The 43796-nt window shown below is 45.5% G+C and carries 43 protein-coding genes, 3 tRNA genes and 4 rRNA genes (1 of these 50 only partly in view); 31 read left to right on the top strand and 19 right to left on the bottom strand.

The window, feature by feature from the left end:
* Positions 1 to 10 precede the first annotated feature (10 nt).
* From L1D31_RS14845 to L1D31_RS14820, 6 genes are all read left to right on the top strand, one after another.
* Positions 11 to 1563: ribosomal RNA gene (locus L1D31_RS14845) — 16S ribosomal RNA — on the top strand.
* Between the two features lie 379 nt (positions 1564 to 1942).
* Positions 1943 to 4804: ribosomal RNA gene (locus tag L1D31_RS14840) — 23S ribosomal RNA — on the top strand.
* 83 nt (positions 4805 to 4887) lie between these two features.
* Positions 4888 to 5003 (top strand): 5S ribosomal RNA (gene rrf, locus L1D31_RS14835).
* 42 nt (positions 5004 to 5045) lie between these two features.
* Positions 5046 to 5121, top strand: a tRNA-Thr gene (locus L1D31_RS14830).
* A gap of 13 nt (positions 5122 to 5134) precedes the next feature.
* Positions 5135 to 5250, top strand: a 5S ribosomal RNA gene (gene rrf, locus L1D31_RS14825).
* Together the 16S, 23S and 5S rRNA genes with 2 tRNA genes alongside form the textbook arrangement of a ribosomal RNA operon.
* Positions 5251 to 5281: 31 nt before the next feature.
* Positions 5282 to 5358 (top strand) — tRNA-Asp (locus L1D31_RS14820).
* A 167-nt stretch (positions 5359 to 5525) separates the two neighbouring features.
* Here the strand turns inward: L1D31_RS14820 and L1D31_RS14815 are convergent.
* From L1D31_RS14815 to ispB, 3 genes are all read right to left on the bottom strand, one after another.
* Entirely contained in the window at positions 5526 to 6308 is a 783-nt protein-coding gene (locus L1D31_RS14815) for a DUF547 domain-containing protein (protein ID WP_239837854.1), read from the bottom strand.
* A gap of 186 nt (positions 6309 to 6494) precedes the next feature.
* Complete coding sequence (locus L1D31_RS14810) at positions 6495 to 8258, bottom strand: GNAT family N-acyltransferase (protein WP_239837853.1); 1764 nt, start codon at positions 8256 to 8258, stop codon at positions 6495 to 6497.
* 371 nt (positions 8259 to 8629) lie between these two features.
* Positions 8630 to 9601, bottom strand: coding sequence for an octaprenyl diphosphate synthase (gene ispB / locus L1D31_RS14805; RefSeq protein WP_239837852.1), 972 nt, complete (start codon positions 9599 to 9601; stop codon positions 8630 to 8632).
* 272 nt (positions 9602 to 9873) lie between these two features.
* Here ispB and rplU point away from each other — a divergent pair, with 272 nt between their 5' ends.
* From rplU to folA, 6 genes are all read left to right on the top strand, one after another.
* Positions 9874 to 10185 carry a 50S ribosomal protein L21 gene (rplU, locus tag L1D31_RS14800; protein WP_008072988.1) on the top strand — a complete coding sequence of 104 codons (312 nt, stop codon included), beginning with the start codon at positions 9874 to 9876 and terminating at the stop codon, positions 10183 to 10185.
* A 19-nt stretch (positions 10186 to 10204) separates the two neighbouring features.
* Complete coding sequence (rpmA, locus tag L1D31_RS14795) at positions 10205 to 10462, top strand: 50S ribosomal protein L27 (RefSeq protein WP_004409945.1); 258 nt, start codon at positions 10205 to 10207, stop codon at positions 10460 to 10462.
* 274 nt (positions 10463 to 10736) lie between these two features.
* A complete protein-coding gene (gene cgtA, locus L1D31_RS14790) occupies positions 10737 to 11909 on the top strand; it encodes an Obg family GTPase CgtA (protein ID WP_239837851.1) in 1173 nt (390 codons plus the stop codon).
* Positions 11910 to 12029: 120 nt separating this feature from the next.
* A complete protein-coding gene (locus L1D31_RS14785; protein WP_239837850.1) occupies positions 12030 to 12797 on the top strand; it encodes a threonine/serine exporter ThrE family protein in 768 nt (255 codons plus the stop codon).
* Positions 12794 to 13267 carry a threonine/serine exporter family protein gene (locus L1D31_RS14780; protein WP_239837849.1) on the top strand — a complete coding sequence of 158 codons (474 nt, stop codon included), beginning with the start codon at positions 12794 to 12796 and terminating at the stop codon, positions 13265 to 13267. Before L1D31_RS14785 ends, L1D31_RS14780 begins: the two co-directional genes overlap by 4 nt.
* Positions 13268 to 13289: 22 nt before the next feature.
* On the top strand, positions 13290 to 13775 hold the full coding sequence (gene folA / locus L1D31_RS14775; protein WP_239837848.1) for a type 3 dihydrofolate reductase: 486 nt from the start codon (positions 13290 to 13292) through the stop codon (positions 13773 to 13775).
* A 68-nt stretch (positions 13776 to 13843) separates the two neighbouring features.
* Here the strand turns inward: folA and apaH are convergent, their stop codons facing one another.
* From apaH to lptD, 6 genes are all read right to left on the bottom strand, one after another.
* Positions 13844 to 14653: a bis(5'-nucleosyl)-tetraphosphatase (symmetrical) ApaH gene (apaH, locus tag L1D31_RS14770; protein WP_239837847.1), complete on the bottom strand. Its 810-nt coding sequence runs from the start codon at positions 14651 to 14653 to the stop codon at positions 13844 to 13846.
* 19 nt (positions 14654 to 14672) lie between these two features.
* Entirely contained in the window at positions 14673 to 15050 is a 378-nt protein-coding gene (apaG, locus tag L1D31_RS14765; RefSeq protein ID WP_239837846.1) for a Co2+/Mg2+ efflux protein ApaG, read from the bottom strand.
* A gap of 71 nt (positions 15051 to 15121) precedes the next feature.
* Positions 15122 to 15928 (bottom strand): 16S rRNA (adenine(1518)-N(6)/adenine(1519)-N(6))-dimethyltransferase RsmA, encoded by an 807-nt coding sequence (gene rsmA, locus L1D31_RS14760; protein ID WP_239837845.1) that lies wholly within the window; start codon positions 15926 to 15928, stop codon positions 15122 to 15124.
* A 12-nt stretch (positions 15929 to 15940) separates the two neighbouring features.
* Positions 15941 to 16933: a 4-hydroxythreonine-4-phosphate dehydrogenase PdxA gene (gene pdxA / locus L1D31_RS14755; protein WP_239837844.1), complete on the bottom strand. Its 993-nt coding sequence runs from the start codon at positions 16931 to 16933 to the stop codon at positions 15941 to 15943.
* Entirely contained in the window at positions 16923 to 18218 is a 1296-nt protein-coding gene (surA, locus tag L1D31_RS14750; RefSeq protein WP_239837843.1) for a peptidylprolyl isomerase SurA, read from the bottom strand. Before surA ends, pdxA begins: the two co-directional genes overlap by 11 nt.
* Positions 18219 to 18270: 52 nt before the next feature.
* On the bottom strand, positions 18271 to 20655 hold the full coding sequence (lptD, locus tag L1D31_RS14745; RefSeq protein WP_239837841.1) for an LPS assembly protein LptD: 2385 nt from the start codon (positions 20653 to 20655) through the stop codon (positions 18271 to 18273).
* A 148-nt stretch (positions 20656 to 20803) separates the two neighbouring features.
* On the opposite strand from lptD, the gene djlA reads away from it, so the two are divergent.
* A complete protein-coding gene (gene djlA / locus L1D31_RS14740; RefSeq protein WP_239837840.1) occupies positions 20804 to 21655 on the top strand; it encodes a co-chaperone DjlA in 852 nt (283 codons plus the stop codon).
* Positions 21656 to 21715: 60 nt separating this feature from the next.
* On the opposite strand, the gene L1D31_RS14735 is transcribed toward djlA, so the two are convergent.
* The 5 genes from L1D31_RS14735 to rpsU all read right to left on the bottom strand — a co-directional run bounded on the left by L1D31_RS14735 (position 21716) and on the right by rpsU (position 26418).
* Positions 21716 to 21791, bottom strand: a tRNA-Ile gene (locus tag L1D31_RS14735).
* Positions 21792 to 21930: 139 nt separating this feature from the next.
* Complete coding sequence (rpoD, locus tag L1D31_RS14730; protein ID WP_006958179.1) at positions 21931 to 23784, bottom strand: RNA polymerase sigma factor RpoD; 1854 nt, start codon at positions 23782 to 23784, stop codon at positions 21931 to 21933.
* 97 nt (positions 23785 to 23881) lie between these two features.
* The gene (gene dnaG / locus L1D31_RS14725) at positions 23882 to 25639 is read right to left on the bottom strand and encodes a DNA primase (protein WP_239837839.1); all 1758 of its coding nucleotides are present in this window, start codon (positions 25637 to 25639) and stop codon (positions 23882 to 23884) included.
* A gap of 93 nt (positions 25640 to 25732) precedes the next feature.
* Complete coding sequence (locus L1D31_RS14720) at positions 25733 to 26176, bottom strand: GatB/YqeY domain-containing protein (RefSeq protein WP_019277505.1); 444 nt, start codon at positions 26174 to 26176, stop codon at positions 25733 to 25735.
* A gap of 26 nt (positions 26177 to 26202) precedes the next feature.
* Positions 26203 to 26418: a 30S ribosomal protein S21 gene (rpsU, locus tag L1D31_RS14715; protein WP_001145625.1), complete on the bottom strand. Its 216-nt coding sequence runs from the start codon at positions 26416 to 26418 to the stop codon at positions 26203 to 26205.
* A gap of 227 nt (positions 26419 to 26645) precedes the next feature.
* On the opposite strand from rpsU, the gene tsaD reads away from it, so the two are divergent.
* Together tsaD and L1D31_RS14705 are read left to right on the top strand one after the other, a co-directional pair.
* On the top strand, positions 26646 to 27662 hold the full coding sequence (tsaD, locus tag L1D31_RS14710; protein ID WP_239837838.1) for a tRNA (adenosine(37)-N6)-threonylcarbamoyltransferase complex transferase subunit TsaD: 1017 nt from the start codon (positions 26646 to 26648) through the stop codon (positions 27660 to 27662).
* Between the two features lie 139 nt (positions 27663 to 27801).
* Positions 27802 to 28617 carry an alpha/beta fold hydrolase gene (locus tag L1D31_RS14705; RefSeq protein ID WP_239837837.1) on the top strand — a complete coding sequence of 272 codons (816 nt, stop codon included), beginning with the start codon at positions 27802 to 27804 and terminating at the stop codon, positions 28615 to 28617.
* 11 nt (positions 28618 to 28628) lie between these two features.
* On the opposite strand, the gene plsY is transcribed toward L1D31_RS14705, so the two are convergent.
* Positions 28629 to 29243 carry a glycerol-3-phosphate 1-O-acyltransferase PlsY gene (gene plsY / locus L1D31_RS14700; RefSeq protein ID WP_239837836.1) on the bottom strand — a complete coding sequence of 205 codons (615 nt, stop codon included), beginning with the start codon at positions 29241 to 29243 and terminating at the stop codon, positions 28629 to 28631.
* A gap of 158 nt (positions 29244 to 29401) precedes the next feature.
* Here plsY and folB point away from each other — a divergent pair, with 158 nt between their 5' ends.
* From folB to rpoS, 11 genes are all read left to right on the top strand, one after another.
* The gene (folB, locus tag L1D31_RS14695; protein ID WP_239837835.1) at positions 29402 to 29755 is read left to right on the top strand and encodes a bifunctional dihydroneopterin aldolase/7,8-dihydroneopterin epimerase; all 354 of its coding nucleotides are present in this window, start codon (positions 29402 to 29404) and stop codon (positions 29753 to 29755) included.
* Positions 29752 to 30240, top strand: a complete 489-nt coding sequence (gene folK / locus L1D31_RS14690) for a 2-amino-4-hydroxy-6-hydroxymethyldihydropteridine diphosphokinase (protein ID WP_239837834.1) — start codon at positions 29752 to 29754, stop codon at positions 30238 to 30240. The genes folB and folK overlap by 4 nt, the downstream gene beginning before the upstream one ends.
* Before the next feature lie 17 nt (positions 30241 to 30257).
* Positions 30258 to 31061, top strand: a complete 804-nt coding sequence (locus tag L1D31_RS14685; RefSeq protein WP_239837833.1) for an undecaprenyl-diphosphate phosphatase — start codon at positions 30258 to 30260, stop codon at positions 31059 to 31061.
* Positions 31062 to 31173: 112 nt separating this feature from the next.
* The gene (ftsB, locus tag L1D31_RS14680; protein WP_239837832.1) at positions 31174 to 31452 is read left to right on the top strand and encodes a cell division protein FtsB; all 279 of its coding nucleotides are present in this window, start codon (positions 31174 to 31176) and stop codon (positions 31450 to 31452) included.
* 2 nt (positions 31453 to 31454) lie between these two features.
* On the top strand, positions 31455 to 32159 hold the full coding sequence (gene ispD, locus L1D31_RS14675; RefSeq protein ID WP_239837831.1) for a 2-C-methyl-D-erythritol 4-phosphate cytidylyltransferase: 705 nt from the start codon (positions 31455 to 31457) through the stop codon (positions 32157 to 32159).
* Between the two features lie 3 nt (positions 32160 to 32162).
* Entirely contained in the window at positions 32163 to 32642 is a 480-nt protein-coding gene (gene ispF / locus L1D31_RS14670) for a 2-C-methyl-D-erythritol 2,4-cyclodiphosphate synthase (RefSeq protein ID WP_239837862.1), read from the top strand.
* A 46-nt stretch (positions 32643 to 32688) separates the two neighbouring features.
* Positions 32689 to 33735, top strand: coding sequence for a tRNA pseudouridine(13) synthase TruD (truD, locus tag L1D31_RS14665; protein WP_239837830.1), 1047 nt, complete (start codon positions 32689 to 32691; stop codon positions 33733 to 33735).
* On the top strand, positions 33732 to 34490 hold the full coding sequence (surE, locus tag L1D31_RS14660) for a 5'/3'-nucleotidase SurE (RefSeq protein WP_239837829.1): 759 nt from the start codon (positions 33732 to 33734) through the stop codon (positions 34488 to 34490). The genes truD and surE overlap by 4 nt, the downstream gene beginning before the upstream one ends.
* Positions 34491 to 34492: 2 nt before the next feature.
* The gene (locus tag L1D31_RS14655; RefSeq protein ID WP_239837828.1) at positions 34493 to 35119 is read left to right on the top strand and encodes a protein-L-isoaspartate(D-aspartate) O-methyltransferase; all 627 of its coding nucleotides are present in this window, start codon (positions 34493 to 34495) and stop codon (positions 35117 to 35119) included.
* A 2-nt stretch (positions 35120 to 35121) separates the two neighbouring features.
* The gene (nlpD, locus tag L1D31_RS14650; RefSeq protein ID WP_239837827.1) at positions 35122 to 36033 is read left to right on the top strand and encodes a murein hydrolase activator NlpD; all 912 of its coding nucleotides are present in this window, start codon (positions 35122 to 35124) and stop codon (positions 36031 to 36033) included.
* A 66-nt stretch (positions 36034 to 36099) separates the two neighbouring features.
* Positions 36100 to 37083 carry an RNA polymerase sigma factor RpoS gene (rpoS, locus tag L1D31_RS14645; protein WP_239837826.1) on the top strand — a complete coding sequence of 328 codons (984 nt, stop codon included), beginning with the start codon at positions 36100 to 36102 and terminating at the stop codon, positions 37081 to 37083.
* Positions 37084 to 37154: 71 nt separating this feature from the next.
* Here the strand turns inward: rpoS and L1D31_RS14640 are convergent, their stop codons facing one another.
* Both L1D31_RS14640 and L1D31_RS14635 read right to left on the bottom strand, forming a co-directional pair.
* On the bottom strand, positions 37155 to 38429 hold the full coding sequence (locus L1D31_RS14640) for a CNNM domain-containing protein (RefSeq protein ID WP_239837825.1): 1275 nt from the start codon (positions 38427 to 38429) through the stop codon (positions 37155 to 37157).
* 122 nt (positions 38430 to 38551) lie between these two features.
* The gene (locus L1D31_RS14635) at positions 38552 to 39346 is read right to left on the bottom strand and encodes an inner membrane protein YpjD (RefSeq protein WP_239837824.1); all 795 of its coding nucleotides are present in this window, start codon (positions 39344 to 39346) and stop codon (positions 38552 to 38554) included.
* Between the two features lie 207 nt (positions 39347 to 39553).
* Here L1D31_RS14635 and ffh point away from each other — a divergent pair, with 207 nt between their 5' ends.
* The 5 genes from ffh to rplS all read left to right on the top strand — a co-directional run bounded on the left by ffh (position 39554) and on the right by rplS (position 43152).
* Positions 39554 to 40933, top strand: a complete 1380-nt coding sequence (ffh, locus tag L1D31_RS14630) for a signal recognition particle protein (protein ID WP_239837823.1) — start codon at positions 39554 to 39556, stop codon at positions 40931 to 40933.
* 207 nt (positions 40934 to 41140) lie between these two features.
* A complete protein-coding gene (rpsP, locus tag L1D31_RS14625; RefSeq protein WP_005438039.1) occupies positions 41141 to 41389 on the top strand; it encodes a 30S ribosomal protein S16 in 249 nt (82 codons plus the stop codon).
* 29 nt (positions 41390 to 41418) lie between these two features.
* On the top strand, positions 41419 to 41967 hold the full coding sequence (gene rimM / locus L1D31_RS14620; protein ID WP_239837822.1) for a ribosome maturation factor RimM: 549 nt from the start codon (positions 41419 to 41421) through the stop codon (positions 41965 to 41967).
* A 46-nt stretch (positions 41968 to 42013) separates the two neighbouring features.
* Positions 42014 to 42757: a tRNA (guanosine(37)-N1)-methyltransferase TrmD gene (gene trmD / locus L1D31_RS14615; protein ID WP_239837821.1), complete on the top strand. Its 744-nt coding sequence runs from the start codon at positions 42014 to 42016 to the stop codon at positions 42755 to 42757.
* A 41-nt stretch (positions 42758 to 42798) separates the two neighbouring features.
* Positions 42799 to 43152, top strand: a complete 354-nt coding sequence (rplS, locus tag L1D31_RS14610; RefSeq protein ID WP_045977783.1) for a 50S ribosomal protein L19 — start codon at positions 42799 to 42801, stop codon at positions 43150 to 43152.
* A gap of 129 nt (positions 43153 to 43281) precedes the next feature.
* Here rplS and yacG read toward each other — a convergent pair whose 3' ends face one another.
* Both yacG and zapD read right to left on the bottom strand, forming a co-directional pair.
* Positions 43282 to 43476, bottom strand: coding sequence for a DNA gyrase inhibitor YacG (gene yacG / locus L1D31_RS14605; RefSeq protein ID WP_239837820.1), 195 nt, complete (start codon positions 43474 to 43476; stop codon positions 43282 to 43284).
* A gap of 52 nt (positions 43477 to 43528) precedes the next feature.
* On the bottom strand, positions 43529 to 43796 hold the 3' end of the coding sequence (gene zapD / locus L1D31_RS14600) for a cell division protein ZapD (RefSeq protein WP_239837819.1). 473 nt of this gene lie beyond the right edge of the window; 268 of the gene's 741 nt are visible here — the last part of the coding sequence; the start codon falls outside the window, past its right edge; its stop codon occupies positions 43529 to 43531.

Here is a 43796-nt window from a genome sequence, read left to right as displayed (position 1 = left end):
ACAAAATCTTAAATTGAAGAGTTTGATCATGGCTCAGATTGAACGCTGGCGGCAGGCCTAACACATGCAAGTCGAGCGGAAACGAGTTATCTGAACCTTCGGGGAACGATAACGGCGTCGAGCGGCGGACGGGTGAGTAATGCCTGGGAAATTGCCCTGATGTGGGGGATAACCATTGGAAACGATGGCTAATACCGCATAATAGCTTCGGCTCAAAGAGGGGGACCTTCGGGCCTCTCGCGTCAGGATATGCCCAGGTGGGATTAGCTAGTTGGTGAGGTAATGGCTCACCAAGGCGACGATCCCTAGCTGGTCTGAGAGGATGATCAGCCACACTGGAACTGAGACACGGTCCAGACTCCTACGGGAGGCAGCAGTGGGGAATATTGCACAATGGGCGCAAGCCTGATGCAGCCATGCCGCGTGTATGAAGAAGGCCTTCGGGTTGTAAAGTACTTTCAGCAGTGAGGAAGGTGGATGTGTTAATAGCGCATTCATTTGACGTTAGCTGCAGAAGAAGCACCGGCTAACTCCGTGCCAGCAGCCGCGGTAATACGGAGGGTGCGAGCGTTAATCGGAATTACTGGGCGTAAAGCGCATGCAGGTGGTTTGTTAAGTCAGATGTGAAAGCCCGGGGCTCAACCTCGGAATAGCATTTGAAACTGGCAGACTAGAGTACTGTAGAGGGGGGTAGAATTTCAGGTGTAGCGGTGAAATGCGTAGAGATCTGAAGGAATACCGGTGGCGAAGGCGGCCCCCTGGACAGATACTGACACTCAGATGCGAAAGCGTGGGGAGCAAACAGGATTAGATACCCTGGTAGTCCACGCCGTAAACGATGTCTACTTGGAGGTTGTGGCCTTGAGCCGTGGCTTTCGGAGCTAACGCGTTAAGTAGACCGCCTGGGGAGTACGGTCGCAAGATTAAAACTCAAATGAATTGACGGGGGCCCGCACAAGCGGTGGAGCATGTGGTTTAATTCGATGCAACGCGAAGAACCTTACCTACTCTTGACATCCAGAGAAYTTTCCAGAGATGGATTRGTGCCTTCGGGAACTCTGAGACAGGTGCTGCATGGCTGTCGTCAGCTCGTGTTGTGAAATGTTGGGTTAAGTCCCGCAACGAGCGCAACCCTTATCCTTGTTTGCCAGCGAGTCATGTCGGGAACTCCAGGGAGACTGCCGGTGATAAACCGGAGGAAGGTGGGGACGACGTCAAGTCATCATGGCCCTTACGAGTAGGGCTACACACGTGCTACAATGGCGCATACAGAGGGCGGCCAACTTGCGAAAGTGAGCGAATCCCAAAAAGTGCGTCGTAGTCCGGATTGGAGTCTGCAACTCGACTCCATGAAGTCGGAATCGCTAGTAATCGTAGATCAGAATGCTACGGTGAATACGTTCCCGGGCCTTGTACACACCGCCCGTCACACCATGGGAGTGGGCTGCAAAAGAAGTGGGTAGTTTAACCTTCGGGGGGACGCTCACCACTTTGTGGTTCATGACTGGGGTGAAGTCGTAACAAGGTAGCGCTAGGGGAACCTGGCGCTGGATCACCTCCTTATACGATGATTACTCTCACGGCGGTAACAGGGGTTCGACTCCCCTACGGGATACCATCTTTAAGTGCATTTCTTTAAATAGAAAGTTTTAAGTGCTCTTAAAAATGATTTCTTTCTTTAAATAGAAAGCGAATCTAGCTCTTTAACAATTTGGAAAGCTGACGAATAACAACAATCCCCATCTCTATGAGATGCGTTGTTATTCATTTAAAAGTTCTCAAATCCTAAGTCTTTATGACTTAGGTACCAACACACATTCAAGTGTTCTTGGAAACATCCTTGTGATGTTTATATTTGAGTCCGGCAAAATCGAGTCTGCACATGTTTAAATAATTGCAGACAACTTTGGTTGTTTGACGTAAAGACCCTTTGGGGTTGTATGGTTAAGTGACTAAGCGTACACGGTGGATGCCTTGGCAGTCAGAGGCGATGAAGGACGTATTAACTTGCGATAAGCCCAGATTAGACAGAATGGGGAAACCCACCTGCATAAGCAGGTATCATTATCTGAATACATAGGGTAATGAGGCGAACCGGGGGAACTGAAACATCTAAGTACCCCGAGGAAAAGAAATCAACCGAGATTCCGAAAGTAGCGGCGAGCGAAATTGGACTAGCCCTTAAGCCTATAATGCGTCAGGTGAAAGTTCTGGAAAGGTCTGCGATACAGGGTGATAGCCCCGTAACCGACAGCGCATTTTGGGTGAAATCGAGTAGGGCGGGACACGTGATATCCTGTCTGAATATGGGGGGACCATCCTCCAAGGCTAAATACTACTGACTGACCGATAGTGAACCAGTACCGTGAGGGAAAGGCGAAAAGAACCCCTGTGAGGGGAGTGAAATAGAACCTGAAACCGTGTACGTACAAGCAGTAGGAGCACCTTCGTGGTGTGACTGCGTACCTTTTGTATAATGGGTCAGCGACTTATATTCAGTAGCAAGGTTAACCATCTAGGGGAGCCGTAGAGAAATCGAGTCTTAACTGGGCGTCGAGTTGCTGGATATAGACCCGAAACCAGGTGATCTAGCCATGGGCAGGTTGAAGGTTGAGTAACATCAACTGGAGGACCGAACCGACTAATGTTGAAAAATTAGCGGATGACTTGTGGCTAGGGGTGAAAGGCCAATCAAACCTGGAGATAGCTGGTTCTCCCCGAAATCTATTTAGGTAGAGCCTCGGACGAATACTACTGGGGGTAGAGCACTGTTAAGGCTAGGGGGTCATCCCGACTTACCAACCCTTTGCAAACTCCGAATACCAGTAAGTACTATCCGGGAGACACACGGCGGGTGCTAACGTCCGTCGTGGAGAGGGAAACAACCCAGACCGCCAGCTAAGGTCCCAAATTACAGCTAAGTGGGAAACGATGTGGGAAGGCTTAGACAGCTAGGATGTTGGCTTAGAAGCAGCCATCATTTAAAGAAAGCGTAATAGCTCACTAGTCGAGTCGGCCTGCGCGGAAGATGTAACGGGGCTAAGCTGTAAACCGAAGCTGCGGCAATGCAATTTATTGTATTGGGTAGGGGAGCGTTCTGTAAGCCGTTGAAGGTGAGTTGTAAAGCTTGCTGGAGGTATCAGAAGTGCGAATGCTGACATGAGTAACGATAATGGGGGTGAAAAACCTCCACGCCGGAAGACCAAGGGTTCCTGTCCAACGTTAATCGGGGCAGGGTAAGTCGACCCCTAAGGCGAGGCCGAAAGGCGTAGTCGATGGGAAACGGGTTAATATTCCCGTACTTCTTACAATTGCGATGGGGGGACGGAGAAGGCTAGGTGGGCCTGGCGACGGTTGTCCAGGTTCAAGTGCGTAGGCTTGAGAGTTAGGTAAATCCGGCTCTCTCTAAGGCTGAGACACGATGTCGAGCTGCTACGGCAGTGAAGTCATTGATGCCATGCTTCCAGGAAAAGCCTCTAAGCTTCAGATTGTAAGGAATCGTACCCCAAACCGACACAGGTGGTCGGGTAGAGAATACCAAGGCGCTTGAGAGAACTCGGGTGAAGGAACTAGGCAAAATGGTACCGTAACTTCGGGAGAAGGTACGCTCYTGWCGGTGAAGTCCCTTGCGGATGGAGCTAWYGRGAGTCGCAGATACCAGGTGGCTGCAACTGTTTATTAAAAACACAGCACTGTGCAAAATCGTAAGATGACGTATACGGTGTGACGCCTGCCCGGTGCCGGAAGGTTAATTGATGGGGTTAGACGTAAGTCGAAGCTCTTGATCGAAGCCCCGGTAAACGGCGGCCGTAACTATAACGGTCCTAAGGTAGCGAAATTCCTTGTCGGGTAAGTTCCGACCTGCACGAATGGCGTAATGATGGCCACGCTGTCTCCACCCGAGACTCAGTGAAATTGAAATCGCTGTGAAGATGCAGTGTACCCGCGGCTAGACGGAAAGACCCCGTGAACCTTTACTACAGCTTGGCACTGAACATTGACCCTACATGTGTAGGATAGGTGGGAGGCTTTGAAACCGGTACGCCAGTATCGGTGGAGCCGTCCTTGAAATACCACCCTTGTAGTGTTGATGTTCTAACTTAGACCCGTTATCCGGGTTGAGGACAGTGCCTGGTGGGTAGTTTGACTGGGGCGGTCTCCTCCCAAAGAGTAACGGAGGAGCACGAAGGTGGGCTAATCACGGTTGGACATCGTGAGGTTAGTGCAATGGCATAAGCCCGCTTGACTGCGAGAATGACAATTCGAGCAGGTGCGAAAGCAGGTCATAGTGATCCGGTGGTTCTGWATGGAAGGGCCATCGCTCAACGGATAAAAGGTACTCCGGGGATAACAGGCTGATACCGCCCAAGAGTTCATATCGACGGCGGTGTTTGGCACCTCGATGTCGGCTCATCACATCCTGGGGCTGAAGTCGGTCCCAAGGGTATGGCTGTTCGCCATTTAAAGTGGTACGCGAGCTGGGTTTAGAACGTCGTGAGACAGTTCGGTCCCTATCTGCCGTGGGCGTTGGAAGATTGAAGGGGGCTGCTCCTAGTACGAGAGGACCGGAGTGGACGAACCTCTGGTGTTCGGGTTGTCATGCCAATGGCATTGCCCGGTAGCTAAGTTCGGAATCGATAACCGCTGAAAGCATCTAAGCGGGAAGCGAGCCCTGAGATGAGTCTTCCCTGACCCCTTGAGGGTCCTAAAGGGTTGTTCGAGACTAGAACGTTGATAGGCAGGGTGTGTAAGCGTTGTGAGGCGTTGAGCTAACCTGTACTAATTGCCCGTGAGGCTTAACCATACAACACCCAAAGGGTTTTGAWGGACTCAAAGCAAGAACGAATTGAATGTGTAAACAGACAGCTTTCCGAATTAAAGAATTTGCTTGGCGACCATAGCGTTGTGGACCCACCTGACTCCATGCCGAACTCAGAAGTGAAACGCAATAGCGCCGATGGTAGTGTGGGGCTTCCCCATGTGAGAGTAGGACATCGCCAGGCTTTAAATACCTTGTTTGAGATAATAATCTTGAGCAAAATTATGCTGATATAGCTCAGGTGGTAGAGCGCATCCTTGGTAAGGATGAGGTCCCCAGTTCGAGTCTGGGTATCAGCACCAGTAAAGAATTTTACTTGGCAACCATAGCACTTCGGACCCACCTGATTCCATGCCGAACTCAGAAGTGAAACGAAGTAGCGCCGATGGTAGTGTGGGGCCTCCCCATGTGAGAGTAGGACATTGCCAGGTTCTTATTTAGACTCAAGAGTCTGACCAATGCGGAGCGGTAGTTCAGTTGGTTAGAATACCGGCCTGTCACGCCGGGGGTCGCGGGTTCGAGTCCCGTCCGCTCCGCCACTTACTCTAGGCCTCAGCATAAATGCTGGGGTCTTCTTGTATGTACGATATTATTTTTGGTCTATGACTGCCCTATCCCAGACCTCAGAGCAATGCTGAGGTCTTTTCATATGTATCGGTATTTATCCGAAACTTCCCATTGAAACGTTACAAAAATGCCCTCAGGGCTATTTTTTCTCGTTTAAGCTCCAATCGTACGCATAACTGAATTTGCTGTTTAAGTCTGATAGTTCTGGACGATACTTGGCTAGGTGTTGAACTAGTTGTTGCTTATTACCAAAGTCATCAGCAAACCAATCATAGATGGATGACAGCTGTATTTTGCCGTTCTCAATGAGAACGCCTTTATTACTGTTGATGAAGGTCTCTGCAGCGCGCTCAAGCAGCATTTCCGTGTTTTCTGCTGTGAAAGCTTGAGATTGTAAATTGGGGCAACCTAAACTAGCACAGTTAACTGCATAGTGAGTTCTGGGGTCGTTCCAAATAGGCCGTAAGATACGGTGCTCAATGTCGTTGAGCGTTAGTGCTTTACCATTAATCGTAACGACTTCGTCATCCCAAGGCCCAAAACTGAAAAATCCACCCAATTTGGTGATGGATGTGATTGGATAAGCCTCTAAAACCAATTGGATTGTCAGCGCATTATATAAGTTCACCCAGTAGGCGTATTGCTCTGCCTTGTTTAGCTGGAGTGGATTGATACGACTCAGTTGTGTTAGGTATCGATTGAGCTGTTGTTTTCCTTGGGGGTTAACAGAGGAATATCTAAAAAGAGTGTATTCACCTTCGGTGGTGAGGTAGCTATCAAGCAACTGCTGCCAAGGTTGATGATTAACCTTTGTTACACTGGAATCGTTATGACTATTCCAATAAGGCCAAAGTTCTGATTTAGGTGCTGAGAAGGCTTGAAAAGATAATAATGTGAGGAAAAAAGTAAAGAGTAAGCGCATGGTAAGCCCTGTGATAATAGTATTATAGTTTTAGACCGAGCTTACTAAGAATATCTTTCAAAGCTAGATAAATGGCTTTTCTCTGAGCAAAGCCTTCTCCTCATTCAAGCTTTTTCACTTGCCATATCGCAGCTATACAAGCCAAGATAGTCCCTTGATAAGTCTTTTTGGCAGTGAGCTAATAACTTAGTTTGGTAGTGAATTGTGGTGTTGTAGATACTGCTGAGCTTGTGTTGCCCCCATATAACGAGCCAGTGTTTTGAGCGGCACTTGCTTAAGGTCTACTACGATTAATCCATCCAAGGCGTTGTTGAATGAGGGATCAACGTTAAATGAGATTAGCTTGCCGTTTAGGCCGAGATATTGGCGTAATAGAACGGGGACCCCCTTCCCATCATCGATCCTTGCAATGACTCTGGATAAAAGCTGAAGATCCGCAAGAGCGGTCAGCATGCTCGTGTTCCAGCTCGTATGCTGAGTGGGAAGCGGATTGGATGGGGTCACATATTCCGCTTTCTCAGAGTCGTAGTGATGTAAGGTCATGGTTTGCGCAAGTAATTGTCTGGCCTGTTCGCTATAGTCATTACTGATACTCACGGGACCAAATAAGTGTGTATAGCTTGGATTGCGGTGGACAAAAGTTGCAATCCCTTTCCAAAGCAGTAGCAGGGCACCCATGCTTTTTTGGTAGTGTTCATCAATCACAGAGCGGCCCATTTCAATTGAGCTTCCCATAGTATTAAGAAAGTCTTTACCGTAATTAAAGAGAGTCCGAGAGTATAACCCCTCTAAACCTTCATGCTGCATCAGCTCATCAACTAAACCGAGACGATATGCCCCAACTAGCCTTTCGTTGTCCTTATCCCAGATGAAAAGATGTTTGTAGTGTCGATCAAACTCATCAATATCCAGTGCTAGGCCGGTTCCTTCGCCCACTTTGCGAAAATTGATTTCTCTTAGCCGACCGATCTCATGCAGTATTGAGGGGATATAATCGGCATCGGTGCAGTAGACTTCAAACTCACCACTGGTCAGTAGATGATGCTCACGTGGTAGCGCGTTGAGGTCGATTTTTAACTCTCTAACCGGAAGAGCGTCAGATATGGGCAAGGGTTGTGACTCAAGTGCTTTTGCGTCAGTTTTGGTTAGGGTTTTGTTTTGCAGCAAATAAGTATTAAGTCGTAGATAGTTAACGATTTGTTCATCCGTCAGCCCATTAACTTCTTTATATCGAATCGCTGAACCGATTGAAATATTGATGGGCTGCTGAGACTTGTTGAGCAGTTCTCTTCCTAACATTAAGGTTCTCAATAGAGGATGAACTTTACCTGCCATGTAAAATCGTTTCGAATTCTGGCCATCTATAAACACAGGAATGGTATTGGCTTTAGCTTTACGTACTAGGCTACTGACGGAGCGGCTCCATTCCTTATCTTCAATTCGCTGGCTTTTGGGATCGACCAGTTGGGAAACTTCTCCTGCTGGGAAGAGTAACAATAAACCTCCTTTATCTAGGTGGCTGTGTGCTTGACGGAGGGCTTTTAAGTTAGCTTTATGGGCGTTTTGTCCCTCAAAGACATCAACACCAATGAATAGCTGGTCAAGCTCTGGAACAGTTTTTAAATATTGGTTGGCCAGAATCTGAACATCGGATCTCACATGTAGCAGTAATTCTGCCAATATAACACCTTCTACGCAGCCGAGAGGGTGATTGGCGACAACGACAGTGGCGCCACTCTCAGGGATATGAGTCAAGGAGCCTTTAATCACACGATAATCAATGCCGAGGATGTCGAGCGTGAAACGAAGAAATTCTCTGCAGTCACATTTAGCTGGCTTCTGAGAGTAGTATTGATCAAGCTTGCTCAATCCGGTAACCCATTCAGCAAGATTTTCTCCTAAGCCAAAAGGTGTTTTCCGCGGGAGACGAAAAGGGCTCAAAACTTCCATACAATCCTCGGTGCTACGATGTTCAAATCAAGGCTAGGTTAATTTGATTGCAGTTTGAGGTCACTGTGATGAGAGATTTATGACCAAGCGGTGTCAGTTTGGTGACTGACAGGTAAATGGCAGTAGCCTTGGGTTTAGAGATGAAACTGTAAAGTCTTGCGGCAAACAAAGGGATAACTGATCGCAATTTATAAGGAGCAGGTATCTGAACTGGGAATTTACTGCTAGATTAAAAGGGTAGGGGAAGACTTATTACTAACAAAGCAATAGCATAGACTTGTCGCTAGGTGGTAATAGCAGAGTCAATAGACCTTCGATTTGCTGAACTGGAATCAACGGGAACCAAAGGTTCCCGTTGCTATATGTAAAGATTATTTGGATCGATGTACTGACATATGTGCCAATGTGACCAATGCCTCTTTATATTGGGACTCTGGCAGCACTCTCAATTCTGCAATAGCCTTGTCCGCTTCTTGATAGGCTTTCTGTCGGGTATATTCCAATGAACCAGTGTGCTCCATGGCTTCCATAATCGCTTCAAGCTTCTCCATACCATTAGATTTTTCTATTGCTTCGCGAATCATGCTTGCTTGTTCTGGTGAACCGTGTTTCATCGCATAAAGGAGTGGTAGGGTAGGTTTTCCTTCAGCTAAGTCATCACCAACATTCTTGCCCATTTCATCACCATCAGATGTGTAGTCCATTACATCGTCGATGAGTTGGAAAGCTGTGCCTAGATATTTGCCGTAATTCTGTAAAGCCAGCTCGACCTCTGCTGAGGAGTTGGTGAGGATTGCACCGATTTGTGTGGCGGCCTCAAACAGTCGAGCTGTTTTTGAATAGATGACCTGCATATAGCTTTCTTCGGTCGTTTCAGGATCGTTGCAATTCATGAGTTGCTGCACTTCACCTTCAGCAATTACGTTCACCGCATCGCTCATTAGCTTGAGGATCTTCATTGATCCTAGCTCAGTCATCATCTGAAAAGATCGTGTGTAAATAAAATCACCGACCAAAACGCTGGCGGCATTGCCGAAAGCGGCATTGGCAGTTGCCTTCCCACGACGCATATCTGACTCATCAACCACATCATCATGCAGCAAAGTGGCGGTATGAATAAACTCAATAAACGCAGCGGCTGTAGTATGAGCTTGCCCTTGATAACCAAGAGCACGAGCTGATAATACAGCAAGCAGAGGACGTATACGTTTACCACCACCACTAATGATGTAAAAACCTAATTGGTTGATCAAAGATACGTCAGAGTTGAGTTGAGCGTGAATCGTTTCATTCACTTTTGCCATGTCATCGGCAGTTAGCGCTTGGATAGCTTTAAAATCCATTGTAAATCCGGCTGAAGTTAGAACTTGTAAGGTCTTCTTATCTGACTTAATTACTGAATAATACACTAAAAAACGTTGATAAATACATGGCTAAAGGGCATGATTGCGGCACTTTTATCTGGCGATTAGCTTTTCGCCAATTTTTTCAAAATATGGCTTGTCATAGGGACATCTCTTCTGTAGAATCTGCGCCCTATTGATGATTAGTTTAGCGCACACCCACAATGCTCAATAAACAAGCATAAGGCTGTGCGGAAAAAGCGGAGTAAGATATGTACGCTGTTTTCCAATCTGGTGGTAAACAACACCGTGTAAGCGAAGGTCAAACTCTTCGTTTAGAGAAATTAGACGTAGAAACTGGTGCAACGGTTGAATTTGATAAAGTTCTTCTTGTTGCTAACGGCGAAGACGTTAAAGTTGGCGCTCCTCTTGTTGAGGGCGGCAAAGTAGTTGCTGAAGTTGTACAACACGGCCGTGGCGATAAAGTTAAAATCGTTAAGTTCCGTCGTCGTAAGCACTCTCGTAAGCAACAGGGTCACCGTCAGTGGTTCACTGAAGTGAAGATCACTGGTATCAACGCTTAATTATTAGGAGAGTTTAACAATGGCACACAAAAAAGCTGGTGGTTCTACTCGTAACGGCCGCGATTCAGAAAGCAAACGTCTTGGTGTTAAGCGTTTCGGCGGTGAATCTGTTCTTGCAGGTAACATCATCGTTCGTCAACGTGGCACTAAGTTCCACGCTGGTACTAACGTAGGTATCGGTAAAGACCACACTCTATTCGCTCTTACTGAAGGTAAAGTGAAATTTGAAGTGAAAGGTCCTAAGAATCGTAAATTCGTAAGCATCGAAGCTGAGTAATTCTCACTGAGATCTAGAATTTAGGCTTCTAGCTGAATTCAAAAGCCCTGCCGATTCGGCGGGGTTTTTTATTTGTAGTATGTTGGAATAGATACTAAGGCACTTTGTAAAAAGTCCCTCATTATATGTTCCTAAGTGGCAGAACGATCTGAGATTGTTGGGTGATCGATCTGATATTGGGATCTGCTAGAATTTATATCATTCACTGTCATTTGGGCTGTGAGATGATATTTGCAACGCAGCTACGTGATGTAGTAATTGGGCGGAGTAAGAGATGAAATTCGTTGATGAAGCGGTAGTTAAAGTTCAAGCCGGCGATGGCGGTAACGGTGTAGTGAGTTTCTGGCGTGAGAAATTCGTTGCGAAAGGTGGCCCGGATGGTGGTGACGGTGGCGATGGTGGTGACGTCTATATCCAAGCCGATGAAAACCTTAATACTTTGATCGACTACCGTTTTCAGCGCTTCTATGAAGCAGAGCGCGGTGAAAATGGCCGTGGTGGTAACTGTACGGGGAAGCGAGGAAAAGATAAGGTGTTGCGCGTACCTGTCGGTACTCGTGCAGTTGATATCCACACAAATGAAATTGTTGCTGAAGTTGCTGAGCATGGCAAAAAAGTCATGGTAGCGAAAGGTGGGTGGCACGGTTTAGGTAACACTCGCTTTAAATCTTCAGTAAACCGAGCACCACGTCAAAAGACGTTAGGTACTAAAGGTGAAATCCGAGAAATCCGTTTAGAGCTGTTGCTACTTGCTGATGTCGGTATGCTTGGATTGCCAAATGCGGGTAAGTCGACCTTTATTCGCTCGGTTTCTGCAGCTAAGCCAAAAGTGGCGGATTACCCATTTACAACGCTTATCCCGAGTTTAGGGGTTGTGAGTGTGGTTCCTGAGAAGAGCTTTGTTGTCGCGGATATTCCCGGATTGATCGAAGGGGCTGCGGACGGTGCAGGCCTTGGCATTCGTTTCTTGAAACATTTAGAACGTTGTCGCGTACTGCTGCATATGATCGATATTATGCCGATTGATCAAAGTGATCCGATTCAGAACGCACTGACGATCATTGATGAGTTAGAGCAATATAGCGAAAAGCTTGCTGATAAGCCACGTTGGTTGATCTTCAACAAGGTTGATTTAATGCCCGAAGAAGAAGCTGACGAAGTGATCCAAAATATTCTCGATGCACTGGGTTGGGAAGAGGATTACTACAAGATCTCAGCGGTGAATAAGCAAGGAACCAAAGAGCTTTGTTACAAGTTGGCTGACTTTATGGAGAATCTACCTCGTGAAGAAGAAGAGATCTCAGAAGAAGAGAAAGTTGACTTCATGTGGGATGATTATCATAAAGACGCAATATCAGGTAAAGACGTCATTACTGAAGATGATGACGACTGGGATGACTGGGACGATGAAGAGGACGACGGACATGTAGTTTACGTCCGTGACTAGTCATTAAGTCAAATGAAAGCCGTAATGTTTCACGCATTACGGCTTTTTTATATTTAAATCAAATCAAACTCAGTTTATTTTGGTCACAATATCGGCTTTATCAAGGAGTAGGAGACATTAATGGCTTCAAAACAACGCAGCGTTTCTCGTCTGATTGCACAGGCTGGTCAGATGCTGCTGGCTCATGGTGCTGAGAGTACATTAGTTGGAGATATAACAAGACGTATCGGTATTGCCAGTGGAATGGATGAAGTCGAAGTATCTCTTTCCGCCAGCTCGTTGGTTGTTACTACGGTATATCAGGAGCACTGTATTACCACGGCACGCCGGAGCCCTGATCGTGGCATTAACATGCGTGTGATTACTCAGGTTCAGCGAATTTGCATTATGTTGGAGCGAGGAATTATCGATCACGTGCTAGCTCAGCGTAAATTAGAGCAGATCAGTCCCGAGCGGTATAACCGTTGGCTAGTGGTAGTAATGATAGGTTTGTCTTGTGCTGCATTTAGTCGCTTAGCTGGTGGTGACTGGATGGTCTTTGCAATGACCTTTATTGCCTCTTCAGTAGGCATGGTCGTGAGGCAGGAAATTGGCCATCGTCATTTTAATCCTCTCATCAATTTTGCAGCTACCGCTTTTGTGACCACAGTGATTTCTGCGCAGGCTGTGATTTACGAACTTGGCAACTCGCCATTTATTGTTATGGCGTCTTCAGTTCTTATGCTGGTGCCGGGTTTCCCATTGATTAATTCTGTGGCTGATATGCTGAAAGGCTATGTCAATATGGGGATTGCGAGATTTGTCATGGCGAGCTTACTGACCTTAGCAACCAGCCTTGGCATTGTGGCGGCAATGAGTTTAGTGGGGGTTTGGGGATGGGTACTATGACGTTATTTGAGCTCCTGTTTGGTCTGCTTGACGATATGTTGTTTGCTGCGATTCCTGCTGTGGGTTTTGCACTCGTATTCAATGTTCCTAAAAAAGCGCTGACCTACTGCGCTATAGGTGGCGCAGTAGGGCATGGAAGTCGCTATCTGATGATGCATTTCGGTATTCCTATTGAGTGGGCAACATTCTTTGCTGCAATGATTGTAAGTATGATAGGTATTCACTGGTCACACCGTTTTCTTGCTCACCCTAAAGTATTCACAGTTGCAGCGCTAATTCCTATGGTGCCGGGGGTGTTTGCGTTTAAAGCGATGATTGCGTTAGTTGAACTTAATCACCGGGGTTACAGTCATGAGTTGGTCGCCATGTTGATGGAAAATTTCCTTAAAGCAATGTTTATAATTGCAGGATTAGCGGTTGGCTTAGCGATGCCGGGATTGTTATTCTATCGCCGAAAGCCGATAGTATGAGACGTTTAAAGGAGTACCATTAATGATCATTAGCATGATCGCCGCTATGGCAAAAGACCGAGTTATTGGTAAAGACAACCAAATGCCGTGGCATTTGCCAGCTGATTTTGCCTGGTTTAAGCGTTGTACTATGGGGAAGCCTGTCATCATGGGCCGAAAGACATATGAATCGATTGGTCGTCCATTGCCGGGACGTCAAAATATTGTGATTAGTCGTGATGAAGGTCTCGTCATAGAAGGTGTCACAACAGTATCTTCTATTGGGCAAGCGATAAAGGCCGCAGGCCAGGTTGAAGAGGTCATGATCATTGGTGGGGGGTTAATTTATCAAACCTGTTTGCCCCAAGCTGATAAGCTTTACGTAACTTATATCAATGCTGAAATTGAAGGCGATACGCAGTTTCCTCAGTGGGGGGAAGAGTTTGAAGAAAGCTATTCTGAAATTTACGAAGCAGATGAGAAAAACGCATACGGCATGCGTTTTGTGGTGTTAGAACGAAAAGGTTAACGACTTTTTTCTAAGTCACCAGCTAGGGCAGGTGAATGAGAGGCGTTTCAGTGACTCGTTGCTCCTCTCTAGCGCTGTAGTGATTTTTGGGTAAAAAACGTCTTATCTTCCCATCTTAGTAAAGTTAAATAACCTCCCCAGACGCAACCTGTATCTAGGCCGATAACCTCTTTGCCATCATAGCCTTCCAGTGCAGCCCAATGACCGAACAAGATAGTTTTGTCTATTGTTATTCGGCTTGTCAGTTTGAACCACGGTGTCAGAGTACCATCATTAACTTCTTTTGGCGGGCGTTTACAAGCCATATCGAGTCTGCCGTCTGAAAAGCAGAAACGCATGCGCGTGAAGGCGTTAATAGTATAGCGATAGCGCTCAAGGCCTGTTAAATTTTCGCTCCACCGGTCTGGCTGGTCGTCATACATGTTCTTGATCAGCCAAGGCCAGTCTTCACCTTGTAGGATGGTTTCTACTTCACGCGCATTCTTTCGTGCGTTATCGAGTGACCATTGTGGTGAAATTCCCGCGTGGCATAAAGCGAACTCTTCATGCTCAGCAAGAAGAGGCTGTTGTCGAAGCCAGTCAAGCAGCTCTTGTTTGTCATCTGCATCAAAGATGGGAGCTGTTTTATCTTTGTGTTTGACCTTGTGTATCCCTAACGACACAGCAAGTAAATGTAGATCATGATTACCCAAAACCACTTTAGCTGACTGTCCAAGTGATTTAATAAAGCGAAGGGTTTCCAGTGACTTAGGACCACGCGCAACCAAGTCTCCAGCGATCCAAAGTGTATCTACTTTTGGGTCAAAACTGACTTTTTTGAGGATTAGCTTCAGTTCATCGAAGCAACCTTGAATATCACCAACAATATAATTGGACACAAAAATTCCTGAATAACTTCTAGTTGAGGATGTTAGGTAGAGCGAGCCTGAAAGGCTCAATTTCAGTGACAAACTCTTGGCCTTTCTCATCCAGTAAAATGTATTGACCTTGCATGACACCAACGGGGGTTTCTAACGCTGTACCACTGCTATAGGTGTATTCATCACTTCCGGGAATAAAAGGTTGTTGACCCACCACGCCATCTCCTTCAACCGTCATTTGTTTGCCATTAGCATCAGTGATTAACCACCGCCGACTGATGAGCTGGACAGTTTGGTTGCTCAGGTTTTTAATGGTAATAACGTAGGCGAAGACATAACGCTTTGAATCAGGTTGGGACTGTTCTGAAATGTATTTGGTATGAACTTGGACTTTAATACAAGGGTTGGCTTCCATGTAGACTCCTGCGTACAAGTCAAAAAATTAGAGTTGTAGACCAATAGGTTACAACTCTAATTATATGAAGATTATTTGTGGTTTGCGTCTAACCAGTTAGCTAAGTCAACAAATTGCTCTAGAGTAAGGTTTTCAGGACGCATACCAGGATTGATCCCCAGTTGCTCTAGAATTTCAGCGTTGACCAGAGATTTATAACAGTTACGAACGGTTTTACGTCTTTGGTTAAAACCTTCGCGACACACGCGATCCAACCAGTTAAGACTTGTTGCTGGATAAGGTAGCGTCTCGTAAGGAATAAGGCGAACAACAGCGGAATCGACTTTTGGCGGTGGAACAAATGCGGTTGGAGGGACTTCTAGTACTGGAACCACTTTACAGTAGTACTGCGCCATTACCGTTAAACGACCGTAGGCTTTCGTCCCTGGTCCGGCTGCTAGACGATTGACTACTTCTTTTTGCAGCATAAAGTGCATATCTTGAATATCTCTATGATATTCAAACAGGTGGAACATCAACGGTGTCGAGATGTTGTAAGGCAGGTTACCAAAAATGCGTAACTTATTGTTAGGCTTAACCAGCTGCGTGAAGTCAAAGCGCATTGCATCGCCTTCATGAATGGTTAGCTTCTCGGCAAGATCTGGATGAGTTCTTAAACGTTCGGCTAGATCTCGGTCAAGTTCAATCACGGTGAACTTATCGACTTCTTTACCGACCGGCTCAGTAATTGCACCTAAACCAGGACCGATTTCCACCAAGTTTTGACCTGGCTTAGGATTAATCGCAGAGACAATCCCATCGATAATGTATGGATCGTTTAAGAAGTTTTGACCAAAGCGTTTACGTGCTTTGTGCCCCAAATGGACATCGTTTCTCATAGTATTCTCAAGTTAACTGGTTTTCTTATCGACAAGCTCAATGGCATGAGCAAGTGCCGTTGTAAAACTTCCTGTATCTGCATCACCTGTTCCTGCAAGGTCTAATGCAGTGCCGTGATCCACGGATGTCCTGATAAATGGAAGGCCCAGAGTAATGTTCACTGAACGCCCAAAACCTTTGTATTTTAGCACGGGTAAGACCTGATCGTGGTACATGCCTAGCACGGCATCGGCTTCGTTGAGGTATTTCTCATTAAAGATAGTGTCTGCAGGAAGTGGCCCGACAAGGTCAATCCCTACTTCTTGACGAAGTTTTTCCAATGTTGGCGTAATGGTTTCGATCTCTTCACGCCCCAAGCAGCCATCTTCACCTGCGTGTGGATTTAAACCACAGACATATATTTTAGGTGATGGAATAGCAAACTTCTCGACTAAGTCTTGATGGAGTATACGAACTATTCTCTGTAACCTGTCTTCGGTTACCGCTTTAGAGACATAGGCTAATGGAATATGAGTTGTTACTAAAGCGACTCTAAGCCCTTCAGTGGCTAACATCATTACAACCAGTGGCGTATTGGATTTATCAGCGAAGAACTCAGTGTGTCCGCTGAAGGCGACGCCAGCTCGGTTTATCACTCCCTTATGTACAGGGCCAGTGACAATAGCATCAAATTCACCAGTCATACAGCCCAATGCGGCTCTTTCTAGTGTTTTTAGTACATAGTGACCATTTAGCTCATTCAATTGCCCTGCTGTGGCTGGTACATCCATTGCTATATGATCAACGACTAAAGAACCAGCATGTTGTGGCGCTGGTTGAGCGGAAGGCTCATAATCAATCAGTTCAACGTCAATATTGAGTTGCTTGGCTCTTTGCTCAAGTAAGGCTTTATCGGCACTGACCACTATCTGATGTGGCCAGCTTTGCGTCGAAAGTGCTAAGACTAAATCGGGACCAATACCGGCAGGTTCACCTGCCGTTACGACAATACGTTTAATTGTCATTTTGATCTTCCTTGACGATTTCGACGAATGCGCTCGCGCGAATTTCTTGCAGCCACGCACTGGCCTCTTCGTTAAACTTACGGTTAAAGATAATGCGGTAAGCTTTGTTCTTCAGTGCAGAGTCAGTACGGTCAACCTCACGGCGATCCATCACTTCAACAATGTGCCAGCCGTGCACGGTTTTGAATGGTTCACTGATTTGGCCCACGGGTAGTGTGTCGACCTGATGTTTGAATTCAGGCACGTAAAGATCAGAGGTTTGGTAACCAAGCTCACCTTGCTGGGCGGCTGAACCAGGGTCTTGGCTGTACTGCTGAGCCATTTCCGCAAAGGTAGCCTTGCCTGACTGAATTCGTTGAGTAATGTCGAGAAGCTCTTTCTGAACGCCTTCATCGCTAAGGATCACGGTTGGTTTAATCAAAATATGACGAGCGTTCACTTCGGTGACTGCAACCGTCTCAAGTCCCTTTACGTCTTCAATTTTTAGGATATGAAAGCCAACACCGCTGCGAAATGGACCGATAATACTACCTTTATTCTGCAAATTGATTTGATCGGCAAAGATGGTTGGCATTTCTTCTTTACGCATCCACCCCCAATCACCACCTTGTAAAGCCTTAGGACCTTTTGAATAGGTGTAAGCCATGGTACTGAAATCAGAGCCTTGGTTGAGCTTATTAACGATCTGATTAGCTTTTTCTTCGATAGCGGCTTTGTCATCACCATCGTTTACACGTAATTGGATGTGGCCAATTTTATATTGTACTGTCGCGTTGGTCTCTTTAGCCAAAATATTGGCGAGGTTATCTACTTCAGCGGGCAAAATATTAATACGACGACGGACGAGTGCATTACGGGCTTCATTTGCTGCAATCTCTTTACGAACTTGCTCACGGAACTGGGTATAGCTTAAACCTTCTTGCGTCATAGAGGTGTTGAGTTGCTCCAGTGTCTGGTTGTTATTTTTGGCAATTTCATTGATCGCTTCGTTGAGACGATTATCGTCTATACGCACACCAATTCTTTCTGCTTCTTGCTGTTGGATAGTATCAACGATGAGTTTTTCTGTGACCTGTTCGCGCAATGTTGCTTCATCTGGTAGCGACTGATCATTCTTCTTAGCGTTGGCTCGAATGGTCTTGAGTGAAGTTTCAATATCACTCTGTAATACCACTCCGCTATTGACAATAACCGCGACTTTGTCCAGCTCGACAGGTTCGGCTTGCACAAAAGAAAACTGGCTGGCTGCAATCAATCCAAGTAAGGTTTGCTTCCAAAATTTCATCAAATGTCCTGTTAAAAAATGAACCTGTGTTGTTAGACCACAGGCTGTTAAATTAGTTGTTTAAGAAGAATGGTCGGCCGTAACCCAACGAACTATTCGCGCTATCAGCGCCCGAGACACCAGAATCAGAGCCAATAGCGGTACCAAATCCAATAATACCAAAGTTAAAACTGAAGTTGTTTTCATAAGTTGGTGTCGAGTCAGGGTAGCTTGAGAAATTCGGGCTCCAACTGCGAAGCTGGTTGCTGTAGTTAAAACCAATATACCAACAATCTGAGGTGTAGCTTAGCCCAGCTAGCCATTCCAGTTCTTCATCAGTGGTTAAGTCGTAAAAATATTGAGCATTGGCTCGCCATTTTTGTGAAATTTGGTAGCCTGCTATGACACCTGCCTGAGAAATGCCATCTTCCGTTATCGATTCTAGATCGCCAATACTGTCACCAAGCGTACTTTCTATGTAGCTACGCGTCACGTAGCGATAGTTACCTTGAATAAAACCATCGGAGAAGCGATATTCCAGAGTGCTATTGCCAAGCTGAACTTCACTGGTATCAATGTCATACTGAATACCGCCATGGTAGAAGAGATAGTCATCATAGTTGAAGTCCATTTCGACTGCCCATGCGGAGTAATCTGATTTGTTATCTTGATTAGCGATATTGGAATTCTTCGTATCTTTATCAAGATAGAATATTTGTCCGAATGAGATATTTAGGCGCTCTTTGTACTGGTCGTCAAAGAATCGCGTAGAGGCACCATAGCTAAACTGATTGGCAGCGGCAATGCGGTCAACACCACTGTATTTGCGGCTGCGAAATAAACCATAATAATCGGTTTGTAGTAAGGTGCTATCGTAAAGGTAGATTTCACTTTGATCTTTTTCCGGCACATACAGGTATTGCACTTGGGGTTCAAGCGTCTGAGTGTAGTTATCAAAGATAACCGTATCTCTTTCCAATACTACGCCCGCGTGAGTACGAAATTCTGGAATGACGCGTGAGGTCGACTCTTTGAGGTTGTAGCCATCGTCACTAAAGTCAGAAAGGTCAAGTCCGCCCAAATCTTGTTGGTAGTAAGTCCCTAAGACACGGGCCTCGGTCGTCCAAGTCCCCCATGTGGTGCCGATTGGCATGGTGATACCTGGCTCGACATGTACTCGTGTTGCTGAAGGCTTGCTAGGATCGTCAGTATCAAACTGGGATACATGGCTGAGTACATCAAAATCAAGATAACGCATCAACTCGGGCGCATAGTAGTTAAACTCAAGTTGAGGTAGAAGACGGTAGGGGGTATTGCTACTGGTCGTAAGGACTTGGAAGTCTCGCGTAAGAATAGAGGCATCCCAGTTAGAAGAACGATAAGTGGCTTGTGCTTCTTGAATTAGCTGCCCATCTTCTCGGTTACCTATTCCTGAGTCTAAATCGGTAAAGTATCGGATATCACTGACTTTGGAGTAGTCGATTTCGAATTTCCAACTTTCCTGAAAAATACCGTTGTGTTGCCATTGAAAGCCCCAGCGATCCCCTTGTTCAGGGTACTTTTTATCATCTGGTAAGTACTCAGATTTAAGAGTGCTGTAGCCTAGATCCGAAAGATAGCGGAACTCACTGTTTAGCTGAGTCCCCCGTTCCTGCATATGCTTGATAGTCGTTTCTAAATCATAGTTTGGTGCCAAGTTCCAGTAAATTGGCACCTCCATTTCAAAGCCATCGCTGGAGCCATAGGAGACTGTTGGGTATAAGAAACCTGTCTTACGTGTATCACCAATAGGTACGGTGAGAAAAGGGAGATAAAATACTGGCACGTTCATTATCTCGAAACGCGGGTTGTAGAAGGTCGCTTCTTCTTCATTTTGATCAATGTCGATGCTCGACGCTTTCATTCGCCAAGATTTGTCGCCTTCAGGGCAGGAAGTGATTGAGCCATCCTCGATTTCGTAAACGGCTTTACCTGTTTTTGAAACATAGACGGCTTCTCCGCGGCCCGGCTCACATAAGAATTTATAGTTTGTATTTTCCAGTGTCACTTCATCAGTGTTCAACTTGTTAACGGCTTTATCTGAGATTGTTTTCAGCTCACCGTCACTGAATGTCACATTACCCTCAGCCACAACAATATTGTCTTGTTGATGTAAAGTTACATTGTCCGCTTTCATGCGTTTTTTGCCTTGTACAACCGTCACGTTGCCACTATAGGTGGCTTTGTCTCCGTTGATCGCTTCTAGGCTGTCTGCTTCAACGTTAATTGGCAGTTGATTTGCGTTTTCAGGCTCCTCTTCATTGACCAGACATTGATCAATAAGGTCTAATGTTTGGCATTCGCCAATGAACGGCATTTCTTGTGAAGTGTCTAGAGGGACATCTTCAGCTTGGGCCTGAGGCATAAGAAATGCGGCACTAATTGAAGTGGCTAACAAGGTGCGAGAAAAACGTGGCATCGAGTTTTACTATCCTGTTGAACTTGATATATCCGGTGAATAGATGACCGAATGTAAAATAAAACGGCCCTTATAATAAAGGAATTTGTCGCTTACGGCACTATCAGACCGCTTTACTAAGAAAAAATTCAGAGATTGAGAACACATAATGCATATTTTTGGCAAGATACTTGGCACTTTTTTTGGTTTCTTGATGGGAGGGCCGTTTGGCGCCATATTTGGTCTGTTCTTAGGCCATCAGTTCGATAAAGCTCGCAGGTTACGTCAAGCTGGTTTTAATTCCGGTTTCGGCGGTGGCCCCAGTCAGGCTGAACGGCAAGAGGAGTTCTTTAAAGCGGCTTTTGCGGTGATGGGGCATGTAGCCAAAGCGAAAGGGCAAGTTACTCGTGAAGAGATTCAGTTGGCGACAACTATGATGGATCGTATGAGTTTGCATGGGGAGTTGCGCCGCGCCGCGCAGAATGCATTTCGTGAGGGGAAGGAGGCGGATTTTCCGCTCGAAACCGTTCTAGAAAGAGTGCGTATTTCCGCTGGTGGCCGATTTGACCTGATGCAGTTCTTTTTAGAGTTACAGATCTCAGCTGCTTTTGCGGATGGAGATATTCATCCGAGTGAACGTAGTGTCTTGCATAAAGTGGCAAAAGGCTTGGGCTTTTCCTCAGAACAGTTAGAGCAACGCTTACGTATGCAGGAGGCTGCATTCCGTTTTCAGCAAGGAGGCTTTAGTGGGCAATCTGGAGGTGCTCACTCCCATCAATCGAGTGGTTGGCAACAAGCCTCGACTGCGGATCAATTAAGTGATGCATATAAGTTGTTGGGTGTCGACAGTAGTGCCGATACAAAAACGGTTAAACGTGCTTACCGTAAACTGATGAATGAGCACCATCCTGACAAGCTAATGGCAAAAGGCTTACCACCAGAAATGATGAATGTAGCCAAAGAGAAAGCTCAAGAAATCCAGAATGCTTATGACTTAATAAAAAAGGCCAAAGGTTTTTAATATTAGATACAATCGAAAGTAAAAAGCCTGATGAGTTTCCTCTTCAGGCTTTTTTGTATTTGGTGGCCCCTCGCAGACTTGAACTGCGGACCAATCGATTATGAGTCGACTGCTCTAACCACTGAGCTAAGGGGCCGTTAGGAGGAGAATTATAGGGTAAGCCGGTAGGGCTGTCTAGATACTTGATAGGGTAAATGCGCTTAGATTTTATCCACTTAAATCATTTGGATACAAAAAAGACGAGCAGGTGCTCGTCTTTTAATCAATTTGCTTGGTTACTCATCCAAGAAGCTGCGCAGAGTTTCTGAGCGGCTAGGGTGACGAAGCTTACGTAGTGCTTTCGCTTCAATCTGACGGATACGCTCACGAGTTACATCAAACTGCTTACCAACCTCTTCTAAGGTGTGGTCAGTATTCATATCGATACCGAAACGCATACGCAGAACTTTCGCTTCACGAGGTGTTAAGCCTGCCAGTACATCCTTCGTTGCCACTTTTAGGCTTGTAGAAGTGGCTGAATCGAGAGGTAGCTCAAGCGTGGTATCTTCAATGAAATCGCCTAGATGCGAATCTTCATCGTCACCGATTGGTGTTTCCATTGAGATTGGCTCTTTGGCAATCTTCAGAACTTTACGGATTTTGTCTTCCGGCATTTGCATGCGTTCAGCCAACTCTTCCGGTAGTGGTTCACGGCCCATCTCTTGCAGCATTTGGCGAGAGATTCGGTTTAGTTTGTTGATCGTCTCGATCATGTGAACCGGGATACGGATAGTGCGTGCCTGGTCGGCAATCGAACGAGTGATCGCCTGACGGATCCACCAGGTTGCGTAAGTCGAAAACTTGTAACCACGACGATATTCGAACTTATCAACTGCTTTCATCAGACCGATGTTACCTTCTTGAATCAGATCCAAGAATTGAAGACCGCGGTTGGTGTATTTCTTCGCGATAGAAATAACCAGACGTAAGTTCGCCTCGACCATTTCTTTCTTCGCACGGCGGGCTTTCGCTTCACCGATTGACATGCGGCGACTGATGTCTTTGATGTTCTGAACCGTAAGCGATGTTTCTTCTTCAATCACTTTTAGCTTCATGATTGAGCGACGAATATCATCCTCGCTACGACGGATCTTTTCCGCATACGGTTTATCTGAAGAGAGAATCTCATCTAGCCAAGCTTCGCTAGATTCATTGCCTGTGAAGAGGGTAATGAACGATTTCTTTGGCATTTTGCCATACTCAACAGACGCTTTCATGATCAGACGTTCTTGAGTACGTACACGCTCCATTGAGGTGCGCAGCTCTTCAACTAGGTAGTCAAACTGTTTAGGCGTTAGACGGAATTCTTTGAAGACGTCGATAACCATCTCATGGGCAAGTGTCGCTTTCGGGCTCTCGTTGCCATACTCGTTACAAGCAAGCTGGTAATTCTGGAAAGTGTTACGTAAAGCCGTGAACTTCTCTAGAGCAAGCTCAGGATCGATACCTGTATCTTCCTCTTCTTCATCGTCTTCAGACTCTTCCGCGTCTTCTTCTTCAGCATCTTCATCTTCAAGATCTGACTCTGCAAGCTCAGAACCGATATGCGTAGCCGTTGGTGCTGCCGTTTCATCTGCGTCTGGATCCACGAAGCCCGTGATAAGGTCGGTTAGGCGAAGTTCTTCTGCCTGAACCTTATCAAACTGCTCAAGAATATAAGGGATGGTTCCTGGATACTCAGCAACAGCATTTTGAACTTGGTTGATACCATCTTCAATACGCTTTGCAATATCGATCTCACCTTCGCGAGTCAGCAGTTCTACGGTGCCCATCTCGCGCATGTACATACGCACTGGGTCAGTGGTGCGGCCGATTTCATTCTCTACGCTTGATAGCGCAGCAGCAGCAGCTTCAGCTGCGTCTTCATCGGTGATTGTATCGTCATCATTCAGCGCAAGATCATCAGCATCCGGAGCAGTTTCCACTACTCGAATGCCCATGTCGTTGATCATCTGAATGATATCTTCGACCTGCTCGGAATCTACGATTTCTGCTGGCAGGTGGTCGTTTACTTCTGCGTAGGTCAGATAGCCTTGTTCCTTGCCTTTAATGACAAGTTGTTTTAGCTGTGACTGCGGATTTTGATCCATAGACGGTATCCAACTTAGTATCTGGTGAAGGAATTAGTATGCGAGTGCAAACCACACATATTAACAAATTAATTTGTTGCTGACTATTCGAACAGGGTTACGCTTTTAAATCTAGCATCAATGCTAGCAGCTCCCTTCTCTCTTCGGTTGATAAACCGACACTTCTTTCTTTGGCCTGCAGATCTTCAATTTGTTTTTCGACACACTGAGCCAATATTTTGTCCAGTGAGTCTAAAAAAATATCTTGTTCATTGTCTTCATCGAGCGGAATTTCCCACCCAGCTAAACGAGACAGTAGAGCATCATGGCTCGTATTTCGCCAGTGTTCAGTCAACTGGCCTGTGCTTACATTGGGGTGCTGATGACAATATTCAAGCACCTCAACGAATAAACTTAATCCAGGTACCGCTAAGCCTTTCACACTCGAGAGATCTGGTACCATTTGAGCATAGCTCGGATTTTGAATAAGCAAAGCGATAACCTCTCGCATTGGAGTCCGTTTGATCTCCTTATGTGGCTGAGGTCTGGTTTCACTTGCCCTTTTACGAGGTTGGCGTAATCGGTTGTCAAACCCAGTGCGTTCATCCAGAAGTTTTTCCAGTAATTCCTGAAAATAAGGATCTGGGATTTTATTGATCAGATTGCTGGCGTGTGCACGTAGTGCCGATTTACCTTCATTACTACCTAGGTTGAGTTGATGAATCTCGATTAAATTTTCAAATAAATAGCGTGAAAGCGGAATGGCTTGATGCATTTGCTGCTCAAAGGCATCTTTGCCGTATTTTCGGATATAGCTATCTGGGTCTTCACCATCTGGTAGAAACAAAAACTTCAGAGTGTTACCTGTTTTCAGGTATTGCAGCGCATTCTCTAGCGCACGCCAAGCCGCCTCTTTACCTGCGCGATCGCCATCGTAGCAACACACAACGGTATTGGTTTGCCTAAACAGCAGTTGAATATGATCACCGGTCGTAGACGTACCAAGTGAGGCTACCGAATAATCGACACCATATTGCGCCAGCGCGACCACATCCATATAGCCTTCAACGACAAGAATCTGAGGAGGCTCGCGGTATGCTTGGGTCACTTCATAGAGCCCGTAGAGCTCTTTCCCTTTGTGGAAAATAGGCGTTTCAGGAGAGTTAAGGTATTTTGGTGTGCCATCGCTAATGACTCGCCCACCAAAGCCAATCACCCGGCCTCGTCGGTCGCGGATTGGAAACATCACCCGGCCGCGAAAGCGGTCATAGCGGTTGCCTTTATCGTTCTCAATCAGCATGCCACCTGATACAAGCATATCTTGAGCTTGTTTCTGCTGACCAAAGTTTTTCCGTACCAGATCCCATTCATCAGCGACATATCCGATGCCAAACTTCTGAACGATTTCACCAGATAAACCACGCTCTTTGAGGTAGTCAATCGCGACCTTGCTGGTAGACAGTTTGAGCTGGTCTCTATAGAACTGCGCAATCCCAGTCATTAAATCATAGAGATTACGTTTTTGCTCGGTATTTGCTTGAGGCTGATTGGAAGGAAAACGGCCACCCTGACGTTGTTCTCTTGGAACATCAATCCCAAGGTAAGAGGCGAGCTCTTCAATGGCTTCAGGGAATTCAAGGCGCTCGTATTCCATCATAAAGTCGATGGCATTACCGTGTGCTCCACAGCCAAAACAGTGATAGAACTGCTTTTCTTGGCTAACACTAAATGAAGGTGTTTTCTCGTTGTGGAAAGGGCAGCATGCGCTGTAGTTTTTGCCTTTTTTCTTAAGTTTTACCCGAGCGTCAATGATATCGACGATATCCAGTCGAGCCAGTAGGTCATCAATAAAACTGCGGGGAATGTGTCCTGCCATAAAACCTAACAAAGAAAGAAAAGACTAATCTAGATACAAACAAGCCGTGCGTTCCAGAGGATAGCACGGCTTGCTGCAATTTGGCTTGGGTAATTAACCGAGTTTAGCGCGAACTAAACCACTGACTTTACCCATATCTGCACGCCCTTGAATTTGAGGCTTAAGCACGCCCATTACTTTACCCATGTCTTGCATGCCCGCAGCACCTGAATCAGCAATAGCACTCTCAATAAGTGCCGCCACTTCTTCATCAGTTAGCGGTTGAGGCATAAAGTCCTCAAGTACAGCAATCTCAGCTTGCTCAGCATCGGCAAGATCTTGACGACCTGCGGATTCAAATTGAGCGACAGAGTCGCGACGTTGTTTAACCATTTTCGTCAATACAGCGAGAATATCGTCGTCGCCCAGAGTAATCTGTTCGTCAACTTCACGTTGCTTGATCGCGGAAAGAGCTAAACGAATAGTGCCAAGGCGCAGTTTATCCTTGGCTTTCATCGCTAATTTTTGCTCTTCTTTGAGAGTATCAATCAGAGCCATAACTAGAATCCTTTTGGACTTAGTTATTAGTACAGGCGAACGCGACGAGCGTTTTCGCGAGCTAGCTTCTTAGCGTGACGCTTTTGAGCCGCTGCTTTAGCGCGTTTGCGAACTGTAGTTGGCTTTTCGTAGTGCTCACGACGACGCACTTCAGAAAGGATACCTGCTTTTTCGCAAGAGCGTTTGAAACGACGTAGAGCAACGTCGAACGGTTCGTTTTCACGTACTTTAACTACTGGCATATGCCTTTCACCTCAGGGGTTATTCGTTAATGCTGACTTCACAGTACCGAGCTTTAATGCTGGCCTATAATCAGCTTGATCAAAAATGGTGCGGAATTTTAATCCGATCACATAGGCTTTGTAAAGCCCTTTGTCGTCTATTCAGTATACAAAATTTGTTTGCGAAGCCAAGCCGAGGTAAGATTGCGCCAATTTTGAATCAGAGATTAAGACACTTAGGTTAAACCATGCGCATTATTGGTATTGAAACCTCATGTGATGAAACAGGCATCGCGATTTATGACGATGAGAACGGCCTGCTTTCTCATAAGCTATATAGTCAGGTCAAACTGCATGCTGATTACGGTGGTGTGGTTCCTGAGCTTGCTTCACGAGATCATGTTAAGAAGACGATTCCATTGATTAAAGCGGCAATGGCGGAAGCTAACCTGTCGCCAAAAGATATCGATGGTGTGGCATATACGGCTGGGCCAGGATTAGTGGGCGCGTTATTGGTTGGCGCTACTATTGGTCGCAGCTTGGCATATGCTTGGGGTGTCCCCGCAGTGCCAGTTCACCATATGGAAGGCCACCTCCTTGCCCCTATGTTGGAAGATAATCCTCCACCTTTCCCATTTGTGGCGGTATTGGTTTCTGGTGGTCACTCAATGATGGTCGAAGTGAACGGGATTGGTGAATATAAGATTCTCGGTGAGTCTATCGATGACGCCGCAGGGGAAGCATTTGATAAAACAGCTAAACTGATGGGGTTGGATTATCCAGGTGGTCCACTGCTTTCTAAGTTAGCTGAAAAAGGCATGCCAGGGCGCTTTAAATTCCCACGCCCAATGACGGACCGACCAGGCTTAGACATGAGCTTCTCTGGCCTGAAAACGTTTACGGCGAATACTATTGCCGCAAATGGTGATGATGAACAAACACGTGCGGATATTGCTTTGGCATTCGAAGAAGCGGTATGCGCGACATTAACGATTAAGTGTAAGAGAGCGCTAGAGCAAACTGGCTTTAAACGTATTGTCATTGCGGGTGGCGTCAGTGCCAATCGTCGTTTACGTGCTGACCTAGAACAACTTGCGCAGAAAATTGGTGGTGAGGTTTATTATCCACGTACTGAGTTTTGCACTGATAACGGTGCGATGATTGCCTACGCGGGTATGCAACGACTTAAAAATGGAGAGCTGGCTGACCTGTCTGTACAAGCAACACCTCGATGGCCTATTGATCAGCTAGAACCCATCGCTTAATTTGTTTTCTATATGTAAGTACAAGGCCGCTCTTGAGAGTTGGCCTTTCTTTTTTGGCTGACAGAGAAAACATCCGAGGTGTTAATTTTGTCATTAATGATATTCTTGGATTTTATAAATATAAATAATGGAAAGAGCCATGAATAAATTTGCGGTAGATGGCCATCAAATGGCGTATCAGGATATTGGTCAAGGCCCTGTTATCGTATTTGGTCACAGTTACTTGTGGGATAGTCAAATGTGGGCTCCCCAAGTAGACGTATTAAGTCAAAGTTATCGATGCATAGTGCCCGATTTTTGGGCGCATGGTGAATCAGACTTTGCCCCATCCTCTACTTCCTCACTTGTGGACTACGCAAAGCAAATTATTGCATTGATGGATCATTTAGATGTCGAGGAATTCTCTATCATTGGTCTTTCTGTTGGTGGTATGTGGGGCAGTGAGGTGGTTAATTTAGTGCCTGAGCGTGTTAAATCTCTGGTTATGATGGATACGTTTGTCGGTTTAGAACCAGAAGTGACCCACAAGAAATACTTCACTATGCTGGAAACGATCTCGGCTGCACAGATGGTGCCAGAACCTATCATTGATAGTGTAACACCGATGTTTTTCGCTCGAAATGCGGAGCAGGAATCCCCTGATTTAGTGGCTGCTTTTCGAAAGAGGTTATCCAACCTAAAAGGACAGCAGGCAGCGGAAGTTGCACGTATGGGACGCATGGTGTTTGGTCGTCGAGACCAAATCGAAGATATTGAAAAGTTTGCGTTACCTGTATTGATCGCTGTCGGTCAGGAGGATATTCCCCGCCCGGTACTCGAATCGTATTTAATGAATGACTGCATTTCAGGCTCAGAGCTGATTCAGGTGCCGAAGGCTGGCCATATTGCTAACCTAGAGCAGCCAGAATTTGTCACTGCAATGCTGCGGAACTTCCTAGCGAAAGTATACCTCTAAACTCTAAGGCCTCATTCAGAGGCCTTATCTAAATCTTTCTTTTTCTCACCGACTTTAGGTTCCGTTCCTTCAACTAATCGTCTGATATTTTGATGATGCCTAAACACAATAAGGCAACACAACATAGCGACTGGTAAGGTGTATTGAGGTTTGATCATCCACGTATATAAAGGGGCCAGTAATACCGTGATGATAGCGGCAAGAGAGGAATAGCGAAAAACCAATGCGACTAATAACCATGTCACGATGATCATTGCGGTTAAATCAAAGCCTATCGGGGCTATTGCTCCAAGCGCAGTCGCGACACCTTTCCCTCCTTTAAAATGGAAAAAAATCGGATACATATGGCCTAAGCAGGCAGCGATCGCAATCACACCAAGAATGATAGGGTCGATATTGAGGAAATATCCTCCCCAAACAGGAATGGTTCCTTTGAGCATATCGCAAAGCAAGACCGAAGCGGCGGCCTTCTTATTTCCGATTCTTAATACATTGGTTGCTCCGGGATTATGAGAACCTACCCCCCTAGGGTCAGGTAACCGAAGTAAACGACAGATCAATACGGCACTCGAGATCGAGCCTAGTAGGTAGGCAAAAATGATCATGACAAGTGCTAGTGGAGTCATATTGAAGTTACTCGTTATTTAGAGATGTTAGCTAGGCAAGTAATTGATATCATATCGTGCTTAGAATACTCAAACTACCAACTGAGTGGTGTTTGAGATAAAAATAGTACGACTTTTTACCTGATTTGGGTATCCGACCTCTAAAGGAAGCAAAGCGCATGGATAAAGTATTTATCGAGCAGTTAGAAGTGATCACGACTATCGGCGTTTATGACTGGGAACAGGAAATCAAACAAAAACTGGTTCTGGATATTGAAATGGCTCATGACAACCAGCCCGCAGGGAAAAGTGATGACGTTGCTGATGCACTAGATTATGCGCAAGTGAGTTCGGCTGTTTTGTCTCATATTGAATCTGGTCGTTTTTTACTGGTAGAACGGGTTGCGGAAGAAGTTGCCCATCTCATTATGACTCAATTTAGTGTGCCATGGGTTAAGATTCGCCTGACCAAGCCTGGTGCGGTTCCTCAGGCATCTGGTGTGGGTGTCGTGATTGAGCGAGGCCAAGCATGAACACGACATACATTGGCGTTGGTTCCAATGTAGACAGGCATAAACACATTGAGGCAGCTATCAGAGAGTTATCCCTACTCGGTCAAAATCTACGCTTATCAACTATTTATGAATGCGAAGCGGTTGGGTTTGAAGGAGAGGCGTTTTTTAATCTTGTCGTAGAAATGCAAACCTCATTAGATTTATTGGAATTTGCACGACAACTGCGTCAAATTGAGCTCAAATGGGGGCGAGAAGAAAATGCGAAGAAATTTGAGCCGCGAACCGTTGATCTCGACATCATCTTGTTCGGCCAGAATATCTCTGAGCATTCGCCAGAGCTTCCTCGCAGTGATATCTACAATTACGGGTTTGTGATTGAACCACTGAATGAACTGTGCGCTGATCTTTGTGTTCCGGGAGATGGTCGCACGATCCACCAAATCTGGCTTGAATCTTCTTACCCAGAAACCTTAAACAAAGTTGAACTCTGGTTTAATAACTAAGCATAATTGAGTATCTAATGAGTTATTTTGAAGCTTTTATCCTTGCCTTAATTCAAGGGCTTACCGAATTTTTACCGATTTCCAGCTCGGCACACTTAATTTTACCATCGGCCATTTTGGGCTGGGACGATCAGGGGTTGGCATTTGATGTAGCTGTTCATGTCGGCACATTAGCCGCAGTGATGATCTACTTTCGCAGCGAAGTGGTGGCATTGTTGTCAGCATTTTTTGCTTCGATCTTTAAAGGGGATCGTAGTAAAGAAGCTAAGCTGGCATGGATGATCATTCTAGCCACCATACCTGCGTGTGTGTTTGGTTTGCTAATGAAAGACTTTATAGAATTGTATCTGCGCAGTGCTTGGGTGATTGCGACCACCACCATCGTTTTTGGTTTATTGCTATGGTATGTCGATAAACATTCAAACCTCGCGGATGATGAGTATCAGGCAGATTGGAAGAAAGCATTGTTTATCGGTGTTGCTCAAGCCCTTGCCATGATTCCAGGCACTTCTCGTTCTGGCGCGACAATCACGGCAGCATTGTACTTAGGCTTTACCCGTGAAGCGGCCGCAAGATTTTCTTTCCTCATGTCTATCCCTATCATTTTATTGGCTGGTGGTTACTTAGGTCTGAAATTGGTGAGCAGTGGCGACCCTATTCATTTAGGTGTTCTGTTAACAGGAATCGTAACATCGTTTATCAGTGCCTATATCTGTATTCACTTATTCCTGAAGTTGATTTCACGAATGGGGATGACTCCTTTCGTCATTTATCGACTCATCCTTGGCTTTGGTTTATTTGCTTTCTTGCTTATGCAGTAATTGCAGATAATAATCAGTATCTTCGCCAAGACCACGTGGCCTAATCTCGCCTGAAAAGCGACATTGTGGTATATAGGTGGTCTTTCTCTACCTCTTATTCTTAGAATATTTTATGCGGATTTTTGCCCTAACCTTACTTCTTTTATTAGGCTGGCTACAGTACACACTGTGGCTGGGGAAAAATGGCATTTCTGAATTTCAGTCGGTCAATGCTGAAATAGAAGTTCAGCATCAAGTGAATGGACATTTGCAAAACCGAAATAATGAAATGTTCGCTGAAATAGATGACCTACGCCAAGGGCTTGACGCCATAGAGGAACGCGCGCGTCATGAATTAGGCATGGTCAAAGAAGGTGAGACGTTTTACCGCATTGTCGGAGATGAACACTAGTCATGACACAATCGAGTTTCTCTATAGTCGCTATTGTTCCAGCGGCGGGTGTAGGCAGTCGTATGCAGGCTGACCGCCCAAAACAGTACCTCACTATTAATGGTAAAGCCGTTCTTGAGCATACGGTTGAGAAGTTACTGCAACATCCTAAGGTAAGTACGGTTATCGTATCGATTACTGATGGTGATCCATATTTCCCATTGCTAGCTATTGCTCAAAAACCTCAGGTGATAAAAGTGGCTGGAGGAAAAGAGCGAGCTGATTCCGTGTTGTCGGGGCTAAAGTTTGTTCATGAGCATCGGCTTGCTGATTGGGTGATGGTACACGATGCCGCCAGACCATGCGTAAAACAGCAAGATTTAGACAAGTTAATTGATGTGTCTTTACAACACCCTGTGGGCGGGATTCTTGCCTCACCGGTCAGAGACACAATGAAAAGAGCAAACAGAGATCAAAACATTGATCATACTGTAGATAGAGAAGCACTGTGGCATGCACTGACTCCACAAATGTTTAAAACTGAGCAACTGACCACTGTGTTAGAGGAGGCGCTTTCACGAGGTGCCACCATCACTGACGAGGCCTCGGCCCTAGAGTGGTCCGGGCAATCTCCAGCTTTGGTTCAGGGCTCGGCAGACAATATAAAAATTACACAGCCCGAAGATCTAGCGCTCGCAGAGTTTTATCTCAATCGTAATAAAGGATAAATGATGATTCGTATTGGTCATGGCTTCGATGTCCATAAATTTGGTGGTGAAGGCCCGGTAATTATTGGTGGCGTTTCAGTACCCTACGAGCAAGGTTTGATTGCTCACTCTGATGGTGATGTTGCCTTGCATGCATTGTGCGATGCGTTGCTAGGGGCAATTGCTGCAGGTGATATTGGGCGGCATTTTCCAGATACTGATGATGAATGGAAAGGGGCTAATAGCCGGGATTTGCTTCGCGATGTGTACCGCCGAGTTAAAGAGCAAGGTTACATCCTAGGTAATGCCGACGTCACTATTATGGCTCAGGCTCCGAAAATGGCGCCTCATATTGACGCAATGTGTGAGGTTATCGCTCAAGATTTAGAAACTGACATCAGTAATGTAAACGTCAAAGCAACAACGACGGAGCGCCTTGGCTTTACTGGCCGTAAAGAAGGGATCGCGACGGAAGCCGTTGTACTCCTTATCAAACCACAATAAATCATGACGCCTTGGGAGTGAAAGCTTAGGGCGTAACGGTAATACTATGACTGATATTTTATCTTCCCTCGTTTATCTAAATGGCAAGCCTAAAGCAACAGGTAAGCTAAAAGCCAAGCCACAGCACTTTCAGGTTATTGAAAACTTGGGTTTTGCTTTTTCTGGTGAGGGAGAGCACTTGATGGTGCGAATCCGTAAAACAGGTGAAAACACCAGCTTTGTGGCAAATGAACTTGCTAAAGTGTGCGGCGTCAAATCAAAAGATGTCAGTTGGGCCGGGCTTAAAGATCGACATGCTGTGACGGAACAGTGGTTGAGTGTCCATTTGCCTAAAGGTGAGACACCTGACTTTAGTGCGTTTCTTGCTCAGTACCCCACTATCGAGATTCTTGAGACTTGTCGGCACAACAAAAAACTGCGTCCAGGAGATCTAGTAGGAAATGAGTTTATCATTACTCTGACGGAAGTGAGTGAGGTTGACGATGTTCTCAAGCGGTTAGAGTTAGTTGGCCAGTACGGCGCACCGAACTACTTTGGTAGCCAGCGTTTTGGGCACGACGGGAATAACTTGAGTGAAGCTCGACGTTGGGGGCGCGACAATGTTCGAACCCGTAATCAGAATAAGCGCAGCCTATATCTTTCAGCTGCTCGTTCATGGATATTTAATACCATTGTTTCTGCTCGTATTGAGCAAGAGTTGTTTAATCAGGTAATTGAAGGGGATTGCCTGCAAGCGCCTGAAGGAATCATGAGTGCAACCTCAGAGATGCTGGTGGAGTTAAATGAGAAGGTTGAAAAAGGAGCCCTACAGATCACGGCGGCAATGGCTGGTGATAATGCTTTACCCACAAAAGCTAAGGCTCTAGAACTTGAGCTACCTCACCTAGAGGCAGAACCGGATTTGATGGCTCTGATTCGCGGAAATCGTATGCGTCATAACCGTCGTAACATAGCTCTGAAACCTCAAAACTTGACGTGGAAGGCAGAGCATGACGCGATCACCTTACGTTTTTCATTAGATGCGGGTTGTTTTGCGACCGCAATTATCCGCGAGTTGATCCAAGAACTGGAAGTGGAGCGCAGTTACGAATGAGCGAGAAAGCACTAAAAATCCTGCTCAGTAATGATGATGGTGTGCATGCCGAAGGGATTCATGCTTTGGCTGATGCTTTGAGAGATTTGGCTGATATTACTATCGTTGCCCCAGACAGGAATCGCTCCGGTGCATCAAACTCACTTACGCTCGAGCAGCCTTTGCGAGTAAAAGTGCTTTCGGAAGGAGTCTACTCTGTTCAGGGAACCCCAACCGATTGTGTGCACTTTGCGTTGAATGAGCTTATGAAAGATGATCTGCCAGATTTGGTTTTAACAGGCATTAATCATGGGGCGAATTTAGGGGATGATGTGTTGTACTCTGGAACGGTGGCAGCTGCGATGGAAGGCCATTTTTTAGGGGTTCAATCGATCGCATTTTCATTGGTGGGTAAAACGCATTTTTCTACAGCAGCCCAAATTGCCCGTCAAATTGTCAAACAGCATCTATCGTCACCTATCCCTACTAATCGATTGTTAAATGTCAATATTCCGGATCTTCCACTTGAAGATGTGAAAGAAATCAGTGTGACTCGTTTAGGTGCGCGTCATCACGCTGAGGCGATGATCAAGCAGCAAGATCCACGAGGGCATGATATTTATTGGTTAGGGCCTCCTGGGAAGGAGCAAGATGCTGGGGAAGGGACGGACTTTTATGCTATTGAACAAGGCTTGGTTTCTCTGACCCCGTTGCAAGTTGATCTGACGGCACATGAGTCGTTACGCAGTATGGATAATTGGTTAAAGGACGAATAAGAATGACGAATCCCCATGCCGACCGATTGATTGACTTTTTGGTCGCCAGCGGCATTAAGGATCAAAGGGTGATCAACGCGATTTATACCGTACCGAGAGAACGTTTTGTATCTCAGGCTATGATGCACCAAGCTTATGACAACAATGCGCTACCAATTGGTCAAGGGCAGACTATCTCTCAACCGTACATTGTGGCAAAGATGACAGAAATGCTTGAACTTAGCCAGACAAGTCAAGTCTTGGAGGTTGGGACTGGATCGGGCTATCAAACTGCGGTGTTGGCTCAGTTAGTGGATCACGTGTATTCGATCGAGCGTATTAAATCGCTTCAATGGGAGGCAAAGCGCCGCCTTAAGCAACTGGATATCTATAATGTTTCAACTAAGCATGGAGACGGTTGGCAAGGTTGGGCCGCAAAAGGGCCATTTGATGCGATCATTGTCACTGCTGCGGCCGCTTCAGTTCCACCAGTGTTGCTTGAGCAGTTGGTTGAAGGTGGAATACTGGTGATTCCCGTCGGCGAGGATGTCCAAAAGTTACTCAAAATTACTCGCCAGAATAATGAATTTTTATCTCAAATTATTGAGGATGTGCGTTTTGTTCCCCTCATTGCTGGTGAACTCGCTTAACTATGATGCAGTGGTCTAAGTTTTTTCCTGTTGTGGCTGTGAGTAGCATATTAATCGGATGCGCTGCTCATTCCCCAGCGCCAGTTTCAGGCTTAAACAAAGACTACAGCTCGATTTCCCGTGGGAGCTATCGAGGCAGTTACTACCAAGTCAAGAAAGGTGACACGCTTTACTTTATTGCGTACGTCACAGATAAAGATGTAAAAGATATCATTCGTTACAATGGTTTAACTAAGCCTTATACCATTTTTCCAGGCCAAAAATTGAAACTTTGGCAGCCTGCGTATAACCCGCCAGCGTATGGTGGTACTGGTGCGGGTACGGTATCCCTACCTGTGGCTGTTGCCGTAGCTTCAACTCCCTCTGTAAATTCGAGTAAAAACTCGAATCAATCAGTTAGCAACAAGGGCGCACAAAGTAAACCGAGTGTGGCCAAAAAAGAACCAATTAAGAAGGTTGATCAATCAAAATCAAAGGAGTATGTTGGTTCTAAAAGTAAACAAAACGTTAACAAACCAGTCAGTGGTCCTAAACCAAAGAATGAGAAAATTTCTCGATGGTTATGGCCAACTAAAGGGAGGGTAATCAAAAACTTCTCAGCTGGAGACCAAGGGAATAAAGGCATCGACATTGCAGGACAGCGAGGTCAGCCGATATCGTCTACAGCTAGTGGCACCGTTGTATATTCGGGTAATGCACTGCGCGGTTATGGTAATCTTGTGATTATCAAACATAACGATAACTACCTCAGTGCTTATGCGCACAATGAACGGTTGCTCGTACACGAAGGACAAAGTGTAAAAGCAGGCCAGAAAATCGCAACAATGGGCAGTTCTGGAACCAACAGTGTTCGTCTACACTTTGAAATTCGCTATCAAGGTAAGTCGGTGAATCCAAAACGCTACTTACCCTAATACTTTATAGGTATATAGCGACATTAGAAGTAGTAATGTCTTGCTAGCTCGCCAGGGGGAGGCGCTATGAGTATCAGCAATGCAGCAACGAAAGTCGAAGAGTTTGAGCTTGGACCTACAATGGAATCGATTCAAGCAAGCGAACAGACTACTACCAACCGCACCCAATCTGAGGACGCCAAAGAGGAATTTGACGCTTCCACAAAGAGTCTGGATGCCACCCAACTTTACTTAGGGGAAATCGGTTTTTCTCCGCTACTCACCGCAGAAGAAGAAGTGTTGTACGCTCGCCGTGCCTTAAGGGGCGATGAAGCTGCGCGTAAACGTATGATTGAAAGTAACCTTCGTCTAGTAGTAAAAATATCTCGTCGATATAGCAATCGTGGTCTTGCCTTACTCGATTTAATTGAAGAGGGCAACCTTGGATTGATCCGAGCGGTTGAGAAGTTTGATCCTGAAAGAGGTTTCCGATTTTCCACTTACGCCACATGGTGGATTCGTCAGACTATTGAACGTGCCCTGATGAATCAGACTCGTACCATTCGTTTGCCAATTCATGTTGTCAAAGAGCTCAATATTTATTTGCGTACTGCTCGAGAGCTATCACAAAAGCTCGACCATGAACCAACGGCAGAAGAGATTGCATCACAGCTGGATAAGCCTGTTGACGATGTCAGTAAGATGCTACGCCTCAACGAACGCATTAGCTCCGTTGATACACCGATTGGTGGTGATGGTGAGAAAGCGCTTCTGGACATTATTCCAGATGTAAATAACTCGGACCCAGAAGTATCCACTCAAGATGATGATATTAAGTCTTCATTGATCCACTGGTTAGATGAGCTCAATCCGAAGCAGAAAGAAGTACTGGCTCGTCGATTTGGACTACTAGGGTATGAACCCTCTACCTTGGAAGAAGTGGGACGAGAAATCAATTTAACTCGTGAACGCGTTCGCCAGATCCAAGTCGAAGGCTTACGCCGCTTGAGAGAGATCCTGATAAAACAGGGGCTGAATATGGAAAATCTATTCAGTATAAACGAAGAGTAAATTCTTAAGTGAAGACAAAGCCTTGGCAGTGCCAAGGCTTTATTATTTTGTAGCGTGCTATCTATTGGTAATTAGCTTTCTTTAACACTACTTGGAAAAACTTTGACTAGCTTAATACGGTTTTCTTCCAGTTCGACAATTTCCATCGGATGCCCCGATACCTGAACACTCAAGTGGCTTTCAGGAATATCTTCTAGGTGTTCTAGAATCAAGCCATTTAATGTTCTTGGTCCGTCGGTCGGTAATTTCCACATCAGACCTTTGTTAATATCTCGAATGTTGGCGCTGCCTTCGATCAGGAAACTGCCATCGCCTTGGGGCGTGATTTCATCGGAGAGGCTTGGAGCAATGGACGTAGTAAACTCACCTACGATTTCTTCCAGAATATCTTCTAGAGTGATCAAGCCGATGATGTCGCCATATTCGTTAACGATCAGGCCAATGCGTTCTTTATTGCGCTGGAATTTAAGTAGCTGAATATTGAGTGGTGTCCCTTCTGGAATGAAGTACACTTCGTCAGCGGCTCTCAGTAGTGTTTCTTTATTAAACTCGTTCTTTTCCAGCATTAAGCGATAAGATTCTCGTAAGCGTAGCATGCCAACGACTTCGTCAATCTGATCTCGGTAAAGCACGACTCGGCCATGAGGTGAGTGGGTGAGCTGACGAACAATAGATTTCCAGTCGTCATTAATATCAATACCGGTAATCTCGTTTCTTGGCACCATGATGTCATTCACAGTCACATGCTCAAGGTCGAGTATTGAGATCAACATATCTTGGTGACGCCTCGGGATCAGACTACCTGCTTCATTGACCACAGTGCGCAGTTCTTCTGAACTCAGGTGATCATCACCACTATGGTTCGCTCGAATCCCAAGTAAACGGATAAAACCATTGGTAATGAAGTTTACTAACATCACTAGGGGTGAAAGTAGCCTCATCAAAATACTGAGTAAAATACTGCTGGCATAGGAGACTCGCTCAGGATAGAGCGCTGCCAGTGTTTTTGGGGTGACTTCTGCAAAGACGAGAATCACCATAGTTAGAGCACCAGTGGCAATTGCCACACCGATATCACCGTATAAGCGCATACCAAGAATGGTGGCGATGGCAGAGGCGAGAATGTTGACTAAGTTATTGCCAATCAGAATTAAACCAATCAAACGATCTGGGCGATCTAAGAGTTTCTCGACTCGCTTAGCACCTTTATGTCCATGATTTGCAAGGTGCTTTAGGCGATAGCGATTCAGGGCCATCATACCAGTCTCTGAACCTGAGAAATATCCTGAAATAACAATCAGACACGCGAGTAGCGCAAACAAGATACCCGTTGATATGTCGTCCAAAACTTATCTTTTCCTTTTGATGTTTGATTAATTTATGACCTAACTAAAGCGCCAAGTCAATCTCAGGTTGCGGGCGAAGTATTGTAAAAGAAAGGTGCACTGTATGCACCTTTGAATATCAATTAGTTAAGAATGATCTCACGAACAAAGCGACTACCGAAGTAAGCTAGCGTCAATAAGGTTGCACCTGCTACGGCAAACCATGTGACTTTACGACCACGCCAGCCCTTTTGATAATGCCCCCAAAGCAGTATCGAGTACACTACCCACGCAATAAACGACAAGATGCCTTTGTGTGCTTTTCCTTGAGCAAACATATCCTGCACAAACACAAAACCCGTTATTAGCGTTCCCGTTAAAAGCAAGTTACCGACAAGGATGATGTTAAACAATTGTCGCTCAACCATCAGAAGTGGTGGTAAGTTCGGGTTGATCACTAAAGCTTTTTTCGCTTTAAGTTTATGATCTAACCATGCCAGCTGTAGGGCGTATAATGCGCCTATGGTTAGCGTTGAATAGGAAAACAACGCTAAAGAAATGTGGATCAGTAATTTAGGATCTTGTTCTAAGTGAGTAATAAAGGTGCTTGGCAAGAAGGCCGCGGCAGATAGGTTAATCGCTGCAAAGCTATATACAACAGGAAGTAAGAACCACAAACGTGTTCTAAGCATAGCTAGACTTAGGACCAGAGAAATAATAAAGCTAATCAATGAGGCGACATTGAGAATGCTAAGGTTCTGTCCTGAACCCTCAATAATCAGATCACTTAATAGCCAAGCATGAAAAGCGAGCGCTAAGAATGCACTGATAAAGACAGTTTTGGCTCGGATCCCTGTTTGATGTACAAGGCCTGGTACTATGGTTGCGATTGCTAAAAAATAGAGCACAGCAGCAGCAACGGCGATTAAGTTATCCATTCTTCTCTTAAAGATCGGGTGAATTTTTAACAAATTATACCCTGCATCAACAGCTTGGGCTATGACTTATCTCCCTGATTTGTGTCTCATCAGAGATCAAATGTTATCGCGGCAGTGCAAAGGGTGGGCTGGCTAAGGTATACTCACAATAATTTGTCGTCATTTTAGGGCGACTACACTGTGAGTCGCTCAGGTAAAGAGACTAAGATGTTTGAGAATTTAACGGATCGATTATCCAAAACGCTGAAGAACATCAGCGGTAAAGGTCGTTTGACCGAAGACAATATAAAAGACACGTTACGCGAAGTGCGTATGGCGCTGCTTGAAGCGGATGTCGCTCTTCCGGTTGTACGTGATTTTGTCAAACGCGTTAAAGAAGGCGCGGTGGGTGTTGAGGTTTCTAAATCTTTAACGCCAGGCCAAGAGTTCATAAAGATTGTTCAATCTGAACTTGAAGCCGTTATGGGCGAATCTAACGAAGCGTTAAACCTTGCTGCACAGCCACCAGCTGTCATTTTGATGGCGGGTCTGCAAGGCGCGGGTAAGACTACATCGGTGGGTAAGCTCTCTAAGCTACTTAAAGAAAGAGATAAGAAGAAAGTTCTTGTAGTCTCTGCGGACGTTTATCGCCCGGCGGCGATTAAACAGCTAGAAACACTGGCTTCAGACATTGGTGTCGACTTTTTCCCATCTTCTCCTGACCAAAAGCCGATTGATATTGCCAATGCGGCCATTGATCATGCGAAGAAGAAATTTTATGACGTTCTTCTTGTCGATACTGCGGGTCGCCTGGCTATTGATGAGCAGATGATGGGGGAGATACAAGATCTTCACACCGCCATCGACCCAGTTGAAACCCTATTTGTTGTGGATGCAATGACAGGTCAGGATGCCGCCAATACAGCGAAAGCGTTTGGTGATGCACTACCACTGACGGGGGTAATTCTAACCAAAGTCGATGGTGATGCGCGTGGTGGTGCAGCACTTTCGGTGCGTCATATCACAGGTAAACCAATTAAGTTCTTGGGTGTCGGCGAGAAAACCGATGCACTAGAACCATTCCACCCAGATCGTGTTGCTTCTCGTATCCTAGGCATGGGAGATGTGCTTTCTCTTATTGAAGACCTTCAGCGTAATGTTGATACCGAGAAAGCAGAAAAACTGGCGAAGAAGTTCAAAGAGAAGAAAGGTTTCGACCTTGAAGACTTCCGTGAACAACTTGGTCAGATGCAGAACATGGGCGGCATGATGGGCATGATGGATAAGCTGCCAGGCATGAGCAATTTGCCAGACAACGTCAAAGATAAAGTCGATGACAAGATGTTTAAGCAAATGGAAGCCATCATTAACTCAATGACCATGAAAGAACGTCAACGTCCTGAATTGATCAAGGGATCACGTAAGAAGCGTATTGCTGCGGGCTCGGGTACTCAAGTTCAAGATGTCAATCGCCTGTTAAAGCAGTTCACTCAGATGCAGAAGATGATGAAGAAAATGCAGAAGGGTGGCATGAAAGGCATGATGCGCAACATGCAAGGCATGATGGGTGGCATGGGCGGCGGTGGCTTCAACCCATTTGGTCGTTAAGCTAAGTCATCGGCAATATTTCAAGGTGTTAGCTGAGTCACAAACTTAAATACCATTTTATGTTGGTGAAAAAGTAGCTAAAGACCTTGCATTGCTCCGGAATAAGAGTAAAATTCCGGAGCTTTATTTTGGCACGAGACCCCAAACTGTTTTTTGTTAAGCGGTTCCTGGGGTTAATTTTATTTTTGAGAAAGCAAAGAGGACGACATGGTAACCATTCGTTTGGCACGTCACGGCGCTAAGAAGCGTCCATTTTATCAAATCGTAGTAGCGGACAGCCGCAATGCTGCAACTGGCCGTTTCATCGAGAAAGTGGGTTTCTTCAACCCAACGGCTAAAGGTCAAGAAGAAGGTCTACGTCTAGACCTAGATCGCGTTAACCACTGGGTTGGTCAAGGCGCATCTCTATCTGACCGCGTAGCTAAGCTAGTTAAAGACGCTCAAAAAGCGGCTTAATTCTTAATTTAAGAAGTAGTAATTAGCTTATGTCGATGAAAGGTAATGAAACAATGAGCAGCGAGAAGATCGTTGTAGGTAAGTTTGGTGCTACTTACGGCATTCGTGGCTGGCTTAAAGTTTTTTCCTACACAGACAATACCGAAAGCATATTTGATTACACACCTTGGTTTATTAACCAGAAAGGTGAGTGGGTTGAGCGAAAAGTAGAAAGCTGGAAGCGCCATAACAAAGGTTTGGTGGTAAAGCTGGAAGGTCTGGACGTGCGCGAAGACGCGCAATTACTGACTAACTTTGAAATCGCAATTGACCCTGCGGTACTGCCAGAATTGCCAGAAGATGAGTTCTACTGGCGTGATTTGATTGGAATGCAGGTTGTAACTGATAAAGGTTATGACTTAGGCACTGTCTCTGACATGCTGGAAACGGGTTCCAACGATGTTTTGGTGGTTAAAGCAAATTTGAAAGATGCTTTTGGGCAAAAGGAACGATTAATTCCGTTCCTTGAAGAGCAAGTGATCAAGTTGATTGATCGTGAAGCTCAACGGATCGAAGTTGACTGGGATCCTGGATTCTAACTCCAAGTAACGGAGCGATTGAACCAAGTTTATATTGGTGAAAAACATGTGGGTTGGCGTAATTAGCCTATTTCCTGAAATGTTCCGCAGCGTTACTGATTATGGAGTAACAGGTCAAGCGGTTAAAAAAGGTCTTTTGTCGGTTGAGACATGGAATCCTCGTGATTTCACTCATGACAAGCATCGTACAGTTGATGACAGACCTTACGGTGGTGGCCCTGGTATGTTGATGATGGTTCAGCCTTTGCGCGATGCTATTCATACCGCTAAAAAAGCCTCACCGGGTAAGACGAAAGTCATTTACCTATCCCCCCAAGGTCGTAAGCTTGACCAACGAGGGGTTGAAGAGCTGGCAACAAATGAGAATTTGCTTCTGATTTGTGGTCGCTATGAAGGGGTAGATGAGCGTGTCATCCAATCTGAAGTTGACGAAGAATGGTCAATTGGAGATTTTGTGATGACGGGTGGAGAAATTCCAGCCATGACGCTAATCGACTCGGTTTCTCGGTTTATACCGGGGGTGCTGGGTGATTTTGCATCAGCAGAAGAAGACTCTTTTGCTAATGGTTTATTGGATTGCCCACATTACACGCGTCCGGAAGTATTAGATGGAGAAGAAGTGCCCGCGGTACTGAAATCCGGTAATCACAAGGACATTCGTCGTTGGCGGCTCAAACAGTCGTTAGGCCGTACCTGGCTAAGAAGACCAGAGCTCCTGGAAAACCTAGCTCTGACTGACGAACAGGAACTATTACTCGCAGAGTTCATTAAAGAACACAAAGCGAAGTAGCCTATTAAATTTAGTATCAGTTTATTCTAGGAATATTGAAAATGAGTAACATCATCAAGGCTCTTGAAGAAGAGCAAATGAAAAAAGACCTGCCTAACTTTGCACCTGGTGACACAGTTGTTGTTCAAGTTAAGGTAAAAGAAGGTGACCGTGAGCGTCTACAGGCTTTCGAAGGCGTTGTAATCGGTATTCGTAACCGTGGTCTACACTCTGCATTCACTGTACGTAAGATTTCTAACGGTGAAGGTGTAGAGCGTACGTTCCAAACTCACTCTCCAATGGTTGATAGCATTGAAGTTAAACGCCGCGGTGCAGTACGTCGTGCCAAACTGTACTACCTACGTGAGCGTTCTGGTAAGTCAGCTCGTATTAAAGAGAAACTTGCTAAGAAGTAATGCTATAACTAGCGTTCTCATATTAAACGGAGTCCTTTGGGGCTCCGTTTTTTTTTATGGTTTTAGTTAGCCAAACTTAATGGATGTGTTTGTTGTTAGGTTGTGCTCGTCTCTCAAGTGCCAGATGATTCAATATTGATCTTCAGACCAGCCATCAGAATCCGACATGTCGGGTGCTCCCGGGATAGTATTTTCTTCATCTGCCCATTCACCAAAATCTATCATCTGACATTGTTTGCTGCAGAAAGGGCGGTGAGGGCTTTGCTCCCCCCATTCGACGTCGGTGCCACATTTAGGGCAGGGTACGATGGTGGTTTTGGGCATGTGATTTTCTCTGTGAACATTTAGATATTTGGACGAGTATAGCGTGATTGGGTTAGCTACACACGGCCAAACGAAATTGAATATTATCAATGGAGGCTTGGCCAGATGCGAAGCTTATAAATTTGATTGCAAAACGATTCTTATGACCAGAAATCATGGGGTATACCCCATATTGCATCGGGATTTCTAGACGCAAAATATTCGCTTCTTCGGCATCACTTTGGTAGAAGCCAGCCTGAGCCTCTTGTGGTTGGAAATGACCTGTTTCACGAGTTAGGCGTAGCCAGAGTTTGAGAGCATCGGTGAGTGCTTGGAGCGTA

Source organism: Vibrio sp. Isolate23, from assembly GCF_022398095.1.
Lineage (GTDB): Bacteria > Pseudomonadota > Gammaproteobacteria > Enterobacterales > Vibrionaceae > Vibrio > Vibrio coralliilyticus_A.
Note: the sequence above shows the minus strand (reverse complement) of the source record. Positions and strands in the feature narration are given on the sequence as shown.

Excerpts from the sequence above, each read along its gene's own strand:
- rpmA (WP_004409945.1), top strand. The coding sequence starts at position 10,205 with ATGGCACACAAAAAAGCTGGTGGTTCTACTCGTAACGGCCGCGATTCA.
- djlA (WP_239837840.1), top strand. The coding sequence starts at position 20,804 with ATGCATATTTTTGGCAAGATACTTGGCACTTTTTTTGGTTTCTTGATG.
- rpsP (WP_005438039.1), top strand. The coding sequence starts at position 41,141 with ATGGTAACCATTCGTTTGGCACGTCACGGCGCTAAGAAGCGTCCATTT.
- plsY (WP_239837836.1), bottom strand. The coding sequence starts at position 29,243 with ATGACTCCACTAGCACTTGTCATGATCATTTTTGCCTACCTACTAGGC.
- ispD (WP_239837831.1), top strand. The coding sequence starts at position 31,455 with ATGACACAATCGAGTTTCTCTATAGTCGCTATTGTTCCAGCGGCGGGT.
- nlpD (WP_239837827.1), top strand. The coding sequence starts at position 35,122 with ATGATGCAGTGGTCTAAGTTTTTTCCTGTTGTGGCTGTGAGTAGCATA.
- pdxA (WP_239837844.1), bottom strand. The coding sequence starts at position 16,933 with ATGACAATTAAACGTATTGTCGTAACGGCAGGTGAACCTGCCGGTATT.
- tsaD (WP_239837838.1), top strand. The coding sequence starts at position 26,646 with ATGCGCATTATTGGTATTGAAACCTCATGTGATGAAACAGGCATCGCG.
- ffh (WP_239837823.1), top strand. The coding sequence starts at position 39,554 with ATGTTTGAGAATTTAACGGATCGATTATCCAAAACGCTGAAGAACATC.
- dnaG (WP_239837839.1), bottom strand. The coding sequence starts at position 25,639 with ATGGCAGGACACATTCCCCGCAGTTTTATTGATGACCTACTGGCTCGA.
- truD (WP_239837830.1), top strand. The coding sequence starts at position 32,689 with ATGACTGATATTTTATCTTCCCTCGTTTATCTAAATGGCAAGCCTAAA.
- L1D31_RS14780 (WP_239837849.1), top strand. The coding sequence starts at position 12,794 with ATGACGTTATTTGAGCTCCTGTTTGGTCTGCTTGACGATATGTTGTTT.
- L1D31_RS14720 (WP_019277505.1), bottom strand. The coding sequence starts at position 26,176 with ATGGCTCTGATTGATACTCTCAAAGAAGAGCAAAAATTAGCGATGAAA.
- rimM (WP_239837822.1), top strand. The coding sequence starts at position 41,419 with ATGTCGATGAAAGGTAATGAAACAATGAGCAGCGAGAAGATCGTTGTA.
- rplS (WP_045977783.1), top strand. The coding sequence starts at position 42,799 with ATGAGTAACATCATCAAGGCTCTTGAAGAAGAGCAAATGAAAAAAGAC.
- L1D31_RS14810 (WP_239837853.1), bottom strand. The coding sequence starts at position 8,258 with ATGGAAGTTTTGAGCCCTTTTCGTCTCCCGCGGAAAACACCTTTTGGC.
- L1D31_RS14685 (WP_239837833.1), top strand. The coding sequence starts at position 30,258 with ATGAGTTATTTTGAAGCTTTTATCCTTGCCTTAATTCAAGGGCTTACC.
- yacG (WP_239837820.1), bottom strand. The coding sequence starts at position 43,476 with ATGCCCAAAACCACCATCGTACCCTGCCCTAAATGTGGCACCGACGTC.
- ispB (WP_239837852.1), bottom strand. The coding sequence starts at position 9,601 with ATGGATTTTAAAGCTATCCAAGCGCTAACTGCCGATGACATGGCAAAA.
- L1D31_RS14785 (WP_239837850.1), top strand. The coding sequence starts at position 12,030 with ATGGCTTCAAAACAACGCAGCGTTTCTCGTCTGATTGCACAGGCTGGT.
- trmD (WP_239837821.1), top strand. The coding sequence starts at position 42,014 with ATGTGGGTTGGCGTAATTAGCCTATTTCCTGAAATGTTCCGCAGCGTT.
- rplU (WP_008072988.1), top strand. The coding sequence starts at position 9,874 with ATGTACGCTGTTTTCCAATCTGGTGGTAAACAACACCGTGTAAGCGAA.
- folK (WP_239837834.1), top strand. The coding sequence starts at position 29,752 with ATGAACACGACATACATTGGCGTTGGTTCCAATGTAGACAGGCATAAA.
- L1D31_RS14815 (WP_239837854.1), bottom strand. The coding sequence starts at position 6,308 with ATGCGCTTACTCTTTACTTTTTTCCTCACATTATTATCTTTTCAAGCC.
- folA (WP_239837848.1), top strand. The coding sequence starts at position 13,290 with ATGATCATTAGCATGATCGCCGCTATGGCAAAAGACCGAGTTATTGGT.
- L1D31_RS14705 (WP_239837837.1), top strand. The coding sequence starts at position 27,802 with ATGAATAAATTTGCGGTAGATGGCCATCAAATGGCGTATCAGGATATT.
- surA (WP_239837843.1), bottom strand. The coding sequence starts at position 18,218 with ATGAAATTTTGGAAGCAAACCTTACTTGGATTGATTGCAGCCAGCCAG.
- rsmA (WP_239837845.1), bottom strand. The coding sequence starts at position 15,928 with ATGAGAAACGATGTCCATTTGGGGCACAAAGCACGTAAACGCTTTGGT.
- ftsB (WP_239837832.1), top strand. The coding sequence starts at position 31,174 with ATGCGGATTTTTGCCCTAACCTTACTTCTTTTATTAGGCTGGCTACAG.
- cgtA (WP_239837851.1), top strand. The coding sequence starts at position 10,737 with ATGAAATTCGTTGATGAAGCGGTAGTTAAAGTTCAAGCCGGCGATGGC.
- L1D31_RS14635 (WP_239837824.1), bottom strand. The coding sequence starts at position 39,346 with ATGGATAACTTAATCGCCGTTGCTGCTGCTGTGCTCTATTTTTTAGCA.
- apaG (WP_239837846.1), bottom strand. The coding sequence starts at position 15,050 with ATGGAAGCCAACCCTTGTATTAAAGTCCAAGTTCATACCAAATACATT.
- rpoS (WP_239837826.1), top strand. The coding sequence starts at position 36,100 with ATGAGTATCAGCAATGCAGCAACGAAAGTCGAAGAGTTTGAGCTTGGA.
- lptD (WP_239837841.1), bottom strand. The coding sequence starts at position 20,655 with ATGCCACGTTTTTCTCGCACCTTGTTAGCCACTTCAATTAGTGCCGCA.
- rpoD (WP_006958179.1), bottom strand. The coding sequence starts at position 23,784 with ATGGATCAAAATCCGCAGTCACAGCTAAAACAACTTGTCATTAAAGGC.
- folB (WP_239837835.1), top strand. The coding sequence starts at position 29,402 with ATGGATAAAGTATTTATCGAGCAGTTAGAAGTGATCACGACTATCGGC.
- rpsU (WP_001145625.1), bottom strand. The coding sequence starts at position 26,418 with ATGCCAGTAGTTAAAGTACGTGAAAACGAACCGTTCGACGTTGCTCTA.
- ispF (WP_239837862.1), top strand. The coding sequence starts at position 32,163 with ATGATTCGTATTGGTCATGGCTTCGATGTCCATAAATTTGGTGGTGAA.
- L1D31_RS14655 (WP_239837828.1), top strand. The coding sequence starts at position 34,493 with ATGACGAATCCCCATGCCGACCGATTGATTGACTTTTTGGTCGCCAGC.
- surE (WP_239837829.1), top strand. The coding sequence starts at position 33,732 with ATGAGCGAGAAAGCACTAAAAATCCTGCTCAGTAATGATGATGGTGTG.